General features: G+C 41.2%; 45 protein-coding genes (1 of these 45 running past the window's edge). 23 read left to right on the top strand and 22 right to left on the bottom strand.

What is annotated here, in order from left to right; translation table 11 throughout:
- The 4 genes in view from rbsB to rbsD are tightly spaced (at most 24 nt apart) and all read right to left on the bottom strand, a layout consistent with a single transcriptional unit that may run on beyond the window.
- Window positions 1-704, bottom strand: partial view of a ribose ABC transporter substrate-binding protein RbsB gene (rbsB, locus tag ACWPW6_RS00225; RefSeq protein ID WP_154625043.1) — the 5' portion only. Its footprint begins 187 nt before the window's first position; 704 of the gene's 891 nt are visible here — the first part of the coding sequence; its start codon is at window positions 702-704; the stop codon falls past the left edge of the window.
- Window positions 705-728: 24 nt separating this feature from the next.
- Complete coding sequence (gene rbsC, locus ACWPW6_RS00220) at window positions 729-1691, bottom strand: ribose ABC transporter permease (RefSeq protein WP_154625039.1); 963 nt, start codon at window positions 1689-1691, stop codon at window positions 729-731.
- A complete protein-coding gene (rbsA, locus tag ACWPW6_RS00215; protein WP_249999563.1) occupies window positions 1688-3202 on the bottom strand; it encodes a ribose ABC transporter ATP-binding protein RbsA in 1515 nt (504 codons plus the stop codon). The genes rbsC and rbsA overlap by 4 nt, the downstream gene beginning before the upstream one ends.
- 7 nt (window positions 3203-3209) lie before the next feature.
- On the bottom strand, window positions 3210-3629 hold the full coding sequence (gene rbsD, locus ACWPW6_RS00210; protein WP_154625037.1) for a D-ribose pyranase: 420 nt from the start codon (window positions 3627-3629) through the stop codon (window positions 3210-3212).
- A 386-nt stretch (window positions 3630-4015) separates the two neighbouring features.
- Here rbsD and ravA point away from each other — a divergent pair, with 386 nt between their 5' ends.
- The gene (ravA, locus tag ACWPW6_RS00205; RefSeq protein WP_154625036.1) at window positions 4016-5530 is read left to right on the top strand and encodes an ATPase RavA; all 1515 of its coding nucleotides are present in this window, start codon (window positions 4016-4018) and stop codon (window positions 5528-5530) included.
- Between the two features lie 2 nt (window positions 5531-5532).
- Window positions 5533-6990: an ATPase RavA stimulator ViaA gene (gene viaA, locus ACWPW6_RS00200; RefSeq protein WP_163860458.1), complete on the top strand. Its 1458-nt coding sequence runs from the start codon at window positions 5533-5535 to the stop codon at window positions 6988-6990.
- Here the strand turns inward: viaA and asnA are convergent, their stop codons facing one another.
- Window positions 6991-7983 (bottom strand): aspartate--ammonia ligase, encoded by a 993-nt coding sequence (gene asnA, locus ACWPW6_RS00195; RefSeq protein WP_154625034.1) that lies wholly within the window; start codon window positions 7981-7983, stop codon window positions 6991-6993.
- A gap of 161 nt (window positions 7984-8144) precedes the next feature.
- Between asnA and asnC the strand changes: the two genes are divergently transcribed.
- The 15 genes from asnC to glmS all read left to right on the top strand — a co-directional run bounded on the left by asnC (window position 8145) and on the right by glmS (window position 23062).
- A complete protein-coding gene (asnC, locus tag ACWPW6_RS00190) occupies window positions 8145-8606 on the top strand; it encodes a transcriptional regulator AsnC (protein ID WP_249999562.1) in 462 nt (153 codons plus the stop codon).
- Between the two features lie 91 nt (window positions 8607-8697).
- Window positions 8698-9138: an FMN-binding protein MioC gene (mioC, locus tag ACWPW6_RS00185; protein WP_154625032.1), complete on the top strand. Its 441-nt coding sequence runs from the start codon at window positions 8698-8700 to the stop codon at window positions 9136-9138.
- Between the two features lie 378 nt (window positions 9139-9516).
- Window positions 9517-11406: a tRNA uridine-5-carboxymethylaminomethyl(34) synthesis enzyme MnmG gene (mnmG, locus tag ACWPW6_RS00180; RefSeq protein WP_154625031.1), complete on the top strand. Its 1890-nt coding sequence runs from the start codon at window positions 9517-9519 to the stop codon at window positions 11404-11406.
- Between the two features lie 2 nt (window positions 11407-11408).
- Window positions 11409-12032 carry a 16S rRNA (guanine(527)-N(7))-methyltransferase RsmG gene (gene rsmG, locus ACWPW6_RS00175; RefSeq protein ID WP_154625030.1) on the top strand — a complete coding sequence of 208 codons (624 nt, stop codon included), beginning with the start codon at window positions 11409-11411 and terminating at the stop codon, window positions 12030-12032.
- A 602-nt stretch (window positions 12033-12634) separates the two neighbouring features.
- On the top strand, window positions 12635-13012 hold the full coding sequence (gene atpI / locus ACWPW6_RS00170; RefSeq protein ID WP_154623599.1) for a F0F1 ATP synthase subunit I: 378 nt from the start codon (window positions 12635-12637) through the stop codon (window positions 13010-13012).
- 33 nt (window positions 13013-13045) lie between these two features.
- Window positions 13046-13864 (top strand): F0F1 ATP synthase subunit A, encoded by an 819-nt coding sequence (gene atpB, locus ACWPW6_RS00165; protein WP_163860455.1) that lies wholly within the window; start codon window positions 13046-13048, stop codon window positions 13862-13864.
- Between the two features lie 45 nt (window positions 13865-13909).
- Window positions 13910-14149 carry a F0F1 ATP synthase subunit C gene (atpE, locus tag ACWPW6_RS00160; RefSeq protein WP_004393045.1) on the top strand — a complete coding sequence of 80 codons (240 nt, stop codon included), beginning with the start codon at window positions 13910-13912 and terminating at the stop codon, window positions 14147-14149.
- Between the two features lie 56 nt (window positions 14150-14205).
- Window positions 14206-14676: a F0F1 ATP synthase subunit B gene (atpF, locus tag ACWPW6_RS00155; protein WP_163860454.1), complete on the top strand. Its 471-nt coding sequence runs from the start codon at window positions 14206-14208 to the stop codon at window positions 14674-14676.
- Between the two features lie 12 nt (window positions 14677-14688).
- Entirely contained in the window at window positions 14689-15222 is a 534-nt protein-coding gene (gene atpH, locus ACWPW6_RS00150) for a F0F1 ATP synthase subunit delta (protein ID WP_154623596.1), read from the top strand.
- A gap of 14 nt (window positions 15223-15236) precedes the next feature.
- On the top strand, window positions 15237-16778 hold the full coding sequence (atpA, locus tag ACWPW6_RS00145) for a F0F1 ATP synthase subunit alpha (protein ID WP_154623595.1): 1542 nt from the start codon (window positions 15237-15239) through the stop codon (window positions 16776-16778).
- A gap of 55 nt (window positions 16779-16833) precedes the next feature.
- Window positions 16834-17697 (top strand): F0F1 ATP synthase subunit gamma, encoded by an 864-nt coding sequence (gene atpG, locus ACWPW6_RS00140; RefSeq protein ID WP_154623594.1) that lies wholly within the window; start codon window positions 16834-16836, stop codon window positions 17695-17697.
- A gap of 34 nt (window positions 17698-17731) precedes the next feature.
- On the top strand, window positions 17732-19114 hold the full coding sequence (gene atpD, locus ACWPW6_RS00135) for a F0F1 ATP synthase subunit beta (protein WP_154623593.1): 1383 nt from the start codon (window positions 17732-17734) through the stop codon (window positions 19112-19114).
- A gap of 21 nt (window positions 19115-19135) precedes the next feature.
- A complete protein-coding gene (locus tag ACWPW6_RS00130; protein ID WP_154623592.1) occupies window positions 19136-19561 on the top strand; it encodes a F0F1 ATP synthase subunit epsilon in 426 nt (141 codons plus the stop codon).
- 126 nt (window positions 19562-19687) lie between these two features.
- Window positions 19688-21058, top strand: coding sequence for a bifunctional UDP-N-acetylglucosamine diphosphorylase/glucosamine-1-phosphate N-acetyltransferase GlmU (gene glmU, locus ACWPW6_RS00125; protein ID WP_154623591.1), 1371 nt, complete (start codon window positions 19688-19690; stop codon window positions 21056-21058).
- 171 nt (window positions 21059-21229) lie between these two features.
- Window positions 21230-23062, top strand: coding sequence for a glutamine--fructose-6-phosphate transaminase (isomerizing) (glmS, locus tag ACWPW6_RS00120; protein ID WP_154623590.1), 1833 nt, complete (start codon window positions 21230-21232; stop codon window positions 23060-23062).
- Between the two features lie 175 nt (window positions 23063-23237).
- Here glmS and ACWPW6_RS00115 read toward each other — a convergent pair whose 3' ends face one another.
- Window positions 23238-23774, bottom strand: coding sequence for a TetR/AcrR family transcriptional regulator (locus ACWPW6_RS00115; protein ID WP_154623589.1), 537 nt, complete (start codon window positions 23772-23774; stop codon window positions 23238-23240).
- Between the two features lie 95 nt (window positions 23775-23869).
- Between ACWPW6_RS00115 and ACWPW6_RS00110 the strand changes: the two genes are divergently transcribed.
- Window positions 23870-25351: an MFS transporter gene (locus ACWPW6_RS00110; protein WP_154623588.1), complete on the top strand. Its 1482-nt coding sequence runs from the start codon at window positions 23870-23872 to the stop codon at window positions 25349-25351.
- A 106-nt stretch (window positions 25352-25457) separates the two neighbouring features.
- On the opposite strand, the gene ACWPW6_RS00105 is transcribed toward ACWPW6_RS00110, so the two are convergent.
- A complete protein-coding gene (locus tag ACWPW6_RS00105; RefSeq protein WP_249999560.1) occupies window positions 25458-26867 on the bottom strand; it encodes an MFS transporter in 1410 nt (469 codons plus the stop codon).
- 74 nt (window positions 26868-26941) lie between these two features.
- Between ACWPW6_RS00105 and ACWPW6_RS00100 the strand changes: the two genes are divergently transcribed.
- Window positions 26942-27604: a helix-turn-helix transcriptional regulator gene (locus ACWPW6_RS00100; protein ID WP_154623586.1), complete on the top strand. Its 663-nt coding sequence runs from the start codon at window positions 26942-26944 to the stop codon at window positions 27602-27604.
- Window positions 27605-27638: 34 nt separating this feature from the next.
- Here ACWPW6_RS00100 and ACWPW6_RS00095 read toward each other — a convergent pair whose 3' ends face one another.
- The 8 genes from ACWPW6_RS00095 to nagK all read right to left on the bottom strand — a co-directional run bounded on the left by ACWPW6_RS00095 (window position 27639) and on the right by nagK (window position 43482).
- A complete protein-coding gene (locus tag ACWPW6_RS00095) occupies window positions 27639-30155 on the bottom strand; it encodes a penicillin acylase family protein (RefSeq protein ID WP_410242010.1) in 2517 nt (838 codons plus the stop codon).
- Window positions 30156-30321: 166 nt separating this feature from the next.
- Window positions 30322-30897 carry a rhomboid family intramembrane serine protease gene (locus tag ACWPW6_RS00090; protein ID WP_154622060.1) on the bottom strand — a complete coding sequence of 192 codons (576 nt, stop codon included), beginning with the start codon at window positions 30895-30897 and terminating at the stop codon, window positions 30322-30324.
- A gap of 2 nt (window positions 30898-30899) precedes the next feature.
- Window positions 30900-35837, bottom strand: coding sequence for a DNA repair ATPase (locus ACWPW6_RS00085; RefSeq protein ID WP_249999559.1), 4938 nt, complete (start codon window positions 35835-35837; stop codon window positions 30900-30902).
- Between the two features lie 195 nt (window positions 35838-36032).
- Complete coding sequence (locus ACWPW6_RS00080) at window positions 36033-38231, bottom strand: hypothetical protein (RefSeq protein ID WP_154622058.1); 2199 nt, start codon at window positions 38229-38231, stop codon at window positions 36033-36035.
- A gap of 59 nt (window positions 38232-38290) precedes the next feature.
- Window positions 38291-38929: an OB-fold-containig protein gene (locus ACWPW6_RS00075; RefSeq protein ID WP_154622059.1), complete on the bottom strand. Its 639-nt coding sequence runs from the start codon at window positions 38927-38929 to the stop codon at window positions 38291-38293.
- A gap of 845 nt (window positions 38930-39774) precedes the next feature.
- Window positions 39775-40377, bottom strand: a complete 603-nt coding sequence (locus ACWPW6_RS00070; RefSeq protein ID WP_249999557.1) for a hypothetical protein — start codon at window positions 40375-40377, stop codon at window positions 39775-39777.
- Between the two features lie 72 nt (window positions 40378-40449).
- Window positions 40450-41523: an HBL/NHE enterotoxin family protein gene (locus ACWPW6_RS00065; protein ID WP_249999555.1), complete on the bottom strand. Its 1074-nt coding sequence runs from the start codon at window positions 41521-41523 to the stop codon at window positions 40450-40452.
- A 1047-nt stretch (window positions 41524-42570) separates the two neighbouring features.
- The gene (gene nagK / locus ACWPW6_RS00060; RefSeq protein ID WP_154623491.1) at window positions 42571-43482 is read right to left on the bottom strand and encodes an N-acetylglucosamine kinase; all 912 of its coding nucleotides are present in this window, start codon (window positions 43480-43482) and stop codon (window positions 42571-42573) included.
- 546 nt (window positions 43483-44028) lie between these two features.
- Between nagK and ACWPW6_RS00055 the strand changes: the two genes are divergently transcribed.
- Together ACWPW6_RS00055 and ykgO are read left to right on the top strand one after the other, a co-directional pair.
- Window positions 44029-44289: a type B 50S ribosomal protein L31 gene (locus tag ACWPW6_RS00055; protein WP_163860447.1), complete on the top strand. Its 261-nt coding sequence runs from the start codon at window positions 44029-44031 to the stop codon at window positions 44287-44289.
- Window positions 44290-44291: 2 nt separating this feature from the next.
- Window positions 44292-44432 carry a type B 50S ribosomal protein L36 gene (gene ykgO / locus ACWPW6_RS00050; RefSeq protein WP_154623493.1) on the top strand — a complete coding sequence of 47 codons (141 nt, stop codon included), beginning with the start codon at window positions 44292-44294 and terminating at the stop codon, window positions 44430-44432.
- Window positions 44433-44625: 193 nt separating this feature from the next.
- On the opposite strand, the gene ACWPW6_RS00045 is transcribed toward ykgO, so the two are convergent.
- Window positions 44626-45816 (bottom strand): MdtL family multidrug efflux MFS transporter, encoded by a 1191-nt coding sequence (locus tag ACWPW6_RS00045; RefSeq protein WP_154623494.1) that lies wholly within the window; start codon window positions 45814-45816, stop codon window positions 44626-44628.
- 420 nt (window positions 45817-46236) lie between these two features.
- Here ACWPW6_RS00045 and asd point away from each other — a divergent pair, with 420 nt between their 5' ends.
- Complete coding sequence (gene asd / locus ACWPW6_RS00040; protein WP_154623495.1) at window positions 46237-47343, top strand: aspartate-semialdehyde dehydrogenase; 1107 nt, start codon at window positions 46237-46239, stop codon at window positions 47341-47343.
- A 47-nt stretch (window positions 47344-47390) separates the two neighbouring features.
- Here the strand turns inward: asd and ACWPW6_RS00035 are convergent, their stop codons facing one another.
- Window positions 47391-49208 (bottom strand): FUSC family protein, encoded by a 1818-nt coding sequence (locus ACWPW6_RS00035; protein WP_249999554.1) that lies wholly within the window; start codon window positions 49206-49208, stop codon window positions 47391-47393.
- Between the two features lie 117 nt (window positions 49209-49325).
- Between ACWPW6_RS00035 and ACWPW6_RS00030 the strand changes: the two genes are divergently transcribed.
- The gene (locus tag ACWPW6_RS00030; RefSeq protein ID WP_154623497.1) at window positions 49326-49781 is read left to right on the top strand and encodes a MarR family winged helix-turn-helix transcriptional regulator; all 456 of its coding nucleotides are present in this window, start codon (window positions 49326-49328) and stop codon (window positions 49779-49781) included.
- A gap of 42 nt (window positions 49782-49823) precedes the next feature.
- Here ACWPW6_RS00030 and ACWPW6_RS00025 read toward each other — a convergent pair whose 3' ends face one another.
- The 5 genes from ACWPW6_RS00025 to dnaA form a co-directional block, all read right to left on the bottom strand.
- Complete coding sequence (locus ACWPW6_RS00025) at window positions 49824-51413, bottom strand: phosphoethanolamine transferase (RefSeq protein ID WP_196714135.1); 1590 nt, start codon at window positions 51411-51413, stop codon at window positions 49824-49826.
- A gap of 224 nt (window positions 51414-51637) precedes the next feature.
- A complete protein-coding gene (gene gyrB, locus ACWPW6_RS00020) occupies window positions 51638-54052 on the bottom strand; it encodes a DNA topoisomerase (ATP-hydrolyzing) subunit B (RefSeq protein ID WP_154623499.1) in 2415 nt (804 codons plus the stop codon).
- An 18-nt stretch (window positions 54053-54070) separates the two neighbouring features.
- The gene (gene recF / locus ACWPW6_RS00015) at window positions 54071-55165 is read right to left on the bottom strand and encodes a DNA replication/repair protein RecF (protein WP_163860444.1); all 1095 of its coding nucleotides are present in this window, start codon (window positions 55163-55165) and stop codon (window positions 54071-54073) included.
- Between the two features lie 8 nt (window positions 55166-55173).
- The gene (gene dnaN, locus ACWPW6_RS00010; protein ID WP_154623501.1) at window positions 55174-56274 is read right to left on the bottom strand and encodes a DNA polymerase III subunit beta; all 1101 of its coding nucleotides are present in this window, start codon (window positions 56272-56274) and stop codon (window positions 55174-55176) included.
- 5 nt (window positions 56275-56279) lie between these two features.
- Window positions 56280-57671, bottom strand: a 1392-nt coding sequence (gene dnaA / locus ACWPW6_RS00005; protein ID WP_369119955.1) for a chromosomal replication initiator protein DnaA, incomplete at its 5' end; no start/stop codon positions are given.

Below are 57671 nucleotides of genomic sequence, written 5' to 3'. Positions count from 1 at the left end.
AACACATCATCACGCCCCGCGGTTTGTAACGCTCTTAATGCCCCTAGAGCCATTTCATCGTTTTGTGCAAAAACCGCTTGTACGCTAGGGTGCGCTGTTAGCAAGTTTTGCATAACGTTTAAGCCTTTAGTTCTATCAAAATCAGCAGGTTGGCTCGCTAATACATTAAATTTATGCTCTTTAGCTCCCGTATTGAAACCTTCACCGCGCTCACGTGCCGCTGAAGTTCCGGTGATCCCTTCTAATTGGATAACTTTGGCATCATTACCTGTTTTTTGAGCAATAAAGTCGGCCGCCATTTTTCCTCCCATACGGTTATCTGAAGCAACGTGGCTGACCACCTCGCCTTTATTTGCCGCACGGTCAAGAGTAATAACTGGAATATTCGCTTTATTTGCCATAACGATAGCATTACCAACAGCATCTGAATCTGTTGGGTTAATTAACATTAGCTTAGTACCGCGAACGGTTAGGTCCTGAACATTGGCTAACTCTTTAGCTGGATTATCTTGAGAGTCCAGAACAATGAGTTCATAACCTAATTTATCAGCTTCTTTTTGGGCGCTGTCCTTCATCGTCACAAAGAATGGATTGTTGAGGGTAGAGATCACCAGAGCAATACTCTCTTTAGCCATTGCATTCACACTAACGGTGGCACTCAAAGCGACCGCTGAAAGTAAAGTTGCGAGTTTTTTCATTTTCATCATCGTATTCCTGTAGGGTATAGGTTACTTTTTATTATCAACCAGCACTGCTAATAAGATAACGACTGCTTTCACAATCATTTGATAGTTTGACGAGATACCTAATAAGTTTAATCCATTGTTAAGAAAACCTAAGATCAGCGCACCAATCAACGTGCCAACAATACGCCCTTTACCACCAGCAAGGCTTGTTCCTCCGAGAACAACGGCAGCAATCGCATCAAGTTCATAGCCATTACCCGCCATCGGCTGTGCGGAAGATAGGCGGGCAACCTCAATCACACTTGCTAATGCAGCAAGTAACCCGCATAAGGCGTAAACAATAATTTTTATTCGGTCAACATTAATACCCGATAGTCGAGTTGCCGCTTCATTCCCACCTAGTGCATAGATATAACGGCCTAAACGTGTGTGATGTAATAAATACCATGCCGCAGCAAAGACAATGATCATCAGCCAAATTGGTGTTGGAACCCCAAATGGTCGACCGATACCAAACCAACCGAACAGATCCGCATTATCACTAAAACCAGTATTGATTGGGCTGCCATCGGTATAAACACGGGTTACTCCACGCAGTAATAGCATCATAACCAAGGTCGCAATGAAGGCTTGCACTTTGCCTTTAGCCACAATCACACCTGTACATGCACCGATAGCAGCACCAAGGGCTAATGCTCCCGCAACGGCGACGAAGGCATTCACATCAGCCCCCACCATCGATGCCGCAACAGCCCCAGTTAAGGCCAGTAATGAACCAACAGATAGGTCAATACCGGACGTTAAGATCACCAACGTCATCCCCACCGCCATGATGGCGTTAACCGATGTCTGTTGCAGGATATTAAACAGGTTATTAAGGGTGAAAAAATTCGGGCTAAGCGATGAAACGATAGCTATTAATACTAATAACGCAATTAATGACTTTTGTTCCATTAGCCATGCTTTGCTGAACCAACGTTTTGAGGTTGTGGTATTCGATGTCATACGGATAACTCCTGAACTGAGCCGTAATTTTTGCCAACAGCGGCAGCCATTAACACTTCTTGGGTGGCTTGTTGAGCTGAAAACTCACCACTAATACGCCCTTCATGCATAACCAGAATGCGGTCACTCATTCCAATCACTTCTGGCATTTCAGAAGAGACCAAAATGATACTCAGCCCTTCTTTTTTGAATTGATTAATTAATTGATAGATCTCTTTTTTAGCCCCTACATCCACACCTCGAGTTGGTTCATCTAAAATCAGGACTTTAGGCCTTGTCATCAAGCCACGCGCAATCGCGACTTTTTGCTGGTTTCCTCCTGATAGGTTGCCAATAATCTGCTCCATGGAAGGGGTTTTGATATTAAATAAGCGAATAAAGTCACCGACCGTCTGTTGTTCTTCTTTATGTTTAAGATTGCCGCCAGCACGACTAAAGTAACGAAGTGCTGTCAACGACATGTTCTCTTTGACGGACATGCCTAGTACTAAACCATCACGCTTACGATCTTCTGAAATATAGACAATGCCGTTATTTAAGCCGTCTTGTGGGGTTTTTAATGTGATACTTTTGCCATCAAGGCGTACTTCACCGGATTTTTTCTTTACGGCACCATAGATGATTTTCATTAGTTCTGTACGACCAGCCCCCATCAGTCCCGACACGCCTAAAATTTCACCACTTCTTAATGAGAAACTGGCATTATCGACCCCTGGGCCTGATAGATTTTCAACTTGTAAACGTACATCCCCAACGGGCACACTAATACGCGGGTATTGATCTTCTAATTTACGCCCCACCATCATCTCTATGAGCGTTTCTTCTTTTAACGTTTTTACACTTTTTTCGCCGATAAATTGCCCATCGCGAAACACAGTTACATCATCGCAAATTTCAAAAATTTCTTTTAAGCGGTGAGAGATATAAACAATCCCGCACCCTTGTCCTTTTAATTCTTCAATAACGCGAAAGAGTGATGCCGTTTCTGTATCAGTAAGCGCATCGGTCGGTTCATCCATGATGATGACTTTAGATTCAAAGCTTAAGACTTTTGCTATCTCAACCATTTGTTGTTCGCCAATTGATAATTCAGCAATCAATTGATGGCTGTCATAATCAAGGTTAAGACGTTTTAGTAACTTATCAGACTCACTAAATAGGGTTTTCCAGTCAATTTTACCGAATCGACTCACAAACTCGCGGCCAAGAAAAATATTTTCGGCAATAGAAAGTTCAGGTATCAGATTAAGTTCTTGGTGAATGATACCAATCCCTGCTTCTTGAGAGTTTTTAGGGCCATGAAATGTAACCTCTTTCCCTAAATAACGAATAGCACCTGCGTCTTTACTATAAATTCCTGTGAGTACTTTCATCATGGTTGATTTGCCGGCACCATTTTCCCCAACCAGCGCCATGACTTTTCCTGGGTAGACATTAAGTGAAGCACCATTTAGCGCTTTTACACCCGGAAAAGATTTTTCAATACCGATAAGTTCTAATAAAGGTTGCATACACACCTCAGAAGGTCACACCGGAACAGAGGATCACATTCGCAAAAGGTGAACACTCTCCTGTTCTAATCACCGCTTTGCTATCGTGCGTCATTTTTTTAAAGTGTTCATGACGACAATATTCCACTTCGATTGGCTTTCCTTGCGTAAGCTCTAATGCTTTCAGGTGTGCTAATATGGCTTGCTCCATTTTTTGATTTACCGTCATAATTTCTTCAGCCAGAATCACTTTTTCAACCTGCATTTCCTGAGTAACAACACTCAGTACAGACATAAAATCGGGTAATCCTTGTGTGATGGCTAAATCAATACGCTCAACTTGTTGTGGTATAGGTAACCCTGCATCAGCGATGGCAATATGATCAGTATGGCCCAACTTGGCGATGACTGACGTAATATTGGAATTAAGCAAAATACCTTTTTTCATTGTTTCCACTGTTCCTGTCTGAGCGAAACGTTTCGCTCAATCTAATATAGATAAGAAAGTCAACAACTCAACGTTATTGACTAAGATTTGTGATCGCTATCGAAACGTTTCGTTAACAGGGAAAAAAGATAGAAAGGTGAACTTATTGAATTAGTTAAAGCTGAATCGTTTTTGTGATTCACTATTAGGAATCAAAGAAAAAATAACAAAAGACATTGCACAAATTATCTCAGGATAGATAACCTAACAATATATACTCTCAATAATTCGAGAAGCAGTTAATTCGTCAATGAGTGGCTCACTCTCTATGCATAATACGAACAGCTAACAAAGCGATAACTTGAAGTATGACGAGATGTTGCCTAAGTAATCATAAAGGAACCAATATGCAGCTAGCGGAACGAATTGCCCAACTGAGTAACTATCTTGAAAGTGGACTGTATGAACGCCAGCAAACGATACGTTTATGCTTATTGGCCACATTAAGTGGCGAGAGCGTTTTTCTTTTAGGTCCTCCAGGTATCGCTAAAAGCTTGATAGCTCGCCGTATGAAGTATGCTTTTCGTCATGCTAATGCATTCGAATATTTGATGACGCGTTTTTCGACTCCTGAAGAAATTTTTGGTCCATTATCCATACAAGCTCTTAAGGATGAAGGGCGCTATCAACGACTGACAAAAGGCTATTTACCCGATTCTGAAGTTGTTTTTCTTGATGAGATTTGGAAAGCCGGCCCCGCTATTTTGAATACGCTCTTAACGGCAATCAACGAGCGAAAATTTCGAAATGGTGATGATGAAAGCGCTATTCCAATGCGTTTATTAGTGACCGCATCTAACGAACTTCCCGATGCAGATAATAGCTTAGAAGCCTTATTTGATAGAATGCTTATTCGTATCTGGCTCGATAAAGTACAAGAAAAACAAAATTTTAGAGCGCTATTAACCGGTAAACCGCCAAAAGAGGAATCACTCGTACCTGATCATTTAAAAATCAGTGATGATGAATATGCTGAGTGGCAGCAACACATACCAAAAATAACGCTGCCCGATCATTGTTTTGAACTCATTTATCAGCTTCGCCAACAATTAGATGTCACGGATAAACAGCTTTATGTATCTGATAGGCGTTGGAAAAAAGCCGTTTATTTATTACAAGCAAGCGCATTTTTTAATGGTAGAAGTGAAGTTTCGCCTCTTGATATTGTGCTACTGAAAGATTGTTTATGGCATGACATGCAATCAATGAATACATTGCCTCAGCTAATCAAATCAATATTAGAGGAAGATGGTTGGCAGCAAAGAAAATACACTCGTGAAATGGAAATGCTCTATCAAGAATGGACATCATCAACACAAGAACAAAATAACCAAAATGCCTTTAAAGTCACTAAAAGCACGGCGATGTTTGCTCGCCGCCCTACCTATACGTTGCCTGAAGAGATCAAAGAGGGTCGTTTAACACTGTTTCTGCATAAGCCCCTGCAATTGCATGATATAAAAGTGACATTTATTACTACAGATAAAAAATCGCTCACTCATTTTCTCACTAAAGGCACAACCCTATCAGCTCATCTTAATGGTATTGGGTTCGCACAAGAAATTGCAGCTGAAATAAACAATATGAATCAAATTCAGTTATTGGATGTTAGCCATCAAGCTTCAACCCTCTATCTACAGGCGTTAACAACCCGCAGTGATAAAACAGATAATCAAGTATGGCTAGAAAAACTAGATAAAATCCAACAAGATATTCAATCGGCACGTTACCAATTTGAAAAACAACAACCCAATTTATTTATTGAATCAAAGTGGCTGGCTGGCATAGAAGAGAGCTTTATTAAGTTAACGGAGAAATTAACTCATTTGCGTAACCAAATCATAGGTAAAGTGGTGGATTAACCATGCTGAGTTTAGCCACGCTAGACCTATTGCTTTCAGTTAATGAAAGCCAATTAATCGAAGAGATCATTATATCGCTTCTCGCCACACCGCAATTAGCCGTTTTCTTTGAAAAACATCCTCGGCTCAAGAAAGCACTATTAAAAGATTTATCGGAATGGAAAAAAGATCTTAAACAAAAGCTGCAAGATGCCTTAGTGCCTGCTCAACTCGCTGAGGAGTTTCAACTTTACCAACGCGCTCTAGGTCAGGCAACTGAGCTGTTTTTTAACCAATTACCGGATTTAATCACAAAACTAGAGCAGTTAGATTCACCTTTTTATCCAGAAGCCCGCAAACTAGCGACGGGTAAAATTGATAATTATAGTGCGAGACAAAGCCTATTCATTCAGCGTTGGCGTATTAATTTAATCTTACAAGTCACAACATTACATAAAGAGTTGTTAGAACAAGAAAAAGAACAATTATTAGCTGAATTACAAAGGCGACTTGCACTAAGTGGTAATCTAGAAGAAATTCTCGGTGAGAATGAACGAGCAGCGGGCCGGCTATGGGATTTAAGCAAAGGGCTCAATACCGCATCAGTCTATAATGATAAGTTATTGAACCACTACAGTGATTTTTTACGCCAACAGCCTGAATTGGAAAAAATAGCTCAACTATTAGGTCGTAGCCAATCTGCGCGTTCATTACCTGAAAATAGCGTACTTCTCGAACCGATGACCCTCTTAGAAAAAGTACCAGAAACGGTACCTGAGCAAGTCAATGGACTTAATCAAAGTGATGATATTTTACGCTTACTCCCCACAGAATTAGCTATGTTGGGGTTAGAAGACGTTGAGTTTGAATTCTATCGTAAGTTGCTTGAAAAACAGTTAATGACCTATCGATTACAGGGGGAAAGTTGGCAAGAAAGGCGAGTACTTCGCCCTATCACTCATCATCATCATGAAGAACAGCCTAGAGGGCCTTTCATTGTCTGTATTGATACGTCAGGTTCGATGGGGGGAATCAATGAACGTTGTGCCAAAGCCTTTTGCCTCGCATTATTAAAAATTGCGCTGGCGGATAACCGTTCATGTCATATCATGTTATTTTCTACTGAAATCGTTCACTATGACTTAGTCTCCGCAGACGGGTTAGAACAATGTATGCGCTTTTTGCATCAGACATTTCGTGGCGGAACTGATTTGGCTAGTTGCTTACAAGAAACCGTCAAACAACTTGAATCACCATCGTGGATGGATGCTGACACTGTGATTATTTCAGACTTTGTCGCGCAACGTTTACCTGACGAATTAATACAAAAAATAAGAACACTACAAAAGGCAGGGAAATACCGCTTCCATGCGGTATCTGTTTCAAATTATGGGAAACCCGGTATCATGAAGATATTTGATCATATCTGGCGCTTTGATACCGGATTAAAAAGCAGGTTATTGCGCCGCTTTAGTCGCTAACTACAGCATACCCGCAACAGATTCACGAGTTTCTGGAGACCAAACACCACATTGAACTTGGCCAATGTGCTGACGTTGGAGCAGTAACATCACTAAACGTGACTGACCAATACCGCCGCCGATAGTCTGTGGCATTTTGCCTTCGACTAATGCTTGGTGCCATTCTAGCTCCATGCGCTTTTCATCGCCTGTTAAGCTTAGCTGACGAGTCAGGCACTCAGGGCTAACACGGATCCCCATTGACGAGATTTCAAATGCATCTTGTAATACAGGGTTCCACACAATGATGTCACCGTTTAAGCCTTTATAACCCTCTTCGTTTTCGGTTGTCCAATCATCATAGTCTGGAGCACGAACATCATGCGCTTCACCGTTAGAAAGTTTGCCACCGATACCGATAAGGAAAACGGCACCTAATTCTTTTGCAATTGCACGTTCACGGCCTTTTGCATCTAAATCAGGATAACGTTGTAGCAGTTCTTCACTGTGGATAAAGTGAATTTGTTCTGGCAGGAACGGTGCCAGTCCAAATTCGCTACTAATGGCGGCTTCTGTTTGTTTTATTGCCTGATAGATTTTACCCACTGTCTGCTTCAGATAAGGAAGAGTACGTTCCTCATCACCCATCACTTTTTCCCAATCCCACTGATCAACATAGACTGAGTGAATTGGGGTTAAGCGATCTTCATCTGGACGTAACGCTTTCATATGAGTGTAGAGACCTTGGCCTGGCTTAAAATCGAATCGACCTAATGTCTTACGCTTCCATTTTGCCAAGGAGTGAACCACTTCAAAGGTTGCATCCGGAATTGATTTTACCTTTACTTGAACCGCTTTTTCATGGCCAGACAAGTTGTCCTGAGTACCATCACCTAAACGACTTAAGATAGGACCTTGAACTTCAATCAAGCCAAGTTCTTTTTCAAGTAAACGTGAAAAATAAGATTTTACAAAGCTGATTTGTTGCTGTTGTTCGATAAATGATTTGTCCATTGTATTCACCCATAATTTGTTAGCTGCGTTAGCCGATGTGTAGATTAAGCAACAAAACAGGGGTTGAATTCAATATACTTCATTAAAAAAACACTTTCACATTTATTTTATCTAAAAAAATGGGTATAAAAATAAGAATTCGTTAAATTAAGGAGGTAATAATGCCTGAAAATTATCAGATCGATAATCTCGACCGTGACATACTTCACGAATTAATGAGAAATGCACGTACCGCTTACGCAGAACTGGCTAAAAATTTCTCTGTCAGCCCAGGCACAATTCATGTGCGTGTAGAAAAAATGAAGCAGGCAGGAATCATTACAGGAACACGTATTGATATCAGCCCGAAACAACTCGGTTTTGATGTGTGCTGCTTTATTGGCATTATTTTGAAAAGTGCTAAAGATTATCACACCGCCCTCAAAAAATTAGACGCCCTAGAAGAAGTGGTTGAGGTCTACTATACGACTGGGCAGTACAGCATTTTTATTAAAGTGATGTGCCGATCGATTGATGCCCTCCAAGACGTACTTATCAACAAAATTCAAACGATAGATGAAATTCAGTCCACAGAAACACTGATCTCGCTACAGAACCCGATCATGAGAACAATTAGCCCATAAAAAAAAATTTCTATAACCACATTATCCACAGGTAGATCCCAGCTCATTCACAGCGTACAATAGCGCCCTAATGTAGCGATCGGGAATCACCATGACAAAAGTAACCCTAATAAGCGGCAGCACAATGGGGAGTGCTGAGTATGTTGCAGAACATATGGCAGAGATCTTAGAAGAACTTGGCCATGAAACCGAAGTGCAACATGGACCAGACCTAGATTCACTACCACGTGAAGGTTTATGGCTGGTGGTGAGTTCAACGCACGGTGCGGGTGATCTTCCTGAAAATATTCAACCTCTCGCTGAACAAATAGAAAGTCAATCGCCTGATCTCAGTCAGGTTCAATTTGGCAGTGTAGGAATTGGCAGTTCTGAATATGACACTTTTTGTGGCGCAATTCATAAATTAAACACCTTATTAATCGATCATGGTGCTAAAAGGATCGGCGAACCACTCGAAATTGATGTTCAGCAACATGAAATTCCTGAAGATCCAGCAGGTGAATGGGTTAAAACGTGGGCGATCGAACTCTGATTTGTTCAAAATAACAACGATCAGATGTGGATAACTCTGGTAAGATCTCGGTATTAACCGGTAGTTATCCAGAGTATAAGTTTTAATGTCGCCATGGGCTGTGTATAACTACCCTTTTAGATCCCAGCTTATACGCAAAAGGATCACGGATCATTCACAGTATATGATCCTTTACAGTTTTATGATCTTTATAGTGAATATTCAGTTATCCACAGATACTGATGATCCTAATAAAAGATCTAATAAAGAGATCTTTAAATAAAAAGATCTTTATATTATAAGGCTCGGATCAACATAGCTTGGTCTATCCTTAAAACTTGAGTAGAATTCTCTCCTCGAATGCAACAGTCAGCATTTTTCTAACGTTAAGGTTCACACATGTTTTATCCAGAGCAATTTGACGTCATCGTAATTGGTGGTGGTCATGCCGGTACTGAAGCAGCAATGGCAGCTGCACGTATGGGGCGTCAAACCCTATTACTGACTCACAATATTGATACTTTGGGCCAGATGTCCTGCAACCCAGCCATCGGTGGGATCGGTAAGGGACATCTGGTTAAAGAGATCGATGCCCTTGGTGGCTTAATGGCCACTGCAACTGACAAAGCGGGTATTCAATTTAGAACGTTGAATGCCAGTAAAGGACCTGCTGTTCGTGCAACACGTGCACAAGCAGACCGAGTACTTTATCGTCAAGCCGTCAGAACCGCTTTAGAAAACCAGCCTAACTTAATGATCTTCCAACAACCTGTTGAAGATTTAATTGTTGAAAACAATACGGTAACGGGTGCTATTACCCGTATGGGGCTAAAATTTAAAGCTAAAGCCGTTGTACTAACCGTTGGAACTTTCCTTGATGGAAAAATCCATATTGGTTTAGAAAACTACAGCGGTGGCCGAGCAGGTGATCCACCTTCTATTTCTCTTTCACAGCGTTTAAGAGAACTGCCTTTACGGGTCAATCGCTTAAAAACAGGTACCCCACCGAGAATAGATGCTAGAACAATTGACTTTAGCCAATTAGCTCAGCAACTTGGTGATGATCCCATGCCTGTTTTCTCCTTTTTAGGATCACAAGATCAACATCCACAGCAGGTACCCTGTTATATCACTCATACCAATGAAAAAACGCATGATGTGATCAGAAATAACCTTGATCGTAGTCCTATGTATGCAGGGATCATTGAAGGGATCGGTCCTCGTTATTGTCCTTCTATCGAAGATAAAGTGATGCGCTTTGCTGATCGCAATGCACACCAAATCTTTTTAGAGCCTGAAGGATTAACAAGTAATGAGATATACCCAAATGGTATCTCCACCAGCCTTCCATTTGATGTGCAAATGCAAATAGTTCACTCAATGAAAGGAATGGAAAACGCGAGGATCATACGTCCAGGTTATGCTATCGAATATGATTTCTTTGACCCTCGAGATCTCAAACAAACCCTTGAAAGCAAGTTTATTAATGGCTTATTTTTCGCTGGCCAGATCAATGGTACAACTGGGTATGAAGAAGCGGGAGCACAAGGCTTACTCGCTGGACTGAATGCTGCTCAATATGCCTTTGATCGAGAAGGCTGGTTCCCTCGTCGCGATCAGGCTTATATGGGCGTGTTGGTTGATGATCTTTGTACGTTAGGTACCAAAGAACCATACCGTATGTTTACTTCCCGTGCAGAATATCGATTAATGCTACGTGAAGATAACGCGGATCTTCGCTTAACCGAAAAAGGTCGTGAATTAGGCCTCGTTGATGATGTACGTTGGGCTCACTTTAATAACAAAGTGGAATTGATTGAAAAAGAGCGTCAGCGCTTGAGAGACATTTGGGTTCATCCTAAAGCAGAAGGCCATGATGAAATAGACCAAATATTGTCAGTACCACTTTCTAAAGAAGCCAATGGTGAAGATTTACTGCGTCGTCCAGAAATGGATTACCAATTATTGACGTCACTGAGCCGTTTTGCGCCGGGGATCACAGATCCTCAAGCTGCTGATCAAGTTGAAATACAAGTTAAATATGAAGGTTATATCGCTCGTCAGCAAGAAGAGATAGAACGACAATTACGTAATGAAAATACATTACTCCCTGTCGACCTTGATTATAAGCAAGTGAAAGGGCTGTCAAATGAAGTGATGGCAAAATTGAATGATCATAAACCAACTTCAATTGGCCAAGCTTCACGTATCTCAGGAATTACCCCAGCGGCTATTTCCATTTTGCTTGTTTGGTTGAAAAAGCAAGGCATGCTACGTAGGAGTGCTTAAAAATGAGTTTATTAGCGCACCTAACGCGTTTATCGACACTTGCGAATATCGAATTAACGGAGAAACAAAAACAACAGTTAGTTGGGTATGTGGAATTACTTAATAAATGGAATAAGGCATATAACCTGACTTCTGTTCGTGATCCTCAACAAATGCTTATTCGCCACATTATGGATAGCATAGTGGTGAACGGTCAGCTAAAGGGGACATCATTTATTGATGTTGGAACTGGACCCGGTTTACCGGGAGTTCCTCTTGCGATTGTTCGTCCTGACTCACATTTTGTGTTACTTGACAGCCTAGGGAAGCGAGTTCGCTTCCTGAAACAGGTTCAACATGAGTTAGGGCTAAGTAATATTGAGCCAGTGCAATTTCGTGTCGAAGAGTATCAACCCGAAATCGGTTTTGATGGTGTGATTAGCCGCGCATTTGCTTCTTTAAGCGATATGTTGAACTGGTGTCACCATCTTCCTAAGTCGTCTGGGAAGTTTTATGCATTGAAAGGTGTCGTGCGTGAGGATGAACTTTCTGACCTACCTAACCCATTTTCCATTGACTCTATCACTGAGTTGAAAGTCCCTGATCTTGATGAGCAACGTCATTTAGTGATTTTATCTTTAAAATAAAGTTGCTTTTTATCAATTAAATTTTATCTTTTAGAGCTTTAGCAGTCACATTTACAATGTTACTGCTATTTTTATTTTTAGGGGGATTTTACCAATTCGGATTTTACGTTACTTTTACACGGTAATAACGAATAACTATCAAAAATACACATTAGACATTAAAAAATATCGCTAAACAGAGATTTTAGATAAATCACTTGGATGTTTAAGATCATTAATAATGAAATATTTGATTTATTACATCTTTTTTTCGATTGAAAAATAACGTTTTTAATTATTTGATTTAAAGCTTAAATCTTTTTTTTCTTAATTAGAAACCTTGACCTCGTTAATAATGTAACTAACATGAAATGTGATCTGTATCACAGAAAAATGTTTTTGATTGTCGAGTCATTAACTATTTATTAATTATTATTGCCACATTTCTGCGCTATCTCGAAAAAATTAAATATTTATTCACCTTTTCGCTACTTACTGATTGAATTCATTTCGCCTGCCCGTATAATTTGCTCGTTTTTGTCTCTTGACACATTTAAGCAAAGACAGTTTTATACAACACTTAGCGTTTCTGAGGCTGAGAACAGCTGGGAGTACAAAAAGTTATGTCTGTATCCCTTTACGACAACAAGCATGCAGTAAAGCAGTTGTCATTTCAGCTAATAACTTTTGTGATCCTCAGTGGGGCTTTCTGTGCAAATAGTATAGAATGGGGGGCCTCTGCTCTTGCGGGTGGTTTAGCATGCTGGTTACCTAATATCGTATTTATGCTGCTAGCCCATTTTCAGAAAGCAAAAGAAGAGGATGAACCTGTCCGCATTGCCTGGTTCTTTGCATTAGGAGCAGGGCTAAAGGTTGTAACAACCATTACTGTGTTAGTCATTGCTTTCGGTGTGTTTAAAGCGTCATTGACACCACTGGGTTTGACCTATTTAGCGGTGCTAATTGTTCAGATTGTTGCACCAGCCGTTTTAAGGCGGTAAGTATTTTTAAACTACAAAAGGGTAAGAGGCATCATGTCTGCATCAGGAGAAGTGATGACTACAGAGGATTACATAGGCCACCACCTGAAAAACCTTCAGTTGGACCTGAGTACCTTTAAGTTGGTCGATCCCCACGCTAGTCCAACATTTTGGACGTTGAACATTGACTCGCTTTTTTTCTCAGTAGTTCTCGGGGCTTTGTTCCTGTGGCTATTTAGAAGAGTTGCAGTTAATGCGACTAGTGGCGTACCCGGTAAGTTACAGACTGCAATAGAACTGATCATTGGTTTCGTTGATAACTCAGTCCGTGATATGTATCACGGTAAGAGCAAGGTTATTGCTCCTTTGGCATTAACTGTGTTCGTCTGGGTATTTTTAATGAACCTGATGGATTTACTCCCAATCGATTTCCTACCGTATATTGCTGAGCATTATCTCGGGTTACCTGCATTACGTGCAGTACCAACCGCAGATGTTAGTGTCACTCTATCTATGGCGATTGGCGTGTTTATCCTGATCCTCTTCTACAGCATTAAGATGAAAGGAATCGGTGGATTTACGAAAGAGTTGACTCTTCAACCTTTCAATCATCCAGTCTTTATTCCTATTAACTTAATTCTTGAAGGGGTAAGCCTGCTGTCAAAACCTGTATCACTCGGTCTGCGACTGTTTGGTAACATGTATGCAGGTGAATTGATCTTTATTCTTATCGCGGCTCTGCTTCCGTGGTGGTCACAGTGGTTGCTAAGCCTGCCTTGGGCTATCTTCCACATACTGATTATTACGCTACAAGCCTTTATTTTTATGGTTCTGACTGTTGTCTATCTGTCGATGGCATCTGAAGAGCATTAATTTAACTATCAATATTGTCTTAACTGAAACAAACTGGAGACTGTCATGGAAAACCTGAATATGGATCTGCTGTACATGGCTGCTGCTATTATGATGGGTTTAGCGGCGATCGGTGCTGCGATCGGTATCGGCATCCTAGGTGGTAAATTTTTAGAAGGTGCTGCTCGTCAGCCAGATTTAATCCCTCTGCTGCGTACTCAGTTCTTTATCGTAATGGGTCTTGTCGATGCTATTCCGATGATTGCTGTTGGTCTGGGCCTGTATGTAATGTTCGCTGTTGCCTAACTTTAGTTACAGAACACTTAGAACGTTAACTTATTAATTAACAAGAGGTATTGTCTGTGAATCTAAATGCAACAATCCTCGGCCAGGCTATCGCGTTTGTCCTGTTTGTTTGGTTCTGTATGAAGTATGTATGGCCACCGATTATGGCGGCCATAGAAAAACGTCAAAAAGAAATTGCTGACGGTTTATCTTCCGCAGAACGTGCTAAAAAGAACCTGGAACTGGCGCAAACCGACGCAACCGACCGACTGAAAAAAGCAAAAGCAGAAGCTCAGGTCATCATCGAACAAGCGAATAAACAACGCAGCCAGATGATTGAAGAAGCCAAAGCAGAAGCTGAAACAGAACGTGCAAAAATCGTCGCACAAGCTCAAGCAGAAATTGATGCTGAGCGCAAACGTGCACGTGAAGAGCTACGTAAACAGGTTGCGATGCTTGCTGTCGCAGGTGCCGAGAAGATCATTGAACGTTCCGTGGATGAAGCTGCTAACAGCGACATCGTTGATAAACTAGTCGCTGAACTGTAAGGAGGGAGGGGCATGTCTGAAATCGCTACTGTAGCTCGCCCCTACGCCAAAGCAGCTTTTGACTTTGCTGTGGAAAACCAGTCTGTTGAAAAATGGCAAAATATGCTGGCCTTCACCTCTGAGGTGACGCGCAATGAACAGGTTGGTGAGCTACTTTCTGGTTCTATTGCGCCAGAAAGATTAGCAAAAACGTTTATCTCTGTTTGTGGAGATGAAATTGACGAGCATGTTCAAAATCTGATTCGTATTATGGCTGAAAACGGGCGTCTAAGTACGCTACCAGAAGTATTAACTCAATTTATCCAATTGCGTGATACCATGGAATCAACGATTGAAGTTGATGTAATTTCTGCCAACGAACTGAATGAACAGCAGTTAGCCAAAATTTCTGCAGCGATGGAAAAACGTCTGTCACGCAAAGTTAAGCTGAATTGCAAAATTGATAAGTCTGTTATTGCTGGAGTGATTATTCGTGCTGGAGACCTCGTTATTGACGGGAGTGTCCGCGGTCGCTTAGAGCGTTTAACTGACGTCTTGCAGTCTTAAGGGGACTGGAGCATATGCAACTGAATTCCACCGAAATCAGCGAACTGATCAAACAGCGTATTGCTCAGTTCGATGTTGTGAGTGAAGCTCACAACGAAGGTACGATTGTATCCGTTAGTGACGGTATCATTCGTATTCACGGTTTAGCCGAAGTCATGCAGGGTGAAATGATCGCACTGCCTGGCAACCGTTATGCAATTGCATTGAACTTGGAGCGCGACTCCGTTGGTGCTGTTGTAATGGGTCCTTATGCTGATTTAGCAGAAGGCATGAAAGTAAAATGTACTGGTCGTATTCTTGAAGTTCCAGTTGGCCGTGGCCTGCTAGGACGTGTAGTGAATACACTGGGTGAGCCTATTGATGGTAAAGGCCCTGTTGAGCACGATGGTTTCTCTCCTGTAGAAGTCATTGCTCCAGGTGTTATCGACCGTCAATCGGTTGATCAGCCTGTACAAACTGGTTATAAATCAGTCGATGCGATGATTCCTATCGGTCGTGGTCAGCGTGAGCTTGTTATCGGTGACCGTCAAACAGGTAAAACTGCTTTGGCAATCGATGCAATCATCAACCAACGCGACTCAGGCATCAAATGTGTTTACGTCGCTATCGGTCAGAAAGCGTCAACGATTTCTAACGTTGTTCGTAAACTAGAAGAACATGGCGCACTGGCAAATACCATCGTTGTTGTTGCAACGGCATCTGAATCAGCTGCTCTGCAATATTTAGCACCATACTCTGGTTGTGCGATGGGTGAATACTTCCGTGACCGTGGTGAAGATGCACTGATTGTTTATGATGACCTGTCTAAACAAGCCGTTGCGTATCGTCAGATTTCTCTGTTGCTACGTCGTCCACCTGGACGTGAAGCTTACCCTGGTGATGTTTTCTATCTGCATTCACGTTTGCTGGAGCGTGCTGCTCGTGTTAACGCTGAGTATGTTGAAAACTTCACAAAAGGCGAAGTTAAAGGTAAAACGGGTTCATTGACAGCGTTGCCTATCATTGAAACTCAGGCTGGTGACGTTTCTGCATTCGTTCCGACTAACGTAATTTCAATTACAGATGGTCAGATCTTCCTGGAATCTAACCTGTTTAACTCTGGTATTCGTCCAGCGGTTAACCCAGGTATTTCAGTCTCGCGTGTTGGTGGTGCTGCTCAGACAAAAATCATCAAGAAACTGTCTGGTGGTATCCGTACAGCACTCGCTCAGTATCGTGAACTGGCAGCATTCTCCCAGTTTGCTTCAGACCTTGATGACGCTACGCGTAAGCAGTTGAGCCATGGTCAGAAAGTAACTGAATTGCTGAAACAGAAACAATATGCACCAATGTCAGTTGCAGAGCAGGCACTGTCTCTGTTTGCGGCAGAACGTGGATATTTGGAAGATGTTGAGTTAGCGAAAATTGGTGCATTTGAAGCTGCATTAGTTTCTTATGCATTGCGCGAGCATGCTGACCTTATGAATCAAATCGGCCCGGCGGGTAACTATAACGATGATATCGAAAGTAAGTTGAAACAACTGCTCGAATCATTTAAAGCAACTCAGTCCTGGTAATACTATTCGGCCCGTGAATTTTAATGGGCCGTCTGGTTAATAAGGAGAAGCAGAAATGGCCGGCGCAAAAGAGATACGTTCCAAGATCGCCAGCGTGCAAAACACGCAGAAGATCACTAAAGCGATGGAAATGGTCGCGGCGTCCAAAATGCGTAAAACGCAGGAACGCATGGCGGCCAGCCGTCCTTATGCAGAAACTATGCGCAGTGTGATTGGTCACCTTGCGTTAGGTAATCTGGAATATAAACACCCATACCTTGAAGAGCGTGAAGTTAAGCGTGTTGGGTATTTGGTTGTTTCTACAGACCGTGGTTTGTGTGGTGGTTTGAACATTAACCTGTTCAAAAAACTACTATCAGACATGAAAACATGGTCTGAAAAAGGCGTTCAAGTTGATTTGGCTTTGATCGGTTCTAAAGCAGTTTCATTCTTTGGATCTGTCGGCGGCAATGTCGTCACTCAGGTTACAGGAATGGGGGATAACCCAACGCTTTCTGATTTGATCGGTCCAGTTAACTCTATGCTACAAGCCTATGATGAAGGGCGTTTGGATAAACTGTATGTGGTGACCAATAAGTTCATCAATACAATGTCTCAGGAGCCAACTATTCTTCAACTTCTTCCATTACCTGAAAGTAATGATGAAACCTTGAAGAAAAAATCTTGGGATTATTTATATGAACCCGATCCTAAGGCGTTGCTGGATACCCTGCTGCGTCGTTATATCGAGTCGCAGGTTTATCAGGGCGTCGTTGAAAACCTGGCTAGTGAGCAGGCCGCACGAATGGTAGCAATGAAAGCAGCTACCGATAATGGTGGAAACCTGATCAAAGAGTTGCAGTTGGTTTACAACAAAGCTCGTCAGGCCAGCATTACTCAGGAGCTTACCGAAATTGTTTCGGGTGCTGCCGCGGTTTAACAGCTAGGTTTACGAATTACGTAGAGGATTCAAGATGGCTACTGGAAAGATTATCCAGGTAATCGGCGCCGTTGTGGACGTCGAGTTCCCTCAAGATGAAGTACCAAAAGTGTACGATGCTCTTGAGGTTATTAACGGTAAAGAAAAACTGGTGCTGGAAGTTCAGCAACAGTTAGGCGGTGGTGTTGTCCGTTGTATCGCAATGGGGACATCAGATGGCCTAAGCCGTGGTTTAGAAGTTAAAAACTTAGAGCACCCAATTGAAGTACCAGTAGGTAAAGCAACTTTAGGACGTATCATGAACGTTCTAGGTGACCCTATTGATATGAAAGGTGACATCGGCGAAGAAGAGCGTTGGTCTATCCACCGTGCAGCGCCAAGCTACGAAGAACTATCAAGTTCAACAGAACTGCTAGAAACCGGTATTAAAGTCATGGACTTGATTTGTCCATTCGCTAAAGGTGGTAAAGTAGGTCTGTTCGGTGGTGCGGGTGTTGGTAAAACAGTAAACATGATGGAACTTATCCGTAACATCGCGATTGAGCACTCAGGTTACTCAGTATTCGCTGGTGTTGGTGAGCGTACCCGTGAAGGTAACGACTTCTATCATGAAATGACGGATTCTAACGTTCTTGACAAAGTATCACTGGTTTATGGTCAGATGAATGAGCCACCAGGAAACCGTCTGCGTGTTGCACTGACCGGTTTGACTATGGCTGAAAAATTCCGTGACGAAGGCCGTGATGTTCTGTTGTTCGTGGATAACATCTACCGTTATACACTGGCAGGTACTGAAGTATCCGCTCTGTTAGGTCGTATGCCTTCAGCTGTAGGTTATCAGCCAACACTGGCAGAAGAGATGGGTGTTCTTCAAGAACGTATCACTTCTACTAAGACGGGCTCTATCACCTCAGTACAGGCTGTTTACGTACCTGCGGATGACTTGACTGACCCATCACCAGCAACAACCTTTGCTCACTTGGACGCAACCGTGGTTCTGAGCCGTCAAATCGCTTCTCTGGGTATTTACCCTGCGGTTGACCCTCTGGATTCCACCAGCCGTCAGCTTGATCCACTCATTGTTGGTCAAGAGCACTATGATGTTGCACGTGGCGTTCAGTCTATCCTTCAGCGCTACCAAGAACTGAAAGATATCATTGCAATTCTAGGTATGGATGAGTTGTCTGAAGAAGACAAACTGGTTGTTGCTCGTGCTCGTAAGATCCAGCGCTTCCTGTCTCAACCATTCTTCGTTGCGGAAGTCTTTACTGGTTCACCAGGTAAGTTCGTATCCCTGAAAGACACTATCCGTGGCTTCAAAGGCATTCTGAACGGCGATTACGACCACCTGCCAGAACAAGCGTTCTACATGGTTGGTACCATTGAAGAAGCTGTGGAAAAAGCTAAAAAGCTTTAATCTGGCTGACGGGAGGTTGATATGGTAGCTGCAATGACATACCATCTGACAGTTGTCAGTGCTGAAAAACAGATGTTTGACGGACTGGTACAAAAAATTCAGGTGACAGGTAGTGAAGGTGAACTGGGTATTTACCCACAGCACACCCCACTGCTGACTGCCATAAAACCGGGCATGGTACGTATTACTAAGCAGTTTGGTGAAGAAGAGTTAATTTACCTCTCCGGAGGTATTTTAGAAGTTCAACCAAATGGCGTTATCGTGCTGGCTGATACAGCTATCCGTGGTAAAGATTTAGATGAGGCGCGTGCGCTGGAATCTAAACGCAGAGCGGAAGAACATGTCCGTAAAGCTCACGGTGATGTTGATTATGCTCAGGCATCGGCAGAACTTGCGAAAGCAATAGCGAAACTTCGAGTTATCGAGTTAACTAAAAAGCTGATGTAATGAAGGCAGTATAAAGAAAAGCCAGTCGGTTAATCCCTGACTGGCTTTTTTATTTGTGCGAAATATGTAGTATTTTACGTAGGAAATAGGTTTACTTTCACCCTAAAGTTGGAGTTTCAGGAAATTATGACTGTGCAAAGAAAAAGTGTCGTCATTCTTGCTGCTGGTAAGGGCACTCGAATGTATTCAGAATTGCCTAAAGTCTTGCATTTATTGGCAGGCAAACCAATGGTTCAGCATGTTATTGATACTGCAAAATCAATTGGGGCATCAGACATCCATCTCGTTTATGGGCATGGTGGCGATTTACTGAAAAAGAAATTGGGTGAACAAAACCTTAATTGGGTCTTGCAGGCAGAGCAATTGGGAACAGGGCATGCCATGCAACAAGCAGCGCCTCATTTTCAAGACGATGAAGACATCATTATGCTTTATGGTGATGTGCCATTGATCGCTCAAGATACCCTACAGCGCTTGGTTGATGCTAAGCCTAAAGGGGGGATTGGTTTATTAACGGTGATTTTAGATAACCCAACGGGTTATGGCCGTATTATTCGTGAACAGGGTGAAGTTGTTGGTATTGTTGAGCAAAAAGATGCTACAGAAGAACAACTTAAGGTTCAAGAAATCAATACTGGGATCATGGTTGCGAGTGGTAAAGACTTCAAACGTTGGTTAGCTCAACTGAATAACAATAATGCCCAAGGTGAATACTATATTACTGATGTTATTGCATTGGCACATAAAGAAGGTAATAAGATAGAAACTGTTCATCCTAGCCGTTTGAGCGAAATGGAAGGGGTCAATAACCGTTTACAATTAGCGGCTCTTGAGCGTGTTTATCAAAAAGAGCAGGCAGAGAAATTACTCCTAGCCGGCGTGATGCTAATTGATCCTGAACGTTTCGATATTCGCGGAACCTTAACCCATGGTCGAGATGTGATCATTGATACTAACGTGATCATTGAAGGAAATGTCACTTTAGGTCATAACGTACATATTCAATCTGGCTGTATTTTGAAAAACTGTGTTATTGGTGATAACTCAGTGATCAGCCCTTATTCAGTGATAGAAAACTCTGAATTATCTACCGAATGTACGGTAGGTCCTTTTGCTCGTTTGCGTCCTGGTGCTAAATTGGCATCTAAAGCCCATGTTGGCAACTTTGTTGAAATGAAAAATGCATCATTAGGCCTCGGCTCCAAGGCTGGCCACTTGACCTATTTAGGTGATGCAGAAGTGGGTGATAATGTAAATATTGGCGCAGGAACGATTACGTGTAACTACGATGGCGCGAATAAATATAAAACGGTCATCGGCGATGATGTGTTTGTTGGATCGGATACCCAGCTAATCGCGCCAGTTTCTGTTGCAAATGGCGCAACCATTGGTGCAGGCACGACAGTCACTCGTGATATTAATGAAGGTGAGTTAGTGGTTAGCCGTGTTAAACAAGTGCACATTAAAAACTGGCAACGTCCAGTCAAGAAAAAATAAGATAAATTTTAATGGAGGAGACGAAGTTTCTCCTCCATTTATTAGTATTAAATAGATAAAAATATAATAACCCCATTCTCTACAAGGCTCGGGGAAACAGCAAAAGCTGTAATAACAATCAGGTAGCGACATCGTAAGGGCTACGGCCCTTTGTTTAGGAATAAATTAAATATGTGTGGAATTGTAGGTGCTGTCGCACAACGTGATATCGCAGAAATTCTCATTGAAGGTCTTCGTCGTCTTGAATACCGTGGTTATGACTCGGCAGGTATGGCTGTTGTTGATCATGAAGGTCATCTTCAGCGTTTACGTGAAGTCGGTAAAGTTCAAATGCTGGCGGAAGAAGCAGAGAAAAACCCAGTATCTGGCGGTACAGGTATAGCGCATACGCGTTGGGCTACTCATGGTGTTCCAAGCGAACGTAATGCTCATCCGCATACTTCTGGTTTCATTGCTGTTGTACATAATGGCATTATTGAAAATTATCTGGAATTAAAAGAAGAGCTGAAACAGCTCGGTTATGTCTTTAGTTCTGAAACTGATACTGAAGTGATTGCTCACCTTGTTCATCATGAGCAACAAAAAGGCGGTTCTTTAGTTGAAGTTGTTCAACGTGTTATCCCTCAGTTACGTGGTGCCTATGGTACCGTGATCATGGATAGCCGTACTCCTGAATTATTAGTCGCTGCTCGCTCGGGAAGCCCATTAGTTATTGGCCTCGGTGTTGGCGAAAACTTCTTAGCATCGGATCAACTGGCATTATTACCTGTGACACGTCGTTTTATTTATCTCGAAGAAGGGGATATTGCGGAAGTGACTCGCCGTACAGTACGTGTCTTTAATCATCAAGGTGAACCAGTTGAACGTGAACAAATAGAGTCAAATGTTCAATACGATGCAGGTGATAAAGGTATTTATCGCCACTATATGCAAAAAGAAATCTATGAGCAGCCAATGGCGATCAAAAACACCCTTGAAGGGCGTTTTAGTAAAGACAATGGTATCGACCTTAGTGAATTAGGCCCTAAAGCAGAAGAGATTTTATCGCAAGTTGAGCATATTCAAATTGTTGCTTGTGGAACCTCTTATAATGCGGGAATGGTGGCTCGTTACTGGTTTGAATCTTTAGCAGGAATTCCTTGTGATGTAGAGATTGCCTCTGAATACCGCTATCGTAAGCCTGCTCACCGTAAAGGCAGCTTAATGATTACGCTTTCTCAGTCAGGTGAAACCGCGGATACATTAGCAGCGTTACGTTTATCGAAAGAATTAGGTTACTTAACATCTTTAGCAGTTTGTAACGTAGCGGGTTCGTCGCTAGTGCGTGAATCTGATTTTGCTTTAATGACTAAGGCTGGTGCTGAAATTGGGGTTGCTTCAACGAAAGCGTTTACCACTCAATTAACGGTACTGTTGATGTTGGTTGCGTATATGGGGCGCATTAAAGGCGCGAATCCAGAGTTAGAAGAGAACATCGCGAATGCGTTACACGCGTTACCAGCACGCATTGAAAGTATGTTATCTCACGATAAAGTGATTGAGGCGCTGGCGGAAGATTTCTCGGATAAAAACCATGCCTTATTCCTTGGCCGTGGCGAGCAGTTCCCAATAGCCGTTGAAGGGGCGTTGAAGCTCAAAGAAATCTCTTATATTCATGCTGAAGCCTATGCAGCTGGTGAGTTAAAACATGGCCCATTGGCACTGATTGATGCAGATATGCCAGTGATTATCATTGCACCGAACAATGAACTGTTAGAAAAATTAAAATCTAACATTGAAGAAGTTCGTGCACGTGGTGGCTTGTTATATGTATTTGCGGATCAAGATGCGGGCTTTGAGGCGAGTGAAAATATGAAAATTATTTCTCTGCCACATGTTGAAGAGCTTATCGCACCGATTTTCTATACTGTGCCACTACAGCTATTGTCTTATCATGTGGCGTTGATCAAAGGAACCGATGTTGATCAGCCTCGTAACTTAGCTAAATCAGTGACAGTTGAATAATACTGTGAAATAAAGACGTGAATAGCTTAAACCCGATTATATCGTTAATTATATAGTCGGGTTTTTTATTATTTAATGTTATCAAACCGAGGGTTTTCTGGGGTAGTCAGAGAGGATGATATTATTGATGACGATAATTCAGCGGTTAGCAGCCTGTCATTGAGTTGTAAGATGATTAGCTTAATAATCGTGACATATCGTTAAACATGGATTGCCACTCATCTTCATCAATTTCCATCAATCCAAAATAGCGCAACATAAAAGCACCTTCAGTGGCAAGAAACATCAATCGAGCGCGTTTTCCTTGTTCGGTCGAGGTGTCTAAATGACGCAATCTGTCGCGATACCAATGACGTGTACTTTCTAGGTATTCTGGCGTTTGTAATAAAGCTGCCATCAATGCTGCCCCTTTCGCCATAGCGACTTTATCGTGTTCATACGTCGCGAGCCGATGGGCATTAATTCGATTCTCAGGTGAATTATCTTTTTCTATTTCACGATTGAATATTTGTTCATAGGTATATCCCCAACGTTCAAACATCGCATCGATGAGAGCATCTTTGTTACCAAAGCAATATTGCACACCACCTTTAGAAATTCCCATGGATTTGGCCACGGCATCAATGGTTAGAGCGGCGGCTCCTTGTGTGAGCACAATCTCTTCAGCAGCATCGAGCACTTTATCTCGATCGATTGTTCGTTGACGTCCCATTTAACAAAAACCTCTTTTCAATACATACGTATGGATTTATATTGTAGCACAATCATTAATAAATGATGATTAAATAAACTTGTTGAGATGATTTTATGCTAGCTGATTATAAACGCTGGATTATTTTACTTTTAGTATCAAGTGTACTGTTTCTCATTGTGATCGATGTAACGGTGTTATACACGGCTCTACCTCGATTAACACATGATTTAGGCGCCACATCCTCCGAAAAATTGTGGATTATGAATGCATATCCGTTAATTGTCGCGGGATTATTACCGGCAGCGGGGATGCTTAGTGACCGTATAGGTCATAAGGTGATGTTTCTTTTAGGGTTACCTTTATTTGCCATCGCCTCTTTGTGCGCGGCATTTTCCCCAACTGCATTGAGCTTGATTTTATCAAGAGGCTTTTTGGCCGTAGGGGCTGCAATGAGCATGCCCGCAACGTTATCAATTGTTAGGCATGTTTTTTTAGATCCAAAAGAGCGTGCTCTTGCGATAGGGATTTGGTCGGCTGTTGCGTCAGGTGGCGCCGCTATCGGTCCACTCGTTGGCGGTATATTGCTTAACCATTTTTGGTGGGGCTCAGTATTTTTAATCAATGTACCGGTAGTATTATTCGTATTGCCTTTCGCTTACTTTTTAATTCCTAAATGTGGTGGAGAAGGTTCACAAAAAATCGATTATATCGGCTCTGTGTTAGTGCTTATTGGGTTAGTTGGTACTATTTATGCCCTAAAAGAGCTTGGTAAGCCTTATACGAATTGGTGGGCGTTTATTGTTGCAGGCATCATAGGTGTTTGGTTCTTGTGTATCTTTAGCCGTAGACAAATGTCATCTGATTCGCCAATGATTGATTTTAAGCTATTTGCTAACCCACGCTTTAGTGCGGGTATCTTAATGGCAATATTATCGATGGTCATCATTGTTGGCGTCGAGCTTCTGTTAAGCCAAAGATTACAGCTTGTGATGGGATATACACCGTTTCAAGCGGCTCTGTATATTATTCCTATCCCTATCGCCTCGGTATTGGCTGGCCCATTAGCTGGAATGTTATTACATAAAATTGGCGAGAGACGGTTAACAATATTTGGTTTCGTCTGTACCTTGATCGGTGTCATCGGCCTTAATTATGTTTACCAAACTGCTACCGGTTTCATATTATTGGCATACTTATTTTTGATTGGCTTTGGTCTTGGTGTGATTTTTACTACCGCCTCAACCACAGTGATGTTGAATGCACCTGATCAAAAAGCGGGTATGGCAGCGTCAATTGAAGAAGTCGCTTATGAAATCGGTAGTGTGTTGGGGGTGACTTTTATGGGGGGATTGATGAGCGCCATTTATACAATGAAGCTATCGTTACCAGACAACTTAGCGGTGGATGAGAAAGCTTATGATAGCATTGATGAAGCTTTTATTATCGCGGAGCATTTGCCACAAGAGAGTGCAAATATCTTGATTAACCAAGCGCATACTGCTTTCGATCAAGCATTTGGTGGCGTAATGATATCAACAATTATTATTTTGATTCTTTGCTCATTAGTTATTCCTCATTTTTTTCGCAAAACATAAAGGCTAATAATTAAAGGGAAGTGCCATCAAAAACACTTCCCTATTGTGATAATAATCTCTTATTTATCTCTGCAATGAATGCATATTTGCTTCTTGGCCTACAGGGTTATTGAATCTTTCTGATGAGTAATGCACCAAAGAAGGGGCAAATAGCAAATAGCGCAAATAACCAGATTGAAGCTTGTTGGGCTCCAGCTAACCCTCCAGGGCTAATAAGTCCACTATTATTGACGACTACACCAACTAATGCAGCTGATAGTGCTGTTGCGTACAGTTGAACGGTAATAATTGATGAGGATGCAAGATTCTCTTCGCCGTTAGGGGCGACGTTAAAAACCTTTAAAACAAGATGTGGCCAGCAAATACCAATTCCTAGACCAACTCCCATCATGGCAATTAAATAGATGGCAAACAGAAGTATTGAATCCACTAATTTTGTATTAGGCGTTAAAATAGCCAGTAAGATTAATGAGATAAATATAATAATTGGGCCTAAACGAAGTATTTTTAATACGAGTGGCCCCGTTTTATTCGCACTGAGTAATGCGCCAATTGTCCAACCTGCGGCCATAATTGCGGTGAGATAACCTGCTGATAATGGAGAAAATTGATGGATAGTTTGTAAGAAATAAGGGACATAAATTTCCGTTGTCATACCACCAACCAGTAAACTCATCGTTAAGTAAATGATAGCAAGCGGATTTTTGAATGAATAAGTGCCTGTAGGGAGTAAGCGTTTACCTTGCTTACCATCAATGAGAGCAATGGTAATCAGCATGGTGATGCCAACTAGCAGACCCACGACATTAAATATGAGTTCTTGAGATAAACTTCCGATCGAAATCGCTAACACAGAAGCAACTAATAATGTAATAGCAAGAAAAGGCAATTTACTGGTTTGTGGTTGTTGGTTTGTTTTTTTAGGTAATTGATTAACAACAATTAAAGTAAGAAAAACAGCAACTGGCAATAATGACCAAAAAGCCCAGCGCCAATGTCCACCTTGGGCAAATATCCCACCAATTGCAGGCCCACAGAGTGTGGCAATTCCCCACATACCGGAAACGACCCCCATAGCACGTGACCAGAGATTTTCGGTAAAAACAATGCGAATTAATGCATAGCTTAAGGCAAATAAAATACCGCCCCCTAGCCCTTGAAGCGCACGTCCGACAAGTAACGTTAGCATTGAAGGGGAAGCGGCACACCAAATCGACCCTAATGAAAATAAAAATAAGGCGGTTAAATAAGCAAATTTAGGTCCTAATTGGTTGAGGATTTTGCTTGATAATGTTGAGCCGACAATAGAGGTGGCAACAAATATAGTGGTATTCCATGCATAATATTCTAGGCCACCGATATCATCGACAATGCTCGGAAGAATCGTTGTAACGATATAAATGTTGATCGCATGGAGTGCGACACCACCAGTAAGGGCGATAGTCAGTAATGCATTAGTGCCACTGAGTAAATCAGCCCATTTGGCTTGATTTGTCGTTGATGGATCATTGCTCATAGCGAGACCTGCTAGACGAGAGAGTTAAAAAAAAGTTAATATCCAAGTATTAGCTTGGATATTAGAGTGGCATCATGATTAATGCAAGTAATTACTTTGATAATTTAAATCTCAGCCAAGCGGTTGATAAAGTGTTGTTTTGTATCAAAACTAAAGCGCCTATCTCAACCGCTGTGATTGCAAAAGACTTAGCCATGACGGGGGAAGCTGTCCGCCAACATCTTCAAAAATTGCTATCACTAGGTTTAGTTGAGGGGGTGCAGTGCACTTCTCAAACAGGTGCTGGTCGACCGAGGCAGAATTGGGTGCTGACTGAATTAGGACATCAGCGTTTTCCAGATACGCATGCACAGCTTACGTTGCAGCTCATTGATTCAGTAAAAAGTATTTTTGGGAATGAAGGGCTAGAAAAACTGATTAGCCAAAGAGAAAGTGCAATTAAAACCAAATATCTATCTCGTTGTGCACAGCGACCTTTTATTGAACGACTACAGGCATTAGCCGATATTCGTAGTGAAGAGGGTTATATGGCACGTATTGAACAAGAGGGGGACAGTTGGTTATTAATTGAAAACCATTGCCCAATCTGTGCTGCGGCGACTGTTTGCCAAAATTTTTGTCGCTCCGAATTACAATTATTTCGTGAAATTATGGGCGATGAAGTTACGATTGAGCGAGAGCAGTATTTACTCAATGGTGGTGGGCGCTGTGTTTACCGTATTCAGAAAATAAAATAAAGGCCGAGAGTTTGCTCTCGGCCATGTTGAGAGACTATTTTGTAACTTCAATCAATTCACTGGTTTCGATATGGGGAGCTAATTCTTCAGCAGTGAGCCACAATGGTTTTTTTTCAAACTGTTCATAAAGGGATAATTGGTCTTGATAATGAGGAGATGGTTTTCCTTGCGGTGAAATAAAACCGCTTTGTCCTGGAGCAACAACATCCCAAGCTTTCACCTTATCGTCGCTAAACACAATCAAGTCATTTTCGGTTCCTCGATTATGATATTCATTTTGGTGTAGACTTTCTGCGCTATTAGCTTGAGGAACACCGAAGAAATTATTGGCTCTAAAAGTTAGTGCTGTCGCTGGAGTTTGCCAATTCGCAGGATGATGACCATATTGCTGGGTCATTTGCTGATAAGTTGTACGTAATGCTTGGCGAATAACATCATCTTGTGATTTCCCTGAAAATAGGTCAATAGCTTGTGGAATAGCAGATTGTTGCCCTAATAATGATTCATATAAGATTTTTGCGCCTGTACTAATATTTAACGAGCCTGTAGGACCTTCTTGTGTTGTTTCATAGCCACTGGCTAAATACCATTTATCAAAAGGAGCGGGGACTGTTTGGCCCAGCGTGGCTTTTAGCATCTCTTTTAGCCAAATATCCAATATTGCTGAGCCTGGTTGAATATAATGTTTGCCTTCTTTTGAAAGATAATTAATTCCATTCCATTGGTTAAGAATAGATGCAAGTTTTACGGCATCGTCATCGGCAGGTAAATCGCGTGTCGCACGCAGAATATAAGGGGTAAATAGGCGATGATTCAGGTCAACACGACTCGTCTGTTTTAGAATATCCCACATGTCCTCTTGATTTAACAGATGCTTTGATTCTATTAGCTTATTGATTTCTGTGACGCGATCAGCAGATCCCCATAAAAACGCAAACAAGTCACTCGCGGGGTAATTTTTTGCTGGGGAATTATTCCAGTTAGCAATATAACCCGATTTAGGGTTGTACACTTTCGGGTTATTAGCAAAGGGCTGCATGCCTTTCCAGTCCCATTCACCAGTGCCGGGAACGGGGAGTCGAGGGTCATGATTTTCTTGGCGTTCAGGATAATGCCCAGTATGGATATAACCAATATTGCCGTCTTTATCTGCATAATACCAATTAATGGTTAAGGCTTGGTTCTGTGCCTGATTTTGCCATTGTTGCCAATTTTTGGCTTGTGCTTGTTTTACCCATGCCATTAAAGAGGAGACCTCTTTTCCATCCCATGCACGTGCCTTGCTGTACGCGATATTGGCATTATCATCTGTTTTCATGACATTACCGTGGACCGTTCGATAAATATCTAATGTAACGGACGGGGCATCTTTCACATTAATTATCTCTTGGCGGCTGAGCATTTTTTTCCATTGGCCTTGGTGTTGATAATAATCAGGGCGTTGTGGGTCCAATTTTTCTGCAAATATATCAACGCCATCCCCAAAGCCAGCCGTTGATCCCCACGCGATATTGCCATTATGACCAAATAATATGGCGGGATAGGCGAAGGGGGTGTTACCCACTAAGTCGAAACCAGCGCCATGTAAACCAATCCCGTAGGTATAAGCAGGATTAAACCAACCAAATTGTGGGCCGTTTAGCAAAATTGCATTGGCGCCATCAGCTTTTGCTTTCCCGACAACCCAGATATTACTTGTTGTTGGATAACCCGCTAAGCCATTTGCACCACTTTGCGCATATTGTTTGGCTATCAATTGACTATTTTGCTGTGTTGTTAATGCGATTAATTTGCCAGAGGCATCTTTAGCAGGACGTTCAAACATCGGCGGCATTAGGCGATAATCACCTATTTGATTCACCTGTGATTGATTGTTTTTATTTTTTGTATCTAGATAAGTGAATTCTTGAGCGTCAATAGTGGTGGGGGCATTAGGATTATTCAGCCAATTTATTTGGTTGAATACCGCTAACCCTTTTTGTTCACCATATTTATCTTTTAAGGCGGTTAATAAGGCTAAATTATCGATTTCACTATTCATATCAGAGAAACGGTTAGCCATGGTACCGACCATAATCATAGCAACATCAAAACTGTTCCATTGAGAGGGGGTAAAACCATAATCCATGAACTGTTTAGGCATGAGTTTATCAGGTGCGGTATTGACTTGTTTTATCCACGCGTTCATGCCATCGGCGTAGCCTCGTAGAATATCTTGTTCTTTTTTGGGAAGGTTGTCGATCTGTTGATGGATAGAATCTGGCCAGTAATTACTGCGGATATCTTTGTCAAAAGCAATGAAATCTTTACCTAGTACTTCCGAAACCGTGCCTTGTGTACTGCGTTTGGCCATTTCCATTTGGAAAAGTCTATCTTGGGCGACAGCATAGCCATAACCATAAAAAAGACTATAAACATCATCTGCATAGATATGTGGAACACCGTAGCTATCACGATCTATCTTTATTTTATTCGGTTCAGCGTAGCTGGTGGATGCAAGTGTTGCGAATCCAAAAATAACCATTGCAGATAATATATTATTTTTCTTCATCAGATGAGCCTCCATTTTTTATTGTATTACGAGACTAACAATCACTAATTTGTAAATGAAGGGTTAAATAATGGTTAAATTATTAATATGTGAACTAAGTAGATAAAAAAGGATACATAAAAAATAAAAAAATATTAAAAGTGAATCTAATCACATTAGCTGTAAATTAGCGTTCTGTAGATGAAAGGGGCTTTTTTTTACGGCGATTAATCCACCAAGCATAGAAAATGCCGGATATTGCACCAGCTATATGTGACTCAGTCGAAATATATTGATGAATAGGGAGTAAGCCTGCTGCCATGGCACCAAAATAAAAGAGTACCAATAATGCAATGAGGATATCGACAAGTTGGCGTCTAAAGAAGCCTTGAGCAATCAGTAGTCCCCAAAGCCCAAAAATCCAACCACTTGCACCCACATGGATGGCATAGCGACCAACCAGCCAAACCGCTAATCCGCTGGTAATAATAATAAATGATGAGGCATATACATATTCACGAATAGTTCTATGCATAAGGATTGCACTGAGGATCAGTAAAGGTGGTAGGTTACTCAGTAAATGCCCCCAACTACCATGAATAAAGGGGGCAAGTGGAATACGGATTAAACTATTTACCTCTCGCGGGATAATACCGAAGCGCGTGAGAGCATAACCGGTTAGGCTATTGATTACTTGGATGATAACCAATAGCCCAGCTAAAATAGCGAGTAATTTTAAACGCTGACTTAGCCATTGCTTCATCATCAGTGCTGGCCTAGTGCTTGTACGCTTTCAACCAGATCGGCGAGTTGGGCAACAACTCGATCACCAATATCGGCATTATCTCCACCAAGTGCTTTATTGCGCATGAAGTCTTTCTTGATTTGTTGCCAACGCGCAGCTTCTTGTTCAGTAAGCCTACCTCTGATCTCGGCTAGTTTGAGTAAATTCTCTTCAGCCCCTGTCGTGAGTAATTGCGCTTCACCTAGGTAGTGATCATCTAATAAACGCTCAAGTTCTTCCTCATTCATAACGGATGAAACTTTTTCAGCTAATTTATTCATGTTGCGATAGCTACCTTGTAGGCGGAAGGCGGGTTCAGTTCGATATTTATCGGATTGCGCAGCACTCGCGATATATTGCTGATTTACTTTAAGCACGATATCCCGCAAGGTGATTAGATGCTTAATCACTGCAACGATCTCACTGATTTCTGCATCTGAATAAGGGTAGTTTAACGCATTGGTGGAGATTGATTTCCCCATAGCCTTATCTACGAGCAGGTAGAGATCATTCAGGTCACGTAAGGCAAGTGGAGCCAATACTGAATTTGAAGTTAAACTGTTTTCAATGTAGCTTAATGCAAAGGCATCATCCATGCCACCAAGGACTTCCCCTAAATTATAGATATCAGCTCGGTTTGCAAGCATGTCAGGTATGCGGAACACTTCACCGGATTCTGTATAGGGGTTACCCGCCATAACAACACAGAATTTTTTCCCGCGCATATCATATGTTTTGGTTTTTCCTTTCCAAACCCCTTCAATGCGTCTTGTGCCATCACACAAAGAAATAAATTTCTGTAAGAACTCTGGATGGGTATGCTGAATATCATCAACATACAGCATGACATTATTGCCCATTTCTAAGGCTAAATTGAGTTTTTCTAGCTCTTGTCTTGCGGTTGCATTGGGAGCTTGTTCAGGGTCGAGCGATAACACTTCATGACCTAATGCAGGGCCGTTAATTTTCATGAAAATTAGGCCTAGACGGTCAGCAACATACTCCATGAGCGTCGTTTTTCCGTAGCCCGGCGGGGAGATCATTAAAAGTAGGCCCATCAAGTCGGTACGTTTGCCCTCACCGAGAGCACCGATTTGTTTTGCCATATTGTCGCCGATAATGGGTAAATAGACATCATTAATGAGCTTATTGCGTACAAAAGAGCTTAACGGGCGTGCTTTGAATTCATGCAACTTCAAACGACGACGTTCATCAATAACAATGCGTTGGCGTAGGGCTTGGTACTCACGGAATGCCGGTATAAATTGCTTTCTCTGCTGACGCATGCGACTGAAATAGTTATCTAAGCTCAATGACAGCGTTTGGTTCTCAATCATTGGATGCTCGCCAAGCAAACCACTCACTTTGAAATAGAGATCCGCCTCACTATAACGTGCAGAAGCGACCTTATCTAAGATAATAATGGCGATTGCGCCAGGAATATAAGGCGTGAGATGGGCAAATTCTGAATTTGAGCATAACCCTTTTAACCAATTTTGAATCAAGGCCCAGCGCTGAGCATAGCGATCTGAAAGGTTCTGTTGTGAACGATTAAAATCGATCCACATATGTGCTTCTTCTAATCGACTCTGCAAGGCGACGACTAAGTCACGTGCATATTTACTGTAAACTAACTCGATAGGGGGGCGCGCTAAAGCAAAACTGAGATACTCTGCTGCCTGAGTTTGTTGATAGCTTTCACATGCGATAGGGTGTTCTTGTAGAAAGAGGCTAATATCAGCCTCAATTTCAGCTTGTAAATCCAGTAACGCATCATCATTGTGAAATAATTGCTGAATATTCATCGCTGTTCTGGCACGCTCTGGCCACAGTGCTGGGTAATCATGAGATTGCATTTTTTCCCAGAAAATCGCCGCAATTGCTCGCGATGTTGGGTTATAACGCAGTAAATCGGCACTTTCACCAACCGGAATTAACTTTTTCAAAATCGCTATAGCGTCATGATCATGAATTCCCTTTTCGTAACCTTCTTTATAGCGGGGAGCTGCGAAGTCACGGACAATTTTTTCTAGTTTCTCTGGTACAGATAACGCTGACTTGAGACTATTATAGTCGAGTCCATCTTGGCGTTTGCTTGCTGCATAGATAATTGAATAGGCAAGATATTCAGCTCTGTACACATTATCCGATTCAGATTCAAGCATTGCAGTCCAATAAGGCTGCAATTTGGATAACTGTGGATTATCTATCGGTTCTTGGAAATCTGTTCCTGTGAGATACAACCAAAGCTGGTTATCTTTAGGTAAAATGGTTAAATCAAGCTCTTGGGTATTAACGCTAAAGCGATGGCGAGGCCCTAATTTAATGACATTACCGCCATCTTCAAATATATCTGTTTTATCTCTCAGTGTACGAATTGCTTGGTCACGTGCAGCCTTCAATTTAGCATCAATATCGTCAGCCTTGACGTTATCGTTGATTTCCCTCAGCTTTTCAATGATTTCGCGGGTTTTTGCTGCTAATGGATCAGAAGCAAAAAAGGCATTGAGTTCATCTTGTGACTGCAAGCGTGAAGTACGACGCTGTAGACTTTCTAATAAACGCTCTGCTGCGGTTTGTAAATTTTGTGAACGGCGCTGGCGTTCATCCAGTAGCGTTTGCTTGTGTGATTCAAAGGTTTCTAACAACTCTTCGCGCTTAGAGAGAATATCATCGAGAAATTGATCATGATGACTGAATTGGCTTTCTAATTCCTCTAACTGCACTAATAATCGTGACAATTGGTCATCACAACGTTCAGGATCTGTAGAAAGAGAGAGCGCGTTGGTAATACCTTGGCTGAATAAGCGGAATTGTGCGCCGAATTGGGCGACCGTTTCAACACTGCTTTGGGATTTACGTTTTTGTTGTAAGCGAGCGCGAGACTGATTTAATTGAGCATAAATTTGTGAAATAGCATCAATAATATGGGTTTGCTGGGTCACATCGTCAAATTTTAGAGAGGCCATTAAGTTCGATAGCATATCCAAGTCGGCAGACATTTTTTCCATGCCATTCATTGGGATATCTAACTGAGCGCTATTTTGGGCGTTCTCCACCTGTTCTTCAAACGTAGCGAGTTGCGTTTTAAACGGTTGTAGCGCTTTGTCACTGGCTAGGAACGTCGCTGTCGATTGGGAAACATATTGTTGCGCTTCGGTGATTTCCTCTTCCATTTGTGCGAGCTTTGCTAAATCCATATAACGGAATTCGCGTAGAGAAATCAGATGACCACGCTGTGCACTCAGTGCATTTAACCCATCAACAAACTGTTGAATATCATCCCAGCTTTCAGGAAGGGTTAAAGAAATCAACGATTTTTGTCGGCTAACCGCTTCGCTCATCGATTTTGCGGACTGTTGGCGGATGCTTTCAACTTTCTCATACTCATCTAAAACCAATTCGCTAGTTTGCGTGATCTCTTTGAGTAATTTACCAATACCTAAACACGGTTCGTCATTGAACCAATAATAGATATCCAGCAAGTTTTTGGGCTGCTGGCTCAGTTGTTCGTAACGGGTAACGGAAACTTGATTACCTTCAATTTCTTTGGCGATATGTAAGATTTCTGAAATACCGCGCACAAGGTCAGCATTACCAATGCGGCCAAAAAAGCCACTACGTGGAGGTTGTTGATCTGCAAATTCTTCGGAATAAAACGGTGTTTGCCAGACTTGCATAGGATGAACACGAGTGGCTTCATCTCCTTCACCTTCAAATAACACCATTTTTCCATCTTCAAGCATGGCATAACCATGCCCGATCAGCGGAATAGCCAGTTTTCGCTCAATCAAGTTGTAGTTAAATAAGGCAATGCGGCCTTGATTTGGTGAATAGAACACATAGAGAACATCTTCACCATTGGGGGAGCGACGTAAACGGCGAAAGCGCATGCCATCCATGGGTTGGTCAAAGGTTTTGTATTCACCATTTTGTAGATAATAGCCACCAGGGAAAATAATGCCGTGATCTTCAGGTAACTGCACACATGCTTGGCCAATAGCATCAATCCGTTGAACGGTTTGAGTGAGCGTGTTGTAAACGAGATAGCGCCAACTTTCTTCCCGATAAGGTAATATCTTTAATAAGATAAGGCTGCCAGTTTGAGCATATTCAATCTGCGCATCATCGAGGGATTGGTTTTTATCTAAAACCGCTTCTCGATAAATTCCGAGACCATCTTCCGTGTTATTTTCACACTTAATCGTGAGATCACCCCCGATAGTTTCGACGAAGACGGTATCTAAAATATTAATATGTGGAAATCGGCCATTTACCGTATTTTCACGCGTGGTTTTAACCCATTCGAAATCATAGGCTGGAGGTAGTGCGATATCACGTTCACCCCGGTTATCGATATAGTCGATTTTGCTTTTATCACTGGAGATAGACCAGCGGAAGACCCTGACATCGGTGATACGATCGCCAATTTGGAAACTAGCTAACAGTTTTCCATCACGCTCGACGAGCTGTAGCAGTTGGGTATTTTTGTAGTAGGTATATAATTCAGTAAAGTCTTGGGTAAAGCGAGGATCACTCAGGAATGTCCCTTCATAAGGGGCTTCTTCAACATCAAATTCACCGTGGTTATCGATTAGCCGATACAGTGAAAACACATCTTCAATGTGGGTTTCTTTTTTGAGACCTAAGAAGACGTTATAACCAAACAGAAGCCATTCACCGACACGAACAATATCCCTTGCTTGGCAATTGTTTTCTGTGCGAATACGGATACGACCAATAATATCCATTTGGCTTTGGCCGAACTCTTGCAAACGACTGTCATTGAGCTGCACTGCTTTTTGATGAAGCTGTTGCCCTTGCTCGGTGAGGCGTTTGCGTAATATTTCATATGCGCCACCTTGTGCAACCGCGCTATCCAGTATTTCCTGCTCGTGATCTGTTTCCTGAATTGACATGTATCGCTGATTTCCTTGGCTATAACAAAAACACAAGACATATACAGGTGATACTTCAAGCCAATATAAGGTTGATGTATTTAGTGGCCCAAGTCACTTAAATGTCTAAGTTCTTGGGCTACCTTTTACATCGACATCAACAACATGACTTGTTACCTAAAGGATATAGTATATGCCTTTGAATTATCATCTTAATTAGAGTTGATTATCGCTTTGGTTTTCAGGTTTTGCTGTGACAGTTTTTACCTGTTGACCTGCACCTTTTGCAGCCATAAACCCATTAATCAGATCTTGAACCTCTGGGTTTTTTAGCAAAGCGGCGATGTCGATTTTTTTATCGTCTTTACGGTTGATCAGCTTTTCGACACTCTCCTTCGCAAAACTGCTTTTATCCATAAAGCCATCAACGGCTTTGCCTAAGCTAAGTGCTTTAGAGAAGGTATTAAAGAAGCTACCATCTCCGCCAACAATTTCGATATTTGTCTTGGTTAAGGCTGCTGCCAGTACATCGGCTTGTTCGCGAGCAATTTCTTTATTTGCGGCAATTGAAGCCATAGATTGTTCAAACTCTTTCTCAAGACGCATACGGAATTCTTCGTGGGCGCGAGCTGTATCACTGAGGTGATCCATAGATTGGAACTTATCCGTCAAGCCATCAGCTTCTGCTTTTAGACGCTGACGAATGACTTCGGCTTGTGCAGCACCTAATTGGCCTTCACCGCGAGCTTGTGCGGCCAGTTTTTCTTCAAGTACTTTTGCATCCGCCAGACCTAATTTCTCTTTCGCATTCGCTTGTTGCTCTTCACCACGCGCTTGCGCTGTTAATTTCTCTTCAAGGATTTTCGCTTCAGCAAAGCCCTGTTGTTGCTCTGCTAGCGCCATCGCCTCCCTCACTTGCGCTTCTGTTAAGCCTTTTTCTTTTAAGCCTCTCGCTTCGGCAAGGAGTTTTTCTGCTGTGATGTTAGCTTGTACTAACCCTTCTTTTTCTTCCGCTTCTGCCGCCGCTTGACGTACTCGTGCTTCGGCTAAGCCTAATGCTGCATGTTCTGCTTCAATCCCTTCTGCTAAGCGTTTTTTGGCTTCTGCTTGTTTTGCTGAGGCTTCAAGCTCGGCTTGAGCCATGGTACTGATCTCTTCAGCTTTGTGTTTAGCACTTGCCTCGTCGGCTTCCGCTTTCTTCACTTGACGTACTAAGGATTCTTCCGCTTCTGCTTGAGCGTTAATGACAGTGACTTGTCTTAAACGATCGGCTTCTGAAATTTCACGAACTTCTTTAATACGCTCTTCTTCTTGAGCAACACTTTTTTCTACCACCACACGTTCGCGAATGACATTAGAAATATTCTTGCGTTCTTCTTCTAATGCTTTTTCTTTTTCAATGCGTTGTAGTTCAACTTCACGTTCGCGAGCAACAATTTCAAGGTCACGAGCGCGTTTGACTCGCTCTTCTTCGATAGTGACAGCACGGGTACGGTTTTGTTGAGCAACTTCAACTTCACGCATACGGTTTTCTTCACGGATTTCAATTTCTTGTTGAGTTTGAATCCGTGCTTGTTCTGCTTTTAAGCGTTCTTCTTCTTGTACACGTAATGTTTCAGCTTGTTCACGCGCTCGAATATTTTCAATTTCACGTTTTTGACGGGCTTCTGCATCGGCTTGTTGACGCTCAAGTGCTAAGCTAGCTTCGCGGGTTTCCACATTTTTCTTTTGAATTGCCAGTTCTTGGTCACGTTCTTTCTGGTTCGTTTCAATATTATGGATTGCGGTAATTTCAGTGATTTTACGAATACCTTCGGAGTCGAAAATATTATTTGGATCGAGCGCTGCTTTTGGTGTTTGCTCTAAATAGTCGATGGCAACGTCTTCAAGCGCATAGCCATTGAGATCTTTACCGATAACATCAACAATACGATCACGGAAGTTTTGTCTATCTTCAAAAAGTTTAGACAACTCAAACTGCTTACCAACCGTTTTGAGTGCTTCTGAGAATTTAGCACTAAATAAGGTGCTTACGGCTTGATGGTCAGAAGCACGGTCAACACCAATCGCCTTAGCAACTTTAAGTACATCTTCCGTTGTTTCATTTACACGTAAATAAAAGGCAACGGTAATATCAGCACGTAAATTATCTTGGCAAATCAAGCCATCTTTCCCACGGCGATCCACTTCTAAAGTTAAGAGAGATATTCTCATAAACTCTTTTTTGTAGATAACGGGGTAAACTAAAGCACCAGTAAAGTGAACTTTTGGCTGTGACGACATGTCGTTAACAATCAGCGCTGTTCCTTGTGGAACTTTGATATAGAAGGCTTTAAATAGCCCAAAAAATCCAAGTATGACTACGATGATGCCCCCGACAATGGTCAAAAAGGGCATTAGTTCAGCCAATTCCATATTTTCTCTCCATGGGTTTCGATAATGTCGTCGTTAACTAATTACAGTATTGTTGATTATTAGCGGCGGAATTCTTCTTCAGTCACCACATCATAAGTGTGTGACTCAGCGTCATAGCGAATAATGACAACGCGGTCACCGCGCTTTATGTTTTCAGTTGAAGCGGCGCGAATTTGTAAGATCAAACCGGCACCACCATCTTCTAAAATAGCCTCTCCTCGATGCTCAGTTACATCACCGGAACGTACTGTTGCAAGTTTGCCTATCAATTGGCTTACGCTTTTTGGGGAAGAGGATTTAGCTAATTTTTCACGTAATGGTTTTAGACATAAGGCAGTAAGATGAATTGAAATAAAGGCCGTGACCAATAACACGACGAAACCCACGAGGTAGCGTAGCAGGGTAATATCAATAAATCGGATAAACCAATGAACACTAAAATAGCTCAGTAGCCAACCAAATAGTGTAAATAGAGTGAGAATAATGGTGACTGGAATGCCTGCTAGCCCTAATTTTGTCAGCCATCCTGCAAAGCCTGTGGCATCAAAACCTCCGCTATCTACCGATGTATCGACATTAAATAAATCAATATCTAACAACCCAAAAGCAGCACAAACCCAATAAAACATGACAATAATCAGTAACCCGCTAAAAAGAACAGCGGGGAAGGCCAGACAGTTTTGTAGAAACAAACTCATAGTTGTTCTCGCTATAATATTTAGAGTTGTAACTTGGTGATGACTATAACCTTTAATTTGATCATATTAGATTTAATGATTATCAATATAGGACTAGTCTTTATTATCTGGCTGATTTTTATGAGTTATTCATGAAATATTTTCAAATTCATTAATGACTGATAAAAACAGGCTAGATAAAGGTTATTTTGCCATTAATTGTTAATAAAAGATAATGAATCATAACAGCAATGTGTAAGATTATATTATAATTTATTGAAGCGGTAAGATTAAAAGAGTCTGAAAAATTAATTAATACAATAATGTTATTTTTTTGATTATATTTTTTCTAGCGATAAACAATGAAATGATTATTAAAAGGAAAAAAGTGAGATTAGCGGTGTGCTATGGACTCAAAAAACCAGTAAACCGATCCATTTTCATGGTTAACTAGACATTCGCCAATTCACATCAAGCATTGCTATTTTTACCTACAATTTGCCAATAGACCGATGGCGATCTTTCACTTAATTCGTATTATGAAAATAGTTCATCTATACGCCGCTATCAGTAGGTCATCACTGGGTCAGATTTACTTGATATCTCTGACATCTTCTATCGGAGTATCGTTGATAAAATAGCGATAAATGGCTGAACGATGAAAAAACGCCTCGTTCAGCCAAAATATCACTAACATCGGTATAGCTCTGAGATATTGAATCATCGTTACGTATACACCAAAAGGTGATAGAGGGCGCAAAATACTTCCATTTGAAATCATTCAGTGACATGGTTATTCTCCTCAGTAATGAGCAATAACGTCACATTAATGCACTTTTGCAATAAACTCCGTTGATCCCTAAATCTTAAAGTGACAATCTTAATTCCTTCACTTTTACAAATGATGCTTCGGTTTGCACTTTAACAACTGACATCGAATTATATTGTTCATAGTCGTATGGTTGTATACTTATGCTAAAGATATTATTTAGCGTTTTATAATCCGACAATAATCCAAATAGATAGACTTGAAAGTTGACTTCAATATTAAAAAAGCCAATTACATCATTTTTAAATTCATTTAGTTCGCTAATTTCAGGATCTCCAAAGAAAACTTCAGGTGTTGACATGATGTCTTCTAGAGTATGAACACAGTCTTTCAGGACACTTATTTGTAATAATATACCATTAATGATATTAGATGAATCAAGTTGCATTTTAGATAATGCTTCACGAGAACTCGATATGTCATTCATATTTATAAAATTGGATATTGATTTAAGTTCGTTAATCCAATTTTGGATTTGAGCTGATGAAAGCTCAATAATTTTTTCACATATAAGCATTGAGTTATTAATTGAGACAATTATTTTTTGGGCATAGAAGGGCAAGTTCCATTGAGCATTATTGTACTTGCCTATTATACCTAGATAATTAAACATTAGGCTTTTATAACTTAAAATGTTCATGTTTTTCACCATATGATTGAGTTAATTTTACTTCATGTTATTAACTTCCACTGCTATTTTCAGTGCTTACTTTTAATTAACATTAATTAAATCATAAGTATACTTTTTGGGGTTAATGACATATTCAATACCACTCATTTGTGATTTAATTATATCAGTATCTTTTAAGACGATCTTAACTTGGTTATTCGCACTTGATAAGAATAACTCTCTAACCTTATCACCACTGATAATCCCCATATTTAGATCATTAATAAGGCTCTCTATATCATTAGAGAGAAAACCCCATGCATTTGACATATCAAGTGAAGATTGAGCTGCTTGTGATATACACACTGCCAGTTGTGCATTTCCAGCTGAACATGCTTGAGCGACTCTAACCTCATTTTTCAAATTAGCATCCTCAACTAATAAGATCTCTTTTAATTTAAGGTCACCCTTAAGTTTTAATGTGGCACCTGTAATACCAGCAACACCCGTTGCTATTGCCACTCCCCCACCTATCACCATGGTAATTGTTGCGCCTCCGGTAAAAAAGGAACTTGCAATCCCGACAACAATCGATATAAGCCCTCCCACAATACTTATCGCACCAAGTGTTATACCTACCTCATCAACAGCTATTTGTGTTTGTATATCGATTAATTTATTTCTATTTTGAGCTAGCGCACCGTTATCACCCAGTATAGCGGCGTTTAATTTATCAACAACACTATAGAAGCTCGATACACTATTATCTAACTTATGACTAAATTGTGACAAAAGCGTGCTAGTGATATGCGCCTCACTTGCATATGTTTTTGATTGATCTCTAATCGCACTTAAAATATTTAGCCAATCAGAAATACTTGTTCCCGCTGGAACTTGGGTTGCTATTGAATTATGCATGGTATAGTAAGCACTAATGCTAGAAATATTACTAATTATCATTGGTTGTATAGTATCAAGATAATAATTTGAATTTTCTTTTGCTATGCCTAATGCAGAATTGACATCTTGCTGTAAGTTAATTAATGATGGATTATTAGTGAAATTAACAAATGGCTGTTGCAGAACGGATCGGCAACTACTTTGTACAATCAAGTCAGAGCTGGATTGTTTTTTATTTGCATTATTGATAACTAAAGGTGATTGACTAAAGTTCATGATATACCTCATTGATTAAATGTGATGCTTTATTTCATATGATTTAATTAATCAGATGAAACAGAAAGCTTATTTAAATAATATCGGAGTTATCTTTTACCATTATAATCACAATCACTAATCAATTGATATTTTGAAAATATCTGATAAGTAATGTTATATATTTAAAGATTAAAAGGACTGGTTTATCTGATAACCGATAAGTTCTGCTAAGGCCACTAATAATTTTAATGAGCCCTAGCAATAATAAACATATAGTTCATATTTTATTTAATCATGAATTATAATTATTTTTTTGTGATGAAGTTGGCAAAAAACTTAACAATAATTTATTCATGGTTATTTTGCTTTATTTATAATTCAAAATGAGTAAGAGACGGTCGTGTGTTCTAATCAAACAATTAATAAAATAGTGATGTAGTTAGTCATGTTTTATTGTTTAATCGTTAGGGCATTTTAAATGGTTGTTCCCTCATATGTGGATGATAACGCCTCTTTTTTATTAATATAACGGACTATTATCAATTTATTAAATGGCGATGACTTATGGCGTTATTTGATTATTTAAGCTAAATTTCGCCTGATTAAAAATGAGGCGATATTATAATTAACTGTATGTTTAAGTTATTCATAGGGATTAACGTCAACGAACTCAATCATTAATTTAAATTTATTTATTGGGATTAACACGAAAAAAATCAATAAAAACAGTATGTAACATTAATGTTTGAGGTTTAATTAAAAACCAATACATCATTTTTAACGGTGACAATAATCAATTGATAAAGAAGATGAGATTGCCATTAATGAATATTTAATCAATCTATCTATTGATAGATTTGGAATATTTGTTTAGGCGCTGTTAAAAATAACAAGGCCAAATGTGAATGGGTGAATCTCTTTTTGAACATTAAAATGGGGTGTTTTACGGTATTTTGGTTCCCGATCTCGCTATTTAAAAAACTGAAACAACGAAAAGAGACACGATGTATTTAGCGCTGCTTCAGTTTTTTTAGTATAAGAAAAATAGGCTATTTTTGAATATCATTAATCGCGTAAGTTTAAACAAGCAGCGCCTCTTGCTCCCCCTGAATCGCCATATCGCGCCTTTTCAATCGCAGGCAGATTAGCGATGCCATATAAGTATTGTGGAAGTACATCGGGTAATAACTGATAAATACCATCAAATTGAGATAAGCCACCACCAATCACGACTAAATCAGGATCAAGAACCGTTAATACTTGGCCTAAAAACATACCTAATAGATCAATATAACGTTCAACATGCTGTTTAGCGGCAACATCACCTTGCTGATAAAGCTGAATGATTTCGATGGCTGATTTTTTTTCACCAGTAAAAGAAGCATAAATTCGCTCAAAACCTGGGCCGGACAAATAGGTTTCAAAGCAAGCCTTCTTTCCACAACCACAAGTTATTTCAGGAACACTATCACCGAGGCGTCGAGCGCCTTGCAGTGAAATATTCATATGACCAATTTCACCTGCAATACCATTTTTTCCTGAAAGTACTTTACCTTGCGTAACGAAACCACCACCAACACCGGTGCCTAATATTAGGCCGAGTACGGTAGGATAACGAGTGAAATCGGGGGCCCAAGCTTCTGAAAGTGCAAAGCAATTAGCATCATTTTCGACTTTGACTGGGCGCTGTAAGGTATTCGCTAAGTCCTGTATCAAAGGTTGGTACTGCGCTGCGGGAACGTTAGTGGTAAACACCGTTCCTTTGGCATGATTCACAATACCTGGCACGCCGACGCCTATTTTTCCATGACAAGCAAATTTTGCATCGGCCTCTTCAGTAAGACTTTGGAAGACATGTAAAAGAGCTTGATAATCTTCTTTAGGTGTCGGCACACGTTTTTGCCAAATAGGGTTGAGTGACTCATCAAACACAGCAAGTTCAATTTTAGTACCGCCCATATCAAAGCCGTAATACATTTTGTTATCCCTTTGTGGTTAATTCATCATTAATACTACTGTATCTATTTGATAAATAATAAATGAATAGTGTGTGTTTGCCTAATTATACAAAAGTTCTTGATAGGGGGAATTAGCGTTTTGATCTTTATTTTTTACGGGGATTGAAATGCTAGGTGCGATGGATATGCTCATTTCTCTACGGTGAATGTGGAAGAGGCATGTTCGAATCCACCGTTTTCTCGCTTACCTATCAATGATGTTCTTCTTGTATGGACATACGTCATCACCAATAAGCCAAAAAGAACGATTTCTCTCGATTGAACTTTATTTGTTGTTAGCTGAATAACTTCATATTCTCCGTCGGTAACCCTATTAAGCAACTCACTGCTGCATTAACAGGATAAATACTCAATATGCAAAATAAAGAAGACGGTTTATCTGTGGCTATTTTCTAACGAAAACAAGTAATTGATTCGTTGATGCGTTTTCTTTTTCACAAAAAGGTTGCATCATCATTTTAAATTTAATATTGTTATATTATAACATAACAAATGGTGTATTAAGATGAAAGACGGTATCCATCCACAATATCGAACTGTTGTATTTCACGACACAAGTGCTGATGCCTATTTTAAAGTAGGTTCGACGATTAAAACGGAAAAAATCATTGAATTTGAAGGGGAAACCTATCCTTATGTCACGCTGGATGTCTCTTCACAATCACATCCGTTTTATACAGGTAAACAAAAAATGATTTCACAAGAAGGGAAAACGGCACAGTTCCAAAAACGTTTTGCTCGCTTCTTGTCAAAAGAGGAAAAATAATCATGAAGGTGTTGAGTTCATTAAAAACGGCGAAACAGCGCCATCCTGATTGTCAAATCGTACGTCGACGTGGCCGTGTCTATGTTATTTGTAAAACCAACCCACGTTTTAAAGCTGTCCAAGGTTGTAAGAAAAAACGCTGATTTGCCTTAAATGCCAGGGATGTTCACAACGGAATAAATCATCAATACGTTAATAAATTGGCGTAAAAGTCGATGGGAAATTTGAATAATGTGTTTATGGAAGAACAGTGAGTGGCTATTGAACTTGCTTCCGTTTTCCTGAACCATCGCGCAGTCCTGTGCCGCGATGGTTATTTTTTATCGATTAAAGGGGCTATATTGACTCTATCGTTGCAGTTTTCAAACTTGATTGGGCTGATATTCTTAGTAATATCATACTGATAAGACCCGCCGCTAATAAAATGATCAACAGCATATGCATGGACTGTACGCCAATCCAACCCATAATCCAGATATAAAGAGAAGCAAAGCTCAGTTGTGAAATACCGAGAATAGAACTGGCGATACCCGCTTTCCTTGAATAGGGTGAGAGCGCTTGGCTCATAATAATGCCAAATAACATTGAAAAGCCTACACCGCAAAAACCAAACACAACAAATAGCAGCGCAATATGTTCAATGCCTGATAAGTAGGACAGCAAAATCAGCGCATTGACTAAAAATAAACTGAGGGCAGTATAAATAAGTGATTGGCTCTTAAATAAAGAAATCAGCTTTGGCATGGAAAATGATGTTGCCATGCTCAGCATCGCCAGTAGTGTCATTGCCGTAGAAAATTGCCCCGTTGTAAAGCCTAAGTTACCCATCAAAATGATTGGGGAGACATTAACATAGGTTAAAATCACCGCAATACCGAAACAGGAAATGATCAAGCGAGTCAAAAAGAAGCTATTAAGAAAACGTTCCTCTGCGGCGGAGGTTGCTAGCGTGTCATTGTGCTGATTTTTATTGATGACCGGTTTGGTTTCTTTAATACCGATAAGGCAAAACAAAATACTGACGACCGCGTAGGCAGCCATAAAGTAAAACATCACTGACCAGTGGTAAAAGAGTAAAATGGCAAAACCGATAACAGGGGCAAGTACTGGCGCAATGCAAGTAATCCCATTCATCATCGCGAGTACCTTAGTACGTACTCTTGCCGATAATACATCGCGTAATATGGCAAAGGTGACTACATAGCAGAATCCCGCCCCAATTCCCTGTAAAAAACGAGCAATCAAAAAGAAATTAGCGGTAGTGGATGTGCCAGCCATGATGGATGAGGCCGCAAATATCATGGCACCCACCAGAACAACAGGTTTACGCCCAATATGATCGGCGCACCAGCCAGCAATTAACATTGTTGATGCCATCCCCGCGAGATAAATAGAGAAGGCCATATGCAACTGGCTTTCAGTTGCTTGTAGGTCTGCGGCGATGAGCGGAATACCTGTTAGATGCAGGTCGACACCTAAAGGATAAATTAACACTATCCAGAAACTAAAAAGAACATATTTGATCATAGGGCAAAGAGTATCCTGAGAAAAGCAGGTGGGGATTTTAATCAAAAGTGATCATTCATGATATTAATTAATAACAAAAAAGCATTTTTTATTGTTGTTTTGGAAAGAAAAGGCGACTCAATAGCCGGTTTTTTCGGTAGCAGGCGGGCATATGGATAACGATTTAGAGCCAGTAAAGTAGAAGGTAAGTCAAATATTGAGTTTAGTGAGTCGTTCTAAGCCTGGCCGTATGGCAAGTATATTAGCGATATTACTAATCTTCTTATTATTAGTGAATAATTTCACTTGCACACTGGTTCATATTTTGTCAGCTTTAATGTACCTAATGAATTTCTAATTTCTGTGAATAAAGAAAGAAGGGATACAGGGGATCTCGAAATTTATTTGGGTAAAAATGTTTAAATGGACAGGGTGAACACAATGAAAAATGTAGGATTTGTCGGCTGGCGGGGCATGGTCGGTTCAGTTTTAATGCAAAGAATGGTAGAAGAAGGTGATTTTAACGCAATTCATCCTGTATTTTTTACCACTTCTCAGCATGGTGCAGAAGCTCCAGCGTATGGCGGTCATCGCGGTACACTACAAGATGCCAATGATATTGATGCATTAAAAGCGTTAGATATCATTATTAGTTGTCAAGGCGGTGATTATACCAATGATATCTATCCTAAATTGCGCGCGGCAGGTTGGGATGGCTATTGGATTGATGCTGCTTCAGCATTACGTATGAAAGATGATGCGATCATCATTCTTGATCCGGTCAACCAACAACATATCCAAGACGGTTTGAATAAAGGGATCAAAACCTTTGTTGGCGGTAACTGTACCGTCAGTCTAATGCTCATGTCATTAGGCGGCTTATTTACTCATAATTTAGTTGAATGGGCTTCTGTAGCAACTTATCAAGCCGCGTCAGGTGCTGGTGCACGTAACATGCGCGAATTATTGATACAAATGGGCGCTTTGCATACTCAAGTTGCTAAAGAACTACAAGACCCAGCATCCGCTATCTTAGATATCGAGAAAAAAGTGACAGACTTTACACGCAGCGGCGCGATGCCAGCCGATGCGTTTGGGGTACCCTTAGCCGGTAGTTTGATCCCATGGATTGATAAAGCACTCGAAAATGGCCAAAGTCGCGAAGAATGGAAAGGCCAAGCAGAAACCAATAAAATTTTGGCGACAGGTAACAATATTATTCCTGTTGATGGGCTTTGTGTTCGTGTTGGTGCACTGCGTTGCCATAGCCAAGCATTCACACTAAAACTCAAAAAAGATATTGCACTTAATGAGATTGAGCAGCTACTGGCATCGCATAATGAGTGGGTCAAAGTCGTCCCTAATGATCGTGAAATCACTATGCGTGAACTTACCCCAGCGGCGGTAACAGGTACATTAAGTACACCTGTTGGTCGTCTTCGTAAATTGAATATGGGGCCTGAATACCTGTCAGCCTTCACAGTTGGTGACCAACTATTGTGGGGAGCAGCAGAGCCACTGCGTCGTATGTTAAATATTTTGCTGTAAATGCATTCAATTATCGCTGCACCTGAAACCTCAGCGTTGAGGTGCAGCTAGCTTATCTTTTCCGCAGATAATTTATTTAAATAGCGGTGTAACAACACCACTCTATTTGAATTTTCGTTGCGTTGTAATCGCTGCATAATGCGTTCGATATTGTATGGGGTTATTTTGTCGTGTTGTAGACGAAATACTAATACATTTAATGCGCGTTTTTTCGATGGATTATGTGAAAACTGCTTATATAGCATTAATAAAACTAACCAAATGCCATGTCTTATTTCGAAAAATTCAAGGGTCGACTTAAAGGGAAACTCACTTTTTTTGGCGAGTGCTAATCCATTTAATAAACGGTGCATTATTCGAGTCGTTGACGGCTTATTACCCTGAGCAAGTTGTAAAATACCCTGCTTAAATTGCCGATGTGCGAGCCTGAGTAGGTGCTGGTATCGTTTTTGCGGATTAGTAGGATAGATCCACATAAACGCCGCCATAGCAACCAGAGGGCCGCAAACAATGGCTATTGCATTCCCGATACTTGTTGGTAACGAGAGGGAAAATGGGTAGCTTGGTTGCAGTAAAATCAAGGATACCATGATGTAGTCAAAAGCGATAAAAATCAGTCGACTGTGAGCAAAAACTAAAATACCGCTAACGATAACAGGGATAATGAATAAGGCCATCTGCCACGATGAATTTGCAAAGGGCCATAGGAACCAAGTACAGATTAATGCCGCAACAGCACCTAAAAATTGCCCCATAAAGACATTTTTCATAAACCTGTCAGGGTAATCGAATGAGGCAAATATAGTTAACATCACGGAGAGCCCTAGAGTGAGATAAGCGAGTGTTTGCCATTGCGTGAGTGACCAAAGTACCCCGACCACTCCAATGGTGATAAATGAACGCGTGAAGGCATGCCATGCCGATATTTTGTCTTGATGTAGTTTTAACTTATCGATGCGGCTAACTCTTTTGATGGATGTGCCTTTAATGGCGTAATAAAGCGTGATTAAAAGACTTTTTAATAGACCGTTAGGGCAAAGGAACAGTAAATGTTTCCATTCTTTTTCTGAAGGCTCATGTTCAGGAAAAGGGAATGCTGCAATGGATCTAAATTGGGCGAGATGAAGTAATATTTGGCTTTGTGCTATTAATCGTTGTCGAGCCTGAACCACCTGTTTTCGATGGTAACGCCAACCAATACGATTTGCTTCAAGCAACTCATCATAACTGGCAATTTGTTGCCATAACGTGTCAATATCCTCTTGTTTAACCGACTCTTTTTTATTTAATGCATGATGCAAAACGGCATAAAATCGTTGGTCAATTTGATTTTTTAGCACGGTTGCTGGTGCTTGATCTCGCTTAGGGGTAAACAGGTAATTAAAAATAACGGCAGATAGCACACCGACCAGGATTGTCCAAAATCTATCCCATGCGACCATAAAAATATTATTGGTATCATGTACGCTAAGCATACTCACCATGACGGCTGAATAGCCTGCAAGTAGCGTACCATAGGCAACGAATCCTTTTTGTAATTGGCCAATGCCACTACATGCGCCTAACCAGACGGCAAGCCCAAGGATAAACAAGAGGGGATGAAGCATATGCAGATAAATAAGCAATACGCCCGCGAGTACACCACTGACGGTGCCAGCAAAACGCCACCAACTCTTTTCGAGTAGGTTTTCACGCCAAGGTTGCGCCGATGCCCATACTGTCATTGCCGCCCACTGCGGATGAACGAGCTGAAAATATTGTGCGATAAATAGCGCAATAATGGAGGCACAAGCCGTAATTGTGGCAAAACGTAAACGATCTGGGCTAAACCCTAAACGCTGCAATAAGGCATTATTATGTGACATAAAGTATTGAATATGAGTAATATCTGCGTGTGAACAATAAGATTAGTTGATAATATCAACTAAATGGATAGCGAATTATCAACTAAATAGTTGACAAAATCAACTAATGAGGTGTTTATGCGTACAGACCAAGCTCGTGTTTTTGGGATCATCAGTCGTGCGGCTCACCGTTATATGAAATGGATGGGGGAGCCTTATGGGCTTAATGCCATCGAGTGTTTGATGTTACTTCATATTCAACAATATGATGAATCTACGCTTGAGCAAATATCGCGAGCGATGGTGATTGATAAGTCAGTCACCACGCGAGGGATCAGCAAGTTTCTCGAACAAAAGTGGGTGGAAAAGAAAAATAGTGATGTTGATAAACGTGCGTATCATATTTCGTTGACCCTTTTGGGAAACAAAGTGGTCGATGAGTTAAATCACAAATTAAACAAATGGAATGATTACTTGGCGGCTGATTTAACCGAGCAAAATGCACAACAGTTATTTGGTTTTTTAGACAGCTTAGCGAAGAATGCCGTAGAAATGACAGTTAAAGATTTTCCCGAACGATTCGGTGAAGATTAAGCACAATCACTCCCCCATGACATCACAGGGAGTGATTTATGCTTATTGTGGAGAGGATAACTCAGATGGTAATGTTTTCAAATTCAATAGATTACGATTTCCATCGATCATATTGATCTCTTTTTGTGGTTGGTAGCAATGGCGTAAGGGAGATAAACAGGCTTTCGCCGCTTTTTGTTGTATGCCTAACCAATCACTCATTAGCCAATAATTATTCGCTGTTGAGTATGGTTGATGTAGAACCTGCTCATTTAATTCAGGCCTAGTGGCATTGGGGCTGTACCATATAAATAGCGGAATTTCATAAGCTTCTCTACGCGGGCTATTGACGCCATGGTGATAGTGTATTTGATTATCGCTATCTAACCGTTGTAAAGCGTGGTCAGAAAAATACATCACCGAAGCCGATTTTCCTTCCAGCTGCTGTAGAATTTTATCGATAAATTTATCGGTATAGGCGATAGAGCTGTCATAACAATTATCATCCTCTTGCTCACTGAATGCCTGATATTCTTCTTCAGGGAAGCGGTTACAGGATGGCTCATGGCTACCATAGGTGTGTAGTACTATCAGTTTTTTCTTTTTAGAATCATCCAGCTCAGTGTTTATCGCGTGCTCAACATAATCCAAAATTTCTTCATCGTAACCGACGAATTCATTCCATTTTTTGTGTTTTGCCATACTGGCAATGGAAGAAATGACACTGGTTTTTTTATTTGTCTTACCTTGATTACTAATCCAATAGGTTTCAAAACCAGCATGGTTAGCTAAGGCAATAATGTTATCTGCATAATGTTGCTTATCCTGCATTTGCGAAAAACTGATATTAGAAAGCGATACAGGAACCGATAAGATGGTGACTGGTGCAGGGGAGTAGGCTTGTTGAAACACTAACATTTGTTGTTTACGTCGATTGAGGTTCGGCGTGGTGTCGTATTCATAACCATAAAGGCTAAGGTGGTCACGACGTACTGATTCACCAATGATGAGCACATAAATATCGGCATCAGGTTGTTTTTTATCATATTGATATTTAACGACATGGCTAGATATTTTTCTAATACCTCGATTTTCATAGAGATTCCTAATCAGTGCCGAGGCGTTATAAAAAGGCGTATGGGAGAGGTATTGCTCCCCTAACAGTAGGTAGCTATCTTGTTTTGCGAATAATGCAGAATAATAGGCGGGAACTGCCGCAAGATAGACGCAGAATAGGCCAAAACTAGCTAAAGTGACCTTACGATTAAGGTATTTAGCACACTTATGAATACTGAGAAAATAAACAGTAAACACAACAAGATAAAACAGTACGTAGTATTTATTGTAGGAAAGCATACCGACTGTTTCACTGCTATTTGTATTGATAAAGGTTTCGGCTATTGATGAGGAAAAGCGGATGTCATGTTTTTGGTAAAAGAAAAAAGAAACCGAGAGATTGAGCGCCCATAAAAAGGCAACAAACACGGTGGCAATTTTACCCACTAGCGTTTTATAGTTCCCTGCGCACAGTAACATAATTAGGGTGCCAGTTACCGTAATAGCTAGCTTGGAAAGTAAACTAATATCACCACTCAATAATGCAGGGATAGCGGAGATCAGTAAAAAATAAACTAAAATGATAAATAAACGCATAATAATAATAGTGTTCTAGATACCTTGCTTAATAAAAATTCCAATAGGTATTACTTTTAGTTAATTAGGTATGTGTTAAGCGTTTATAACATAAAAAATGCGTGTGTAATTAATATTGAGGGGGTAAAAAACTGTAAACTAGCGTTATGTTAAGTCATAAAAAAAGAAAACCCCATGTTTTTACACGAGGTTTTCTGTTTTATAACATTTTTTATCGGCGGTAATTAAATATCAATATTCGCCGCTTTCAGAGCATTCTCTTCGATAAAGGCACGGCGTGGCTCAACAGCATCGCCCATTAATGTGGTAAACAGCAAGTCAGTGGCAATCGCATCTTTTACGGTCACACGCATCATACGGCGTGTATTTGGATCCATGGTTGTTTCCCACAGTTGCTCTGGGTTCATCTCACCAAGACCTTTATAGCGCTGTACAGAAAGTCCACGGCGTGATTCACGACTCAACCATGCTAATGCTTCTTCAAAGTTGTTGATATTCTGACGACGTTCGCCACGCTCGATGTAAGCGCCTTCTTCTACTAAATCGGCGATCATATCACCTAAATGCGTGATACGACGGTACTCACTGCCATGAACAAAGTCAAAGTCCAGATTATAGTCGGTATCGACACCGTGGGTGCGAATACGAATAGTCGGTTCAAACAACTGGCGTTCACGGTTTTCTTTAATGAAATAGCTATAAGTACTACCAAGCTGTTCATTTTCTTCTAAACGTTGAACTAATGTTTTCGCCCACTCTTCAACTTGTTCTTTGTTTTTCAGCGCATCTTCTGTCAATGTTGAGTGATATACCAAACTATTCAGCAGAGCTTGTGGATAGAGGCGTTCAAGGCGGCGGATAATTTTATGCGCGGCATTGTATTCAACCACCAGTTTTTCTAGCTCTTCACCCTTCATTGCCGGTGCATCAGCACTTAAATGTAGAGCAGCACCATCAAGCGCAATCGAAATCAGGTACTCATCCATCGCTTCATCGTCTTTGATATACTGCTCTTGTTTGCCTTTCTTCACTTTATACAGTGGTGGCTGAGCGATATAAACATGACCGCGTTCAACAATTTCAGGCATTTGACGATAGAAGAAGGTTAATAACAGGGTACGTATGTGTGAACCATCAACGTCAGCATCCGTCATAATGATGATGCTGTGATAGCGTAGTTTATCTGGGTTGTATTCGTCACGACCAATACCACAACCTAATGCAGTGATTAGCGTAGCCACTTCTTGTGAAGACAACATCTTATCAAAACGCGCTTTTTCGACGTTCAGAATTTTACCTTTCAGAGGTAAAATCGCTTGGTTCTTACGGTTACGGCCTTGTTTTGCAGAGCCGCCCGCTGAGTCCCCTTCCACAAGGTAAAGTTCAGAAAGTGCAGGGTCACGTTCTTGGCAGTCTGCCAATTTACCCGGTAAACCCGCTAAATCTAATGCGCCTTTACGGCGAGTCATTTCACGTGCTTTACGAGCAGCTTCGCGAGCACGGGCCGCATCAATGATTTTACCCACAACGATTTTGGCATCATTTGGATTTTCCAAAAGATATTCGACAAAACGTTCGTTCATCATCGTTTCAACAGCGGTTTTAACTTCTGAAGAGACGAGTTTTTCTTTTGTTTGTGATGAGAACTTAGGATCAGGCACTTTTACAGAGATAACCGCGATTAAGCCTTCACGAGCATCATCACCCGTTGCACTGACTTTGGCTTTTTTCTGATAGCCTTCTTTATCCATATAGTTGTTCAGCGTACGTGTCATTGAAGCACGGAAGCCTGCAAGGTGAGTACCACCATCACGCTGAGGAATGTTATTGGTGTAGCAATAAACATTCTCTTGGAAACCATCATTCCACTGCATAGCAATTTCAACACCAATGCCGTCTTTTTCAGTCGAGAAATAAAATACGGATGGGTGAATAGGGGTTTTGTTGCGGCTTAAATATTCAACAAAAGCTTTGATACCGCCTTCATAGTGGAAATGATCTTCTTTGCCATCACGTTTATCAATGAGTTTGATTGATACACCTGAGTTTAAGAATGATAGCTCACGCAGACGTTTCGCTAAAACATCGTATTCAAATTCAGTGACACCTTTAAAGGTATCCATACTTGGCCAGAAACGGACACGTGTTCCGGTTTGCTCCGTTTCACCAACCACGGTTAATGGGCCTTGTGGCTCACCATGGCTATAGGTTTGTTCGTGAACTTTACCATCACGGCGGATAGTCAGCTCTAATTTTTCGGATAAGGCGTTAACAACAGAAACCCCAACCCCGTGCAGACCGCCGGAGACTTTATAGGAGTTATCGTCAAATTTCCCGCCTGCATGCAGAACTGTCATGATAACTTCTGCTGCTGATACTCCCTCTTCCTCATGGATACCTGTTGGAATACCACGACCATCATCTTGAACAGAGACAGAGTTATCAGCATGGATTGTGATCACGATGTCGTCACAAAAGCCGGCGAGGGCTTCGTCGATAGCGTTGTCGACAACCTCGAAGACCATGTGATGAAGACCTGTACCATCGTCGGTATCACCGATATACATGCCTGGGCGCTTACGCACGGCATCCAGCCCTTTTAATACCTTGATACTTGAGGAGTCATATGTATTCGACATCAACGTTTCCCGCTATATTTATTCCTGTGGTTTAACTTCTATTTTGCCACGTTCTACGCTAAACATCTTGCTATTTACATCAATCATGTCTTTAACTTGCTCAGGTGTTATTGCGCTAACAAATACCTGAGCTTGCGTAGCCTTGAGTCGAGCCGCTAATAATTGACGACGGCCCGAATCAAGTTCCGAGGCAAAATCATCCAGTAGATACAGGCATCTTTGCCCGTTCTGTCGGGTGAAAAACTCACCCTGCGCTAACCTTAATGCGCACATTAAAAGTTTTAACTGACCGCGTGAAAGCATATCTTCCACAGGGGTTCCATTTGCCCTGATCCGTAAATCTGCTTTATGTGGCCCTGACGCGGTATAGGTTAACGCTTTATCGCGCTCAAATTGGCGCTCTAATAGCTCTGAATAATCGGTTTCTTTATCCCAACCGCGTTGAAAAGAGACCGATAAAACAAATTCAGGCAAAAACTGTTGGCAAGTTTGCTCAATATTCTCCGCAATACCTGCAATATATTCATCCCGCCATCGGCTAATTTGCTCTGCAAGGGGAGCTAACTGCTTATCCCAATGGCGTATTTGTTCATAATGGCTAACTTGCCGTAAAGCGGCATTACGTTGTTTTAATAACCGTTTTAAGTCTGACCAAACGGAAAAAAACAAGGGTTCATTATGAAAACACCCCCAATCGATAAAGGCTCGCCGATACTTAGGTCCACCATTTAGCAACGTAAACCCTTCAGGGGTAATTAATTGCATTGGCAGCAGTTTTGCCAGCTCTGCAATTTTATGACCATCTGTCCCGTCAATTCTGACTTTGCTGTCACCTTCACGATTTTTACTTAAACCGAGTGACAGCTCTTTGCGTGATTCATCAAGATGGCCTAATTTTCCATGTAGGATAAATTGCGCTTGTTCATGACGAATGACGCGGTTCGCTTGAATACTGCGAAATGCACGACCATGGCCTAACGTGTATATCGCTTCCAGTACACTGGTTTTACCGCTGCCATTAGGACCGATTAAAAAATTGAATCCATTAGCTAAAGTGAGATCGGCATCTTCAATATTACGAAAATCGCGGATCAATAAACGCGAAAGTATCATAAAAATAATTACAAGCGCATTGGCATGACGACATAAACCGCTGCGTTGCTGGCGGAGTCTTCAATTTGAACACTCGACACGGCATCGGTTAAAAACAGAGTGACATTTTCACTTTTCAGCGCATTGAGGACATCTAAGATGTAGCTCACGTTAAAACCGATTTCCATTTCTGTGCCTTGATAGCTCACATCAACAATCTCTTCCGCTTCTTCCTGCTCAGGGTTGTTCGCGGTAATGCGAAGTTGATTTTCACTGAAATACAAACGAACACCACGGAACTTTTCATTGGATAGAATCGCTGCACGTGAGAACGCTTGTTTGAGTAAATCACAGCGAGCTTCTAATGTTTTGTCTGGGTTTTTCGGCAGTACACGGCGATAATCAGGGAACCGGCCATCAACGAGTTTTGACGTGAAAATAAAGTCACCGACATGCGCGCGAATATTATTGCTACCAATCTGTAATTGTACCGGAGAATCACCGCCATCTAACAGGCGCATTAATTCAATCACCCCTTTACGCGGCACAATGACTGAATGAGAAGGTAAGTCTTGTCCGATATCCATGGCACAGACGGCAAGGCGGTGACCGTCGGTAGAAACGGTTCTTAAAAGTTGACCTTCTGTTTCAAATAGCATGCCGTTGAGGTAATAACGAACATCTTGGTGTGCCATTGAAAACTGGGTTGCTTCAATTAAGCGCTTAAGGATTGACTGTGGAAGTGAAAACTCAACTTCACTTTGCCAATCATCTAAATTTGGGAAATCGGTCGCCGGTAAGGTTGACAGTGAAAAACGGCTACGTCCAGAGCGAACGAGCAATCTGTCGTCATCAAGTTCGACTCGAATTTCAGAACCTTCAGGTAGCCCACGCCAGATATCAAAAAACTTGCGTGCTGGAACGGTTGTTGCTCCAACGTCATGTTCCTGTGTTAAAGGAACATTGGCCATCATCTCCATTTCTAAGTCGGTTCCCGTCAATAGCAAAGCACCTTCTTTAACTTGTAAGAGAAGGTTGCCCAAAATAGGTAGCGTTGGACGCCCGCCTAATGGACCACTAACCTGTTGTAACGGTTTTAATAACTGCTCGCGTTCAATAGTAAATTTCATAGCAATTAAGATGATAAAGTTCTGATTAAATTAGAAAAATCCTCTTTGATGTCATGGCTTTCTTCCCGTAATTGTTCAATTTTACGGCAAGCATGCAATACCGTTGTATGATCACGGCCACCAAAGGCATCCCCGATTTCAGGCAAACTATGATTCGTCAGTTCTTTCGCCAGTGCCATTGCCATCTGACGCGGGCGAGCGACAGAACGGGAACGGCGTTTAGAAAGTAAATCTGCAACCTTTATTTTGTAATATTCAGCGACAGTTTTCTGAATGTTATCAATAGTTACCAGTTTTTCTTGTAGTGCTAGTAAATCTCGCAGCGCTTCACGTACAAAATCGATGGTGATGGCGCGGCCTGTAAAGTTTGCATTTGCAATAACACGGTTTAGCGCCCCTTCCAACTCACGAACGTTGGAACGTAAGCGTTTTGCGATAAAAAAGGCCACTTCTCCTGGAAGTTGGATCTCATTCTCATCGGCTTTTTTCATCAAAATCGCGACTCGAGTTTCTAGCTCTGGTGGCTCAATGGCGACAGTTAGCCCCCAGCCAAAACGCGATTTTAAACGATCTTCGACCCCGTTGATTTCTTTAGGGTAGCGATCGGAAGTTAAAATAATTTGTTGATTACCTTCTAGTAATGCGTTGAAGGTATGGAAAAATTCTTCCTGAGAACGCTCTTTGTTCGCAAAAAATTGGATGTCATCGATAAGCAATGCATCGACAGAACGGTAATAGCGTTTGAACTCTTCAATCGCATTGTTTTGTAAAGCTTTGACCATATCTTGAACAAAACGTTCAGAATGCATATACACCACGCGCGCATTTGCTTTGTGTTGCATGATGCTATTACCAACGGCGTGTAATAAGTGCGTTTTACCTAAACCCGTTCCCCCATAAAGAAATAAAGGGTTATAGGCTCCGCCGGGATTTTCAGCTACTTGCCTCGCAGCAGCGCGAGCGAGTTGGTTTGATTTACCCTCAACAAAGTTATCAAATGTGTGTTTTGGATTCACATTTGAGCGATAGGCGACATCAGGCTGTGCTTTGGTTGAGTTGTCCCAACTTGGTTTCACAGGTGCCGATGGAATGGCAATCGCAGGCACTTCATGAGCATGGCGAGATTGCGTACTCGCTGGAGGAGTCGTTATTGGTTTGCTCCCCACTTCAAAACGTAGTACTGGTGCATCAGTACCACAAAAGTCATTCAATAATTCATTGATATTATTGATGTACTTATCTCTTACCCAATCAAGGACAAAACGATTCGGGGCATAAAGTGCCAGTGTATTATCGTTTAATTCAGCTTGAAGAGGGCGTATCCACATACTGAATTCTGTGGCAGGTAGTTCATCCTGCAATCGGGCAAGACATTGCTGCCAAAGCGAAAGTGACAC

The sequence above is a fragment of the Providencia sp. Marseille-Q8014 genome (assembly GCF_965112055.1).
Note: the sequence above shows the minus strand (reverse complement) of the source record. Positions and strands in the feature narration are given on the sequence as shown.

Excerpts from the sequence above, each read along its gene's own strand:
- rbsC (WP_154625039.1), bottom strand. The coding sequence starts at position 1,691 with ATGACATCGAATACCACAACCTCAAAACGTTGGTTCAGCAAAGCATGG.
- rbsA (WP_249999563.1), bottom strand. The coding sequence starts at position 3,202 with ATGCAACCTTTATTAGAACTTATCGGTATTGAAAAATCTTTTCCGGGT.
- rbsD (WP_154625037.1), bottom strand. The coding sequence starts at position 3,629 with ATGAAAAAAGGTATTTTGCTTAATTCCAATATTACGTCAGTCATCGCC.
- ravA (WP_154625036.1), top strand. The coding sequence starts at position 4,016 with ATGCAGCTAGCGGAACGAATTGCCCAACTGAGTAACTATCTTGAAAGT.
- viaA (WP_163860458.1), top strand. The coding sequence starts at position 5,533 with ATGCTGAGTTTAGCCACGCTAGACCTATTGCTTTCAGTTAATGAAAGC.
- asnA (WP_154625034.1), bottom strand. The coding sequence starts at position 7,983 with ATGGACAAATCATTTATCGAACAACAGCAACAAATCAGCTTTGTAAAA.
- asnC (WP_249999562.1), top strand. The coding sequence starts at position 8,145 with ATGCCTGAAAATTATCAGATCGATAATCTCGACCGTGACATACTTCAC.
- mioC (WP_154625032.1), top strand. The coding sequence starts at position 8,698 with ATGACAAAAGTAACCCTAATAAGCGGCAGCACAATGGGGAGTGCTGAG.
- mnmG (WP_154625031.1), top strand. The coding sequence starts at position 9,517 with ATGTTTTATCCAGAGCAATTTGACGTCATCGTAATTGGTGGTGGTCAT.
- rsmG (WP_154625030.1), top strand. The coding sequence starts at position 11,409 with ATGAGTTTATTAGCGCACCTAACGCGTTTATCGACACTTGCGAATATC.
- atpI (WP_154623599.1), top strand. The coding sequence starts at position 12,635 with ATGTCTGTATCCCTTTACGACAACAAGCATGCAGTAAAGCAGTTGTCA.
- atpB (WP_163860455.1), top strand. The coding sequence starts at position 13,046 with ATGTCTGCATCAGGAGAAGTGATGACTACAGAGGATTACATAGGCCAC.
- atpE (WP_004393045.1), top strand. The coding sequence starts at position 13,910 with ATGGAAAACCTGAATATGGATCTGCTGTACATGGCTGCTGCTATTATG.
- atpH (WP_154623596.1), top strand. The coding sequence starts at position 14,689 with ATGTCTGAAATCGCTACTGTAGCTCGCCCCTACGCCAAAGCAGCTTTT.
- atpA (WP_154623595.1), top strand. The coding sequence starts at position 15,237 with ATGCAACTGAATTCCACCGAAATCAGCGAACTGATCAAACAGCGTATT.
- atpG (WP_154623594.1), top strand. The coding sequence starts at position 16,834 with ATGGCCGGCGCAAAAGAGATACGTTCCAAGATCGCCAGCGTGCAAAAC.
- atpD (WP_154623593.1), top strand. The coding sequence starts at position 17,732 with ATGGCTACTGGAAAGATTATCCAGGTAATCGGCGCCGTTGTGGACGTC.
- ACWPW6_RS00130 (WP_154623592.1), top strand. The coding sequence starts at position 19,136 with ATGGTAGCTGCAATGACATACCATCTGACAGTTGTCAGTGCTGAAAAA.
- glmU (WP_154623591.1), top strand. The coding sequence starts at position 19,688 with ATGACTGTGCAAAGAAAAAGTGTCGTCATTCTTGCTGCTGGTAAGGGC.
- glmS (WP_154623590.1), top strand. The coding sequence starts at position 21,230 with ATGTGTGGAATTGTAGGTGCTGTCGCACAACGTGATATCGCAGAAATT.
- ACWPW6_RS00115 (WP_154623589.1), bottom strand. The coding sequence starts at position 23,774 with ATGGGACGTCAACGAACAATCGATCGAGATAAAGTGCTCGATGCTGCT.
- ACWPW6_RS00110 (WP_154623588.1), top strand. The coding sequence starts at position 23,870 with ATGCTAGCTGATTATAAACGCTGGATTATTTTACTTTTAGTATCAAGT.
- ACWPW6_RS00105 (WP_249999560.1), bottom strand. The coding sequence starts at position 26,867 with ATGAGCAATGATCCATCAACGACAAATCAAGCCAAATGGGCTGATTTA.
- ACWPW6_RS00100 (WP_154623586.1), top strand. The coding sequence starts at position 26,942 with ATGATTAATGCAAGTAATTACTTTGATAATTTAAATCTCAGCCAAGCG.
- ACWPW6_RS00095 (WP_410242010.1), bottom strand. The coding sequence starts at position 30,155 with ATGAAGAAAAATAATATATTATCTGCAATGGTTATTTTTGGATTCGCA.
- ACWPW6_RS00090 (WP_154622060.1), bottom strand. The coding sequence starts at position 30,897 with ATGAAGCAATGGCTAAGTCAGCGTTTAAAATTACTCGCTATTTTAGCT.
- ACWPW6_RS00085 (WP_249999559.1), bottom strand. The coding sequence starts at position 35,837 with ATGTCAATTCAGGAAACAGATCACGAGCAGGAAATACTGGATAGCGCG.
- ACWPW6_RS00080 (WP_154622058.1), bottom strand. The coding sequence starts at position 38,231 with ATGGAATTGGCTGAACTAATGCCCTTTTTGACCATTGTCGGGGGCATC.
- ACWPW6_RS00075 (WP_154622059.1), bottom strand. The coding sequence starts at position 38,929 with ATGAGTTTGTTTCTACAAAACTGTCTGGCCTTCCCCGCTGTTCTTTTT.
- ACWPW6_RS00070 (WP_249999557.1), bottom strand. The coding sequence starts at position 40,377 with ATGAACATTTTAAGTTATAAAAGCCTAATGTTTAATTATCTAGGTATA.
- ACWPW6_RS00065 (WP_249999555.1), bottom strand. The coding sequence starts at position 41,523 with ATGAACTTTAGTCAATCACCTTTAGTTATCAATAATGCAAATAAAAAA.
- nagK (WP_154623491.1), bottom strand. The coding sequence starts at position 43,482 with ATGTATTACGGCTTTGATATGGGCGGTACTAAAATTGAACTTGCTGTG.
- ACWPW6_RS00055 (WP_163860447.1), top strand. The coding sequence starts at position 44,029 with ATGAAAGACGGTATCCATCCACAATATCGAACTGTTGTATTTCACGAC.
- ykgO (WP_154623493.1), top strand. The coding sequence starts at position 44,292 with ATGAAGGTGTTGAGTTCATTAAAAACGGCGAAACAGCGCCATCCTGAT.
- ACWPW6_RS00045 (WP_154623494.1), bottom strand. The coding sequence starts at position 45,816 with ATGATCAAATATGTTCTTTTTAGTTTCTGGATAGTGTTAATTTATCCT.
- asd (WP_154623495.1), top strand. The coding sequence starts at position 46,237 with ATGAAAAATGTAGGATTTGTCGGCTGGCGGGGCATGGTCGGTTCAGTT.
- ACWPW6_RS00035 (WP_249999554.1), bottom strand. The coding sequence starts at position 49,208 with ATGTCACATAATAATGCCTTATTGCAGCGTTTAGGGTTTAGCCCAGAT.
- ACWPW6_RS00030 (WP_154623497.1), top strand. The coding sequence starts at position 49,326 with ATGCGTACAGACCAAGCTCGTGTTTTTGGGATCATCAGTCGTGCGGCT.
- ACWPW6_RS00025 (WP_196714135.1), bottom strand. The coding sequence starts at position 51,413 with ATGCGTTTATTTATCATTTTAGTTTATTTTTTACTGATCTCCGCTATC.
- gyrB (WP_154623499.1), bottom strand. The coding sequence starts at position 54,052 with ATGTCGAATACATATGACTCCTCAAGTATCAAGGTATTAAAAGGGCTG.
- recF (WP_163860444.1), bottom strand. The coding sequence starts at position 55,165 with ATGATACTTTCGCGTTTATTGATCCGCGATTTTCGTAATATTGAAGAT.
- dnaN (WP_154623501.1), bottom strand. The coding sequence starts at position 56,274 with ATGAAATTTACTATTGAACGCGAGCAGTTATTAAAACCGTTACAACAG.